Raw genomic sequence first — 57,671 nt, forward strand, 5'->3', positions numbered from 1 at the left:
CATCCGGCCCGCTTAATCCGGCCAGATGTTTCTCTGTGACCTGTTCCGCCGGTGCCTCGAACACCGCACCGTCAGTATTTACCAGGTATTGCTGGTTCCAGATTGCCGCCGGCTGGTGCTCAACCACAAAAACCTTGATGGAATCAGGCCATTGTTTTCGTACCGACGCTCTCGAAATCCAAGGCAACGCTTCCAGAGCCAGCTGGATCTCATCGACATCCTGGGTCATAAAGCTGCCCAGGTGATCCAACTGCAGTATTCCCTGGCGAACATCGTCGGCACTCAGGTACTCAAGCTTTCCCTGAATCACCAACTGCGATAACGGCAACCGGTTGGCGTCTGTCATCCAGTTTAACCCTGCGCTAACCAGCCAGGCGACAAAACCGATAACAAAGAGAAAAAATGCCACGCCTCCCCAATGTGCCGCCTTACCCAAAGAAGGCTGGGATACTCTTTTTAAGACTGCATCAGCCATATAATGTTTGTTTGCCCTTACCTCAATCATCATTACCCCTCCAACATCACCGGGAGGGATAACTGACGCTTGGAAAAGTCAGGTAGGAATGCACAAAGTTGATCGATTATACCGACCAACCCGTTGCTCTCCAACTATTGTTGAAGGTTTCCTTTCATATCCTGAGATCAAAACCTAATAAATGGTTATATCACGGGCACTTTGCCGCTTAAAAATGATGCAATAAATGTACCATCTTGCTTTCAACTATTGATAAGTAATCAATCCCGGCGCATTTCTGAAATATTCAGCTCCATTTCAGCCAGTTGACGGGCTATCTTGCCAACATCACCGGCGCCTTGAGTTAATACCAAATCATCATTCTGAATGATATTGGCCAGCGCAGACGGCAATGCCTCGCTGTTAGGGACAAAAATCGGATCGATCTTGCCGCGTCCGCGAATAGTGCGGCAAAGGGCGCGGCCATCGGCCCCGGCAATCGGTGCCTCTCCGGCAGCATATACATCCAGCATCACCAGCACATCAACCTGCTCCAGCACATTGGCAAAGTCATCGTACAAGTCACGGGTACGGCTGTAACGATGAGGCTGGAACACCATTACCAGGCGCTTTTCCTGCCATCCAGCCCTTGCGGCCTTGATTGTCACGTCCACTTCACTCGGGTGGTGGCCATAATCATCCACCAGCATTACTTTGCCGTTGCCGGACTCGAACTCACCCAGGTGGTCAAAGCGACGGCCTGTCCCCTGAAATTCTGCCAGCGCACGAATAATCGCCTTGTCTTCAACCCCTTCCTCGGTTGCCACCGCAACGGCAGCCGTGGCATTCAGCGCATTGTGCTGACCCGGAATATTTAACTCGATATCAAGCGCAGGCCTGCCCGAACGTAAAATGGTAAAGTGCCCCTGCTGGCCTTTCTGGCGATAGTTGACCAGGCGGACATCGGCATCTTCAGAGAAACCATAGGTGATCACCTGGCGGCCAATTCTCGGCAGCAGCTCACGCACAACCGGATCATCAATACACATCACGGCCAGGCCGTAGAAAGGCAGATTATGAAGGAAGTCGACAAAGGTCTGCTTCAGCACCTCAAAGTCACCGCCATAGGTTTCCATATGATCGGCTTCAATATTCGTCACCACACACACCATCGGCTGCAGGTGCAGGAATGAGGCATCACTCTCGTCGGCCTCGGCAATCAGATAGCGGCTGGAGCCCAGGCGAGCATTGGTACCGGCACTTTTCACCAGGCCACCGTTGACGAATGTCGGATCGAGACCGGCTTCCGAATAGATCTGGGTGGTCAGTGCCGTTGTGGTCGTTTTGCCATGGGTACCGGCAATCGCAATACCATGGCGATAGCGCATCAGTTCGGCCAGCATCTCTGCCCGGCGCACAACCGGGATCCTCAGCTCACGTGCAGTGGCCAGTTCAGGGTTATCGGCAGATATTGCCGTAGAGGCCACGACCACACTCGCCCCCTCAACGTTACTGGCGGCATGACCAAAGAAAAGCTCGGCGCCTTTTTCTGTCAGTCGCTCGGTAACAGCATTCGGGGCAATATCCGAGCCGCTCACGCAATAGCCCTCATTAATCAATACTTCGGCAATACCGCTCATGCCGGCCCCGCCAATTCCAACAAAGTGAATACGCTCAACGCGGCGCATTTCTGGCACCATGGTTCTGATTTTTGCTAATTGCGGGTTATCCAGTTTACTCATCACTCTGTCTCTTATTTATTTGCTAGCGACTTGATCACATCGGCAACGCGCACGTCGGCGTCGAGGATCGCTGCATCACGCGCAGCACTTGCCATCTTGGCAAGCGAGCCACGGTCTAATTGGTTTAATTCTTCTGCCAGGCCCTGTACGGTCAGATCCATTTGCTCAATCATTTTCGCCGCTCCGCACTGCACCAGGTGATCGGCATTCAATGCCTGCTGGCGGTCCTTGTGCATAAACGGGATAAAGATGGCGCCGACGCCGGCAGCCGATAGTTCAGATACCGTCAGAGCGCCGGAGCGGCAGACAACAATGTCCGCCCATGCATAGGCTGCCGCAACATCATCGATAAACTCGGTGACCTTGTGAGCCGTTTCTGTTTTGTCTCTGTAAGCCTGTTCGGTAGCATCGAGGCTGCCTTTACCCGCCTGGTGCCAAATGGTCACCTGGTCGCCCAGTATGCCGGCAACCTCAGGCATCGTCTGATTCAAAATACGAGCGCCCTGGCTGCCGCCCATCACCAGAATACGGATCGGCCCCTGGCGTTCGGCAAAACGCTCGCTCGGCGCAGGCAGCAAGGTCACATCCTTGCGCACCGGGTTACCGACAACCTCGGTATCGGTAAACGCGCCAGGAAACGCCTGCAACACCTTCGAGGCAATGCGCGAGAGCCACTGATTGGTCAGCCCCGCCACGGCATTCTGCTCATGCAGAACAACCGGTACACCGGAAAGCCAGGCCGCAACGCCACCCGGACCACTGACATAGCCGCCCATGCCCAATACCGCATCGGGCTGCCAGGCCTTGATATACTGGCGCGCCTGCAAAATCGCCCCCAGGATCTTAAACGGTGCCGCCAGCAAGCGGGCAATACCCTGCCCCCGCAGCCCCTTCACCTTGATAAAGTCAATCTCGATACCATGTTTAGGCACCAGATCAGCCTCCATCCGGTCGGCAGTCCCCAGCCAGCGAATGTCCCATCCCTCTTGCTGCAGTTTCTTGGCCACGGCAAGTCCGGGAAAAACATGGCCACCAGTGCCACCGGCCATCACCAGCAGGCGTTTATTCTTGTTCATTGTCGTCATCATCTAATTCTTCTGCAGGACCATACTTGGCAGCGAGACGCTGCTCATGATCAATGCGTATCAATATGGCGACTGCCGTTGCCATGATAAATAAACTGGAACCACCGTAACTGATCAGCGGCAGTGTCAGCCCCTTGGTCGGGACCAGCCCTGCGGCCGCTCCTACGTTGACCAGAGTCTGGAAGGCAAACCAGAAGCCAAAGCCGAATGCCAGAAAGCCACCAAACAGCTGCCCTGACTGCAGGCATTTGCGCCCGATAAATAGCGCTTTGAAAACCAAGGAAAAAATCAACAATAGTACAACCGTCACCCCAATCAGGCCGACTTCTTCAGCCAGAACGGCAAACACAAAATCCGTATGCGCCTCGGGTAAATATTCCAGTTTCTGAATCGAGTTGCCCAGCCCCTGACCCAGCCAATCTCCGCGGCCAAAGGCCATCAGTGACTGGGTGAGCTGGTAACCGCTACCAAAAGGATCCTCCCACGGGTCCATAAACGAAGTGACCCGGCGCAGACGATACGGCTCAAAAACAATCAGCAGGGCGATTCCCATCATCGCAGCTGCCAGCATCGCCAGAAACTGCCATAATTTAGCACCGGCAATAAACAGCATGCCGACGGTGGTAACGAACATCACAACGAATGAGCCCAGATCCGGCTGCTGCAGCAACAAACCGGCCAGCACAGCCAGCACGACCAGCGGTTTGATAAAGCCAAAAAAGCTATCGCGAACCTGATGGTACTGGCGGACCAGATAACCGGCCAAAAAGATAAACAGCGACAACTTTGCCACCTCGGCCGGCTGGAGGTTAAATATCCCCAACGGGATCCAGCGAGCGGCACCATTGACCGACCGTCCGACGACCAGCACGGCAATCAACAACAAAATCGAGACCAGCAGCATGGGTACACTGAACTGGCGCCAGCGCTCAAGCGGGATTTGCACCATGAAACCGGCTATCACCAGCGAGCAAGCCAGAAAAAAGCCGTGACGCAGGGCAAAGTAGAAAGGCATATCGGTCAGTCGAGTGGCAACGGGCACGGAGGCAGATGTCACCATCACCAGTCCGGTCACCATCAATGCCAGTGCAATCCACACCAGCTGGCGATCATACATGCTAGGTGCCGCAGGCCTTGTCAGCCATTCGCCGAAAGATGCGCAATTCTCTCTGAACGCTCCCAGCATCAACTCACTCCGGCAACTTTGAATTGCAGCTCGGTCGCCAGCTCGACAAAGGCATCGCCCCGGGCCATAAAGTTCGGGAACTGGTCAAAGCTGGCACATGCTGGCGATAACAACACCATATCACCAGCCTGAGCTGTTTCTGCCGCTATAATCATTGCCTGCTCCATGGTCTCGACCGATAACGGGGTTTCAACAAGCGGGGCAAACTGATAGCCGTCCCGCCCATAACAATATAACTGTACATCTAAGTCAGCTAACACGGGCTTAAGTTCAGAAAAATCCGCCCCTTTACCATCGCCCCCAACCAGCAAATGCAGCTTGCCGGATAGGCTCAGTCCTTTTAGTGCCGCCAGGGTACTGGCCAGATTGGTTGCCTTGGAGTCGTTCACCCATTGTACGTTATGGTAGCTGGCCACCAGCTGGCAACGGTGAGCCAGACCGTTATATCGCTTTAATGCCCGGCATGCCGCCGAATGTTCAATATCTACCGCATCAGCCAGTGCCAGTGCCGCCAGGCTGTTGGCCACATTGTGACGGCCAACCAGGGCAATCTCCCGGGTTGCCATCACCGGCTGCTGTGACACAGCAAGGTATTCCTCGCCATCAATGCTAATCAGGCCATAGGCAGCAGAATCAAAGCCAAAACTGGTTATCTCGCCGGCAAAAGCCGCAGGGCGAGTAGCCAGATCATCACGGTTAAACACCGCAAGCTCGGCATGGTCAAAGATCCGCATTTTGGCCCGGCTGTAGTCTGCCAGACCGTCATAACGATCCATATGATCTTCGGAAAGGTTGAGATAGACCGCCGCATTCAGCTGCAGCGAAGAGGTGGTTTCCAACTGAAAACTGGATAGCTCAAGCACATAGATATCATGGTCCTGCGCCAGCATATCCAGAGCCGCAAAACCGATATTACCGCCGACTCCTACATCGATCCCGGCTTCTTTGGCCATTTCACCGACCAGGCTGGTAACGGTACTTTTTCCGTTCGAGCCGGTGATTGCCACAACCGGCTTGTTAACCGCCCGGGCAAACAACTCGATATCGCCAACTATCTCGATGCCGGCCTTTGCGGCTGTCACCAGCTCAGGGGTCGCCAGGGCGATACCGGGGCTGGCCACGATCATATCTGCGGCCAGCAGCCAGTCCATGTTCCAGCTCCCGCTGCATAGTGCAACCTGCGGCGGCAACTTGTCTTGCCCAGGCGGTGTCGGACGGGTATCGATCACTTTAATATCCATCTCGCCAGGTTGACGCAGCAGGTGGTTGACCACCGACAGCCCGGTCATTCCCAGGCCGATAACCACAACCTTTTTCACACCGTCTAAGCCATTCATTTAACGTACCTTCAGAGTTGCCAATGCAATCAGAACCAGCATCAGGGTAATGATCCAGAAACGGACAATAACCCGCGGCTCCGGCCAGCCCTTGAGTTCATAGTGGTGATGGATCGGCGCCATACGGAAAATACGCTGACCACGCAGTTTGTACGAACCGACCTGCAGGATCACCGATACGGTTTCCATCACGAATACACCGCCCATGATCACCAGCAGTAGCTCCTGACGTACCAGCACAGCAATCGTACCCAGCGCCCCGCCCAGAGCCAGCGAGCCCACATCGCCCATAAAGACTTGTGCCGGATAGGTGTTGAACCACAAGAAACCAAGACCTGCGCCGACAATCGCCGTACACACCACGACCAGTTCACTGGCATCTTTCAAATAAGGAATATGCAGGTAGTTGGCAAAGTTTACATTGCCGGTTGCCCAGGCAATGAAGGCCATACCGGCCGCCACCATAACCGTCGGCATGATTGCCAGCCCGTCAAGGCCATCGGTCAGGTTTACCGCGTTACTGGTACCGACAATGACAAAATAAGTGAAGACGATATAAAACAGACCCAGCTGTGGCATCACATCTTTAAAAAATGGAACCACCAGCTGCGTTGCCACTGTGTCCTGACCATGCACATACAGGGCAAAGGCAACACCAAAGGCAATCACCGACTGCCAGAAGTACTTCCAGCGCGCGATCAGGCCATCGGTGTTCTTACGGACGACTTTGCGATAATCATCGACAAAACCGACGGCACCGTAGCCCAGCATGACGGTAAGCACCGCCCAGACATAAGGGTTAGACAGATCAGCCCACAGCAACACAGTGATGGCTATCGCCGCCAGGATCATGATGCCGCCCATCGTCGGCGTACCCCGCTTGCTAAAGTGCGACTCAGGGCCGTCATGGCGTACAACCTGGCCGATTTGCAGCAGTTGCAGACGGGCAATCAGACGCGGGCCAATCCACAGCGAGAGCAGCAAGGCCGTCAGCACACTGACAATCGCACGGAACGTCAGGTACTCAAACAGACGGAAAAAAGGGAACGTGGACTCTAGTAAGTCAGCTAACCAGTAAATCATTATGCATTTTCCTGCAGCGCGGCAATAACGTCTTCCATTCGGGAACTACGTGCTCCCTTTGCCAACACTGTAATTTCAGTATGTTGTGAATTAAGTTGTTGATGATGTAGCTGTTCCTTCAGCAAGCTGATCAGGGCTGATTTATCATCAAAATGTTGTCCGTGATTCATTTCACTGACCACGGCACTGGCCTGGCCAAATGTCAGCACCTGATCCAGCTGTTTGGCCATGGCATACTCAGCGACTTCGCGGTGCAGGGCTGCACTGTCATCGCCCAACTCTGCCATATCACCGAGCACAAACCAGCGCTGGCCCGAAAAAGTGGCAAGCAGATCAATCGCAGCCTTCACCGAAGCCACACTGGCATTATAGGTATCGTCGATGAGGCGAAGCCCCGAACGCGGCGAGGTAATATCAACCCGCCCCTTGACGTTTTCCACCTCTGCCAGCCCTTGCCTGATTTGCTCCAGTGTCGCTCCCATTGCCATACTGAGCGCAGCGGCGGCCAGCGCATTGGCAATATTGTGGGCGCCCGGCAAGGTCAGCTCGACAGGCACGTCACCGTCAGGGGTGCGCATTGTAAAACAAGCCCGCCCCAGACTGTTAATAAATATGTCACTAACCGAGAAATCAGCATCGGACCGGGTGGCAGAGAACGTCACCACCCGATGGCCGGCCAGTGCAGGCTGCCACATAGCCAGTTCATTCGAGTCAAGATTGATAATGGCCGTCGTCGCAACCGCGCTGTCTTCCCGACCTGGCGCAAGGCCTTCAAAAATCTCGCCTTTGGCCTTGGCAACCCCTTGCAGCGAACCGAACCCTTCAAGGTGTGCGGCAGCCAGGTTGTTGATCAGCGCAACCTGTGGTTTCACCAGTGCCGTGGTATAGGCGATTTCCTGCTGGTGGTTTGCACCAAGTTCAATCACTGCAAATTCATGTTCAGGCTCCAGGCGCAACAGCGTCAGGGGAACACCAATATCATTATTGAAGTTGCCGCCGGTCGCCAGCACCTTGCCTTTCTGGCTCAGGATCGCGGCAACCATTTCCTTGACCGTGGTTTTGCCGCAACTGCCAGTCAGTGCCAGTGTCTTCAGGCCATATTGCTGTTGCATTCTGGCCTTGAGCCAGGCCCCGAGCTGTCCCAGCGCCAGGCGGGTATCTTTAACCACCAGTTGTGGCAGCTCAATGGGTAAGTGCTTGCTCACTAACAGCGCGCCAGCCCCATTATCCTTGGCAGCCTGGCAAAAGTCATGGGCATCGAAACGCTCGCCCTTGAGCGCGATAAACAGGGTCTGATCCGCAATCTTGCGGGTATCGGTTGACACATCGGCAATGATCGCATCACTACCTATCAGTTCAGCCTCAAGTACTTCAGCCAACAGTGAAAGCTGAACTTCAATCATGCATTATTCTCCAGTAGTTCCTCGACAGTTTCGCGGTCGGAGTAGTGAATAGTCCGGTCAGCAAGGATCTGATAATCTTCATGCCCCTTACCGGCAACCAGCACAATATCGTCTGCCCCGGCATGGGTCAGTGCCCACTTACAGGCTGCATGGCGGTCATGGATCACAGCAGCTGAATCCGGCTGTTTCAGCCCCCCAAGCATATCCGCCACGATAACAGTAGGGTCTTCACTGCGCGGGTTGTCGTCAGTCAGAATGATTTGATCTGCCAACCGCTCCGCAATCTCAGCCATCATCGGGCGCTTGCCGTTATCACGATCGCCGCCGCAGCCGAAAATACACCATAGCTTTCCGCGACAGTGCACGCGTAGAGCCTGCAAAGCTTTTTCCAGTGCATCTGGGGTATGAGCATAATCAACAACCATCATAGGTTTGTCAGGCTTTTGAAAAACTTCCATTCGGCCAATCACTGCCTGAAGCCTTGGCGCGGTCTCAATCAGGCGCGGCAAAGCGTGTCCGGTAGCCAGCAGGGTCGCCAGCGCCAGCATCAGGTTCATCACGTTAAATGAGCCAACCAGCGGTGCCGTAAACTGTCCGCCCCCCCATGAGGAGTCAAAACAAACGGTTACGCCACGGGTGCTATATTCCACCTGTTCAAGCCACAAGGCACGACCGGCATGCCCACTCAGACGGGATTTATCACTGACAACCGCTACCGCTTCCGGCAATGTGAGCAACCACTCGCGGCCAACCTCGTCATCGGCATTAATAATTGCAGTGCCTGAGTTGTGGTCGGTAAACAGGGTTTGCTTAGCCGCGGCATAAGAGGCCATATCACCATGATAATCAAGATGATCCCGGCTCAGGTTGGTAAAGATGCTTGCAGCAAAATCCAAAGCCCTGACCCGCCCCTGTACCAAGCCATGAGAAGAGACTTCCATCGCGGCAAAATTGGCCCCCTCTTCAACCAGCCCCGCCAGTACCTGCTGGATTTCAATCGCACTACCGGTGGTATTTACTGCCGGTTTCAACTGCTGCAGTAAACCGTTACCGGTTGTGCCCATCACCCCGGCACAATAGCCAAGCTGCCCGGCCCACTGTGCCAGCAACTGGCTGATAGTGGTCTTGCCGTTGGTTCCCGTGATAGCAACAAGCTTCAACTGCTCATCAGGCTGGCCATAAAGACGACGGGCTATCGCCGATAACTGCTGTCCAAGCTGGTAAAGGTAAACAATCGCAACCCCGTTCTGGCTTGCCACCGTCCCGTTGTCGGTGCTCTCGTCAGCCTCCGCCAAAATCACAGCCGCGCCCGCTTCGATTGCAGCAGGGATAAACCGCCGTCCATCCACCGCATGGCCGTTAACCGCCACAAACATCTCACCGGTACTTACCTGACGGCTGTCCAGTGTCATCCCGGTTAACTCGATATCGGCAAGCTCGGCAGGCAGTGCCGCCACCCATGGAGACAGCAACGCTCCCACTTTATTATTCTGATTAAGTACCGGCATGCGCATTGCCTCTGTTATTGACGATATTCAACTGTTCACCTGTTCCTGCATCCGGCGGAACATTCAAAATCTGAAGTGCACTTTCCATCACTTCCGAGAAAATGGGTGCCGCAATGGCGCCACCGTAATATTTGTCACCCTGTGGCTCATTCACCACAACCACCATCGCCAGGCGAGGATTGCTGATCGGTGCCAGCCCGGCGGTCATTGCAATGTATTCATCGCTATATCCACCCGCCGCCGCTTTCTTGGCGGTACCGGTTTTCGCCCCGACGCGATAGCCCGGTACAGCAGCACGTTTGGCGCTGCCCTCTTCGCCGGTTACCATCTCCAGCATATTCAGCAACTTGCGTGTATTTTCTACCGATGCAACCTGACGTCCCGGGACAACATCTTCCGTTTTCAGGATCGACAACGGGCGGTTCACGCCCATCGCCCCAAGCGTGGCATAGGCGCGTACCAGCTGAATCGGCGTCACGGAAATCCCATACCCGAAGGCCAGTGTTGCCCTTTCAAAATCCGACCAGCGACGACGATCCGGGAAAAAGCCCTGTGCCTCGCCTATCAAGTTGATCCCCGAGGCATCCCCCAGCCCAACGCTGCTGTACATGCCCAGCACCGCATCGATCGGCATCGCCAGGGAGAGCTTGCTGACCCCGATATTACTGGATTTCTGGAGGATTTTGGCCAGATTGGCCTTACCGACCCGGGACACATCCCTGACCCGGCTACCACCGACCTGCATCAGGCCGTTACCGGTATCGATAATGGTATCTTCGTCGGCCACGCCATTTTCCATGGCAGCCAAGACCACAAACGGCTTGATGGTCGACCCCGGCTCCATGGCATCGGTAATGGAGCGGTTGCGCATCCTGAAGCTCTGTAGCTGGTTGCGGTTGTTCGGGTTATAGGAAGGGGCATTGACCATCGCCAGTACCTCACCGGTACGTACATCGACCATCACCACCGTGGCAGAGGTCGCCTGATAGTCGGCAACCGCCTGTTTCACGGCACGATAGGCAACGGCCTGCAAGCGCTGGTCGATACTGAGGGTCAACGGCTGACCCGGCTCGCGCTTCTTGAGGGAAATATTTTCAACCACCCGGCCATAACGGTCTTTGCGTACCGTCCTGCGACCCGGTTCACCGGTCAGCCAGCCATCATAGGTACTTTCGACACCTTCAAGGCCATGACTGTCAATCCCCGTCACCCCTATCAGGTGAGCACTGACTTCGCCGGCGGGATAAAAGCGGCGAGATTCATCCTTCAGGCCGACGCCGGGCAGCTTAAGCTTGTTGACATAGGACGCCATCGCTGGGCTGACCTGGCGCTGGAGGTAGATAAAGCGGCGCTTTTTGTTTTTTTCAAGGCGGGCAAGCAGCTTCTGGCGATCCAGTCCAAGGACATCCGCCAGCGCGAACCAGCGTTCCGGTACCTGGATCCCCCCGTTTTTATAGATTTGCACCGGATCGGCCCAGACGGCCTGAACCGGTACACTGACAGCAAGATGTTCATCGTTGCGATCGGAAATGATCCCGCGGGCCGAAGGCATGGCCTTGACCCTTAGCGAGCGCATATCGCCTTCCTGTATCAACTTGCCCGGCTCCAGCACCTGAATGTAGGCCGCCCGGCCAACCAGGGCAACCAAAGCCAATACAACGCAACCGCATATAACACCAAAGCGCCACGGGATAAAAACCGGTGGCGCTTTTTGGCGACGCTGATTCTTTGATTGCTGGCGCTTAAATATATTCATCAAACCTATTACTGTACGACGACTTCACTGTCTCTGGAAGGGCGATTCATCTCAAGCTCCTTCTCGGCCAGTCGCTCAATCCGACTGTGTTCCGACAGAGAGTTTTCCTCAAGGATCTGATTTCGCCATTCGATATCCAGCTGATCCCGCTCAATCAGCAGCTGCTCCTGCTGGGCGATCAACTGACGTGAATGATGGGTGATCAATACCACCCCCAGGGCAGAAGCAAGCACCAGAACCAGCAGTACCGACGGTACCCGCCCTACCGACACGAGATCCCGTGCGATCAGGCGAGCCAGGCTCTCTGTGGGTTCCGGTGCCGAACTCATACGCGCTCAGCCAGTCGCAACACTGAACTGCGCGAGCGCGTATTATCACTAATTTCTGACTTCGACGGCTTGATGGCCTTGCCGACCGTCTTCAAGTCGGCCGTACCCAGCGCCTTGATCTGATCTTCAGTCAGCGGCAGGCCTGCCGGTACTTCCGGCCCTTTGCTCTGCTTGCGAATGAAGCGTTTTACCATCCGGTCTTCCAGCGAGTGAAAACTGATCACGGACAGTCGGCCGCCCGGAGCCAATACTTTAACGGCGCCGTGCAACGCGGTATCAATCTCTTCCAGCTCGCTATTGATGTAAATGCGGATAGCCTGGAAACTACGGGTTGCCGGGTGTTTATGTTTGTCCCGGAAAGGGGAGACCTCGGCAATCAGGCTGGCCAGCTGTGTGGTACGTGTCAGCGGCTCTTTTTCCGGGTTCTCGCGGTGCGCGACAATGCCACGGGCAATGCGCTTGGCAAACCGCTCCTCACCAAACTCTTTCAATACCCAGGCAATATCGTCGGCGTCCGCCTCTGCCAGCCAATCGGCAGCAGAAACACCGGAAGTCGGATCCATCCGCATGTCCAACGGGCCGTCACGCATAAAGCTGAAGCCTCGCTCGGCATCGTCCAGCTGCGGTGATGACACGCCAAGATCCAACAGCACACCGTCTACCCGGCCGATCAGATCACGCTCTTCCATATATTTAGCCAGGCCTGAAAACGGGCCATGGATAATCGTAAAGCGCGGATCATCAATTTTCTGTGCTTCGGCAATCGCCTGCGGATCGCGATCAATACTGTATAGACGACCATTTTCACCGAGCTGAGATAAAATCAATCGGCTGTGTCCACCACGGCCAAAAGTCCCGTCGACATAAATTCCATCAGGTTTAATAGCCAGACCGTCTACAGACTCTTGGAGTAAAACGGAAACGTGCTCAAATTGTTCAGACATAAAAATAAGTTCAGCTGTAGTGAAAGCCAACCAAGGATGTCCAGGTATGCTGCGACAACCTCAGCCTGAAAGTGTATATTCAGAAGGAAAATAACCTTGCCAATTCATAGCATTAGGTAATTAAGCACATTTATTTATCGTTAAAAACGGCTTTTCCCGCAAAATCCCACCGCAAAGTGTACGTATGAGACAAAAAAGTTGTCAAGCGAGAGCCCCGATTTCTGACAAACAAATAATAATGCTATATGGAGGTTTTACATTGATACTAGGCAGATACGGGCTAATTAATTCAATTTTGTGAAATTGAGCCCTAAAACGATAAAAGGTGATGCCCGCTTTGTTTCCAAAGCATGGCACCACCTTCTATGCAAAAAGAGGGGAGTTGGCTGATGAGCCGGGTTCTGTCCCGCTTACGCGGTGGTAACCATTCATCTAGGCCTGCAATCGCTCACAGGCTCAAGCAACCTACCCGTCCCCAACGCGGGCCACGCCATTAGGGACCTATTTGGTCTTGCTCCGGGTGGAGTTTACCGTGCCACGAACTATTACTAGCCGCGCGGTGCGCTCTTACCGCACCCTTTCACCCTTACCTGTACTCGCAAGCGAGCCATCGGCGGTTTACTCTCTGCTGCACTGGTCGTGGGCTCACGCCCCCCAGACGTTATCTGGCACCCTGCCCTATGGAGCCCGGACTTTCCTCCCCCCCGTCAGTCTCCCAAAGGACATCAACGAGGCAGCGGTTACCTTAGCCAACTCCGGCGACGGATTGTATAGGACTCGGGTCACAGTTACCAGTGAAATATCCCACAACAAGCCGAAACGGTCGAAAAAGGTACCGCCCCGGGTCCCGATAAATTAATCGAGGTTCTCCAGTCCCCACTTATACAGCGCGTTCTTCTTCACGCCATGGATCTCGGCAGCAAGCGCCGCCGCCTTCTTCAGCGGTAGCTCCTTGGTCAGCAAAGTCACGGTTCGCAGTGCATCTGCCGGCAGATCGTCTTTCTGCGCCCGGTGGCCCGCCACCAGCAGAACCATCTCGCCGCGGGTACGGTTGCTGTCCTCGCCCAGCCATTCCACCAGTTCCCCCAGCGGTGCGCCATGGATGGTTTCATAGGTTTTGGTCAGCTCGCGGGCCAGCACCACCTGGCGCTCAGGCCCCAGCACAGCCAGCATATCCGCCAGCGAGTCCATGATTCGATGCGGTGATTCATAAAAAATCATCGTCCGCTCATCATCGGCCAGCTCCTGGAAGCGATCCCGGCGCCCTTTGCTTTTCGGCGGCAAAAAGCCTTCGAAACTAAAGCGATCCGACGGCAGGCCCGCCCCGCTCAATGCCGTTACCACGGCACACGGGCCCGGCAGAGGAACAACTTTGACACCCGCCTGACGACAACGGTTGACCAGATGGTATCCTGGGTCGCTAATCAGGGGAGTACCGGCATCCGATACCAGGGCGATGCTCGTGCCTGCCTGTAGCTTCTCGATCAGATAATCGGCTTTTTGCTGCTCATTGTGATCATGAAGTGCAAAGGTGCGGGTTGAGATAGAGAAATGTGTCAACAAGCGTGATGTATGGCGTGTATCTTCTGCGGCAATTAAATCCACATTTGCTAATACATCCAATGCACGCTGCGTGATGTCCGCTAAATTACCGATTGGTGTAGGTACGATGTACAAAGTTGCGACATCTACCGTGCATGAATTGGTCTCACTCATTTGTCTAAGATCTCATCTGCAATTAATATAGAGAGTAATTTGTCACAGTTGAATGAATTCAATGCTCAATTTTACCCATAAGCGTAAAAGTGTATCACGACTATTAGCCCCTGTAGCCCTCGCCGTGATCTTGGCCGGCTGCTCGACGCCAACTCAACAGCAGGCCGTGACCGCCGATATTACCGCTGCCGTCACCGATACGTCAGCCAATTATCTGATCAAAGCCGAGTCGAGCGAAGGAACAGAAAGCATCGACTGGCACATTCTGGCCCTCAAGGCCCTGATAAAAGAAGGCAGCTGGTCGCAGGCCGAACAGCAGGCCAATCGCCTGGGACGGCTGTCGATGAGCCCGCTCCAGATGGCCGAATGGCAGCTGGCACGCGCGACCCTGCGTTATCAGCAGGGCCAGCCTCAGTCTGCGCTCGATACCCTGAACTTCCAGCCATGGTGGACACTGGCAGACAGCCAGTACCTGCGTTTTCACATGCTCCGTGCCGAACTGCTTGGCCAGACCAACCAGTCATTCAAGGCTGCCCGCGAGCGGACCGCGCTGGATCAGTACCTCAAGGCTGAGCAGAAAGGGGCCAACTGGCAAAACCTGTGGCGGGACCTTTCCCACTACAACAATAACCAGTTACAGGCAACCAAGCTGAGCGAGGATGAAACCGTCCTGCGCGGCTGGGTCCAGCTGAGTATTCTCAAAAACACGTATTCGCAGCGCCCGGCTAAGCTCAAGAGCACGGTCGAAGAATGGCTGGCCAAAAACCCCTATCACCCGGCCAACCAATATCTGCCTGCTGAACTGCAGGCGATTATGGAGCTTGAAATTACCCAGCTGAACAATGTCGCCCTGCTGCTGCCGCTGTCAGGCCGCTATGAAAACTCCGGCAAGGCGGTCAGGGACGGCTTTATCAACGCTATGCTCGACGATACCGGTCGCGATGCCGAGACCGAGCTGGCGATTTATGACACCGAAGCCGAGCCTGTCAGCTCGATTCTTGACAAGCTGGAGCAAGACGGGATTGAGCTGGTCATCGGCCCGCTGCGCAAGGAGAAGATTACCGACTTCCAGCGCAACAATGATACCAACATTACCATGCTGGCCCTGAACGAGCCCGAGCAGCTCAGCATGACCCAGTCCAATGCCTGTTACTTCTCGCTCTCACCAGAGCAGGAAGCCGAGCAGGCCGCCCGACACCTGTTTGCGAAGGGCCACGAGTACCCGATGATACTGGCGCCGGGTAACAGCTTTGGCGAACGTGTCAGCAGCGCCTTTATCGAACAATGGCAGCAGCTGACCGGCAAGTCGCCGGCAATCAGCTCCTTCAGTTCACGCAAGCAAATCCAGCAGCAGATTGCGACAGTCTTCGGCTTGACTGAAAGCCAGGCGCGTATCAACCAAATGCAGCAGGTACTGGGCCTGGAGCTAGAAGCCCAGCCACGTAGCCGCCGCGATACTGATGCGGTCTATCTGGTCGCCAACAAAAATGAGCTGACCCTGCTCAAGCCGTTTATCGAAGTTGCGATTAACCCGGACATCGAGCCACCCAAGCTGTACGCCAGCTCTCGCAGCTACCCGGACAGCAAAGGTGACAACAGCGAGCTAAGGGGCATTGAATTTAGTGATATCCCGCTGCTGGTCGATGCCAACCATAACTTTATGGCACGCTACAACGAACTGTGGCCCAATGCCAAAAACACCGATATCCGCCTGCACGCCTTCGGGATGGACGCCTACAAGATGATTGCCGAGCTGCCGCAGATGCGCGCGGTCGATAATTACACTACCCAGGGCAAGACTGGCCAGCTAAGCCTAAATGATCAGTGCGTGATCCAGCGCCAGATCAGCTGGGCTATCTTCTCCGGTAACGGCATTGACCCCGTTCAATAAACGCAAGCAAGGGCAAGCCTACGAAGCCATGGCGGAGCAATTTTTGCTCCGCCACGGGCTCAAGCCGGTTTGTCGCAATTTCCAGTGCCGCAGCGGCGAAATTGATGTCATCATGCGCGATAAGGCCTGCTGGGTTTTTATCGAGGTCAAATTCCGCAAAAATGCAGATTACGGCAGCGCCGCAGAAGCGGTAAACTGGCGCAAACAGCAGAAGCTAAAACGAGCAGCTTTGTTTTGGCTTCAGAAAAACGGCTTTTCGGTCGAACACACTGAGTTTAGGTTTGATGTCGTGGCGATACAGGGGCCCGAGCACCAGATTGAGTGGTTTACCAACACCCTAGTTGAAGGTTAATCATGCTAGAGAGCATTAAAGAAAGTTTTACAGAAAGTATCCAGACCCAGATAGCAGCAGCAGAAGCCCTGCCGGATGCCATTTCCCAAGCCGCACAAGTGATGGTGCAAAGCCTGCTTAACGGCAACAAGATCCTGTGTTGCGGCAACGGCGGCTCGGCGGCAAACTCCCAGCACTTTGCCTCCTGTCTGATCAACCGTTTTGAAACTGAGCGCCCAAGCCTGCCGGCCCTGGCACTGACGGCAGATACCACGACGCTGACGGCGGTCGCCAATGACTACCACCATGACGAGGTCTTCTCCAAGCAGGTACGCGCCCTCGGCCAGGCCGGAGATATCCTGTTTGTCCTGTCGACCAGCGGCAACAGCAAGAATATCATCAAGGCCATGGAGGCCGCGCTGACCCGCGATATGACCATCATAGCCCTTACCGGCAAAGACGGCGGGGAAATGGCCGGACTGCTCGGTGTTCAGGATGTCGAAATCCGTATTCCGTCTCAGCGAACCGCACGTATCCAGGAAGGCCACCTGCTGACGGTCCATTGCCTGTGTGATCTCATCGACAAGGTTCTGTTTCCGCATCACGAAGGATAAGCAATGAAGAGATACCAAGCCCTGCTAATTGCCGTGCTGTTTGTTCTTCAGGGCTGCTCGGCACTGTCCGCGGCCGATCCCCGTACCACCAAGCAGCAGTGGTTTGATCAGCAGATCGAAATGGAAGTCGGCGGCCTGGCCAACAAGCCGCCGTATCGCCAGCATGCCCGGATCAATGCGATCGCTATTGACGGCAAGGTACTGCTCGTCGGCCAGTCGGTCGACCAGCCCACCAAGCAAAAGCTGGAGGAGCAGGTCCGCTCGCTAAGCAACGTCAATACGGTCTATAACCAGATCCAGATCCGTCCGCTGCCCGAGCTGGGTGAAGTCAGCAAGGACAGCTGGCTGACAACCAAGGTCAAATCGCAGATCATCGGCAGCAAGAAGCTCAATGATGTCTCGATCAAAGTCGTCACCGAAGGCCAGGCGGTCTACCTGCTCGGCTATGTGAACCGTGAGCAGGGAAATATTGCCGCCGAGATTGCGCGTAATGTCTCCGGGGTAAAGAAAGTCGTCAAGGTATTTGAATACCAGAACTAATTTCAGAGCGGCTTAGTAACAACACCCGGTACCTTGCTACAGAAAACAGCGCAAAAGAAAAACGCAGCCAGTAGGCTGCGTTTTTTTATTTCACGACGCGGAGGCTTGGTCGGCCACGCGGACGAGGCGGCTCATCATCAGGGCCGCTGTCCTCACTGGCTTCCGTTACCTCAGCCAGAGGAGAACGCGTCTCTTCCTCCTCAACAATCTCATCATACTGCTGCGCTTCATCTGCCAGCTCAATATCTGCGATATCAGAAGCATAAGCCGGTTCCGGCTCAAACATGGTTCCTGCACCATTTTCACGGGCATAGATAGCCAATGCTGCATACATAGGCACAATCACAGAATGCGGGCGACCGCTAAAGCGGGCATTGAAGCTGATTGCCTCATTACCCAGCTCTAGGTTACCGACAGCACGCGGTGCGATATTCAGTACAATTTGACCGTCGCTGACAAATTCCGTCGGCACCTTGACACCTTGCAAGGTTGCGTCCACTACCAGATGCGGTGTCAGATCATTGTCAACTAACCAGTCGTAAAACGCGCGCAGCAAATAAGGGCGGCGCGGCGTCATGTTTTCCATATCCATTATTGGCCGGCCAGACGCATTTCGCGCTCAGCTTCAGTCAGAGAAGCAAGGAATGAATCACGCTCGAAAACGCGGGTCATGTATGCTTTCACTTCTTTCGACCCGGCACCTGTCAGCTCGATACCCATTTCAGGTAAGCGCCACAGTAGCGGTGCCAGATAGCAGTCAACCAAGCTAAACTCTTCACTCATGAAGTATGGGAATTCAGCGAATACAGGTGCCAATGCCAGCAGCTCTTCACGCAATTGCTTGCGTGCTTTGTCTGCTTCATCAGCGTTACCTTTGTTTATCTTCTCTGCCAGCGTGTACCAGTTACGCTCAACACGGTACATCATCAGACGACTGTTACCACGAGCAACAGGATAAACAGGCATCAGAGGTGGGTGAGGGAAACGCTCATCCAGGTACTCCATAATGATGCCGGCCTGGTAAAGAGCAAGCTCACGGTCAACCAGGGTTGGAACAGAGTTGTACGGGTTTAGGTCCAGTAGATCTTCAGGCAGGTTGTTTGGATCAACCAGCTCAATTTCAACACTAACACCCTTTTCTGCTAGTACGATACGCACCTGATGGCTGTAGATATCCGAAGCATCAGAATACAGAGTCATCACAGAGCGTTTATTGGCAGCAACAGCCATTAACCCCTCCAGTATACTTATATACACAAAAAGCAACGGGGGCCCGAGCCCCCATTGCGAGATTCTTAACCCACTAGATTACCTGATCAGTGGACATCACGCCAATATTCTTTCTTCAACAGTAATGTTAGTACAAAGAATATGACCAAAAAGCCCATTACCCATAAGCCCAGATTTTGACGTTCCAGTTTTACAGGTTCAGCAGAATACTCCAGGAAGTTAACCAGATCACGAACCGCCTCGTCATACTCCTCGGCGTTCAGCTCACCGGTTCCGTCTGACTCGATACCGACATACTCCTGTACTTCCTCACCGTCAACCAGGCGAGTCTCATACACTTTGGTCGGTACACCCTGCAGCTCTTCCAGCACATGCGGCATGCCCACGCTCGGGAAGACCACATTGTTGACGCCAAACGGACGGCTCGGGTCAGCATAGAAAGAACGCAGATAGGTGTAGAGCCAGTCGGTACCACGAACACGGGCAACCAGCGTCAGGTCGGGTGCAGGCGCACCAAACGAGACTGCAGCGTATTCTTCCGGAATCGCATTGGTCATCAGGTCGCCAATTTTGGCGTCCTTGTCGAAGACCATGTGCTCCTTCATCAGATCCAGCGGGATACCGATGTCCGTCGCCACACGCTCATAGCGCTGATACTGTGTGGCATGGCAGCCAAAACAGTAATTCATGAAGGTCTTGGCACCGCGCTGAAGCGAGGCCTTGTCCGACAGATCATTGTTCGCATCATCTAGATGCACGTTACCACCAGCCGCCATCACCATTGCAGGCAGCAGAGCTAGCAGCATTACAATCAACTTCTTCATTTGAATGTCACCCTCTCTGGTAGCGGTTTGGTCGCCTCGTTCTTACTGTAGAAATACAGCAACACGAAGAACATGAAGTAACCCAGGCTGAAAATCTGCGCCAGCAGGGTATACGTCGGCGTCGCCGGCAGTGCACCCAGAATACCCAGCGCAACAAAGCTCACGGTAAACTGCGCAATATTGATCAGGTGGAACTTGCTGCGGTAGCGGTAAGAGCGAACCTTGCAGCGATCCAGCCATGGCAACAGGAACAGCACCACAATCGACGCACCCATCGCAACCACACCCAATAGCTTGTCCGGTACCGCACGCAAGATGGCGTAGAACGGTGTGAAGTACCATACAGGTGCAATGTGCTCAGGTGTCTTCAGCGGGTTGGCCGCCTCAAAGTTAGGTGGCTCAAGGAAGTAACCACCCATTTCCGGATTGAAGAACAACACGTAGCAGAAGAAGAACAGGAATACCGCGATACCGACCATGTCCTTAACCGTACCGTACGGGTGGAACGGAATCGAGTCGATAATGTCGTACTTGCCGCTGTACTGCTTGTGGAACGGGAACTGGGTTTTATAACCTTCCCCTTTGCTGCCTTTCGGTAGCTTGGTATCGATACCGTCAGGGTTGTTCGAGCCCACTTCGTGCAGGGCCAGAATGTGCAGCACAACCAGCAGCAGAAGAACGATCGGCAAGGCAATAACATGCAAGGCAAAGAAACGGTTCAGTGTCGCACCCGAGATCACGTAGTCACCACGGATCCACAGGGTCAGGTCATCACCGATAACAGGAATAGCACCAAACAGTGAAATGATTACCTGCGCACCCCAGTATGACATCTGACCCCAAGGCAACAGATAGCCCATGAAGGCTTCGGCCATCAATACCAGGAAGATCAGCATACCGAACAGCCACAGCAGTTCACGAGGCTTCTGGTAAGAGCCGTAGATCAAGCCGCGGAACATGTGCAGGTAGATAACGACGAAGAACGCCGAGGCGCCTGTCGAGTGCATATAACGAAGTAGCCAGCCGTATTCGACATCACGCATGATGTACTCGACGGAGGCAAATGCTCCCTCACCAGAAGGAACATAGTTCATTGTCAGCCAGATACCGGTAATAATCTGGTTAACCAGTACCAGCATGGCCAGCGAACCGAACAGATACCAGAAGTTAAAGTTCTTCGGCATCGGGTATTCAGACAAATGCTTTTTGTACGCATCCATCATGGGTAAGCGTTTTTCAATCCAACCGAGTAGTGCTTCCATTAGGCTGTCTCCTCGTCTACACCGACCAGAATGGTATTGTCATCCAGGAATGTATGAGGCGGTACCACCAAGTTGAGCGGTGCTGGTACCCCCGCAAATACCCTGCCGGCCATATCGAACTTAGAGCCATGACACGGGCAGAAGAAACCTGCTGTGACACCACTCACCTGCTCGCTAAAGCTATCAGGCAGATAGGTAGGGGAACAGCCGAGGTGCGTACAGATACCTACGGCTAAAAAGATTTCAGGTTTAACTGAACGAAATTTATTCTGGGCATACTCAGGTTGCTGCGGCTCATCTGATGACGGATCGCGAAGATCACCATCATGGCCACCCAACTCTTCTAAAATTGCATCACTACGACGCACGACCCAAACTGGTTTACCGCGCCACTCGACGCGTACCATTTGGCCATCTTCCAACTTACTGATATCAACTTCAACTGGCGCACCGGCGGCTTTAGCTTTCGCGCTCGGGTTCCAAGATTTGATAAAAGGCACAGCTACAGCGACTGCACCTAAGCCTCCAACAACCGAAGTTGTCGCAGTCAGGAAGCGGCGGCGGCCGTTACTTACTGGCGCATTGCTCATCCAACATTCTCCCATGTGCTCCCGCTCTGGATTATTATTATGTCCTTTGGCGTCCCTGGAGCTTACGGCTAACTTTCAACGGAATGAAACAACAGATAGTTTGTTACATTATCAAGCTGTTGTTTATCGCGCCAAATGATAAATAAAACCCCACTTTTTGACAAGATAAAGCTACCTTTTCGCAACAAATGTGAGAGGTATGTTCTTTTTGTTTCAAATTTACGTAGAAGCGAGGGAATTCAAGGGCTCAAGCAGGGAAAATGGTGGTTTTTTACAAACAAAAAAAAGCCCAACCCGAAGGTTGAGCTTTTCGTACACAGTAAACAGAATATAAATTCTGAAGCGTAAAATTAACGCTTAGAGAACTGTGGACGACGACGTGCTTTACGTAGACCAACTTTCTTACGCTCAACTTTACGTGCGTCACGAGTAACGTAACCCGCTGCGCGTAGAGTAGGACGTAGAGTCTCATCGTACTCCATAAGAGCACGAGTGATACCGTGACGGATAGCACCTGACTGACCAGTGATACCACCACCTTTAACAGTGATGTATAGGTCAAGTTTTTCAGTCATTTCAACTAGCTCAAGTGGCTGACGAACAACCATGCGAGCAGTTTCACGACCGAAGTACTCATCAAGGCTACGCTTGTTGATTACGATGTTGCCAGAACCCGGTTTAATGAAAACGCGAGCAGCTGAGCTTTTGCGGCGACCAGTGCCGTAGTATTGATTCTCTGCCATTGTCATCTTCCCCAATTAGATGTCTAGTACTTTAGGCTGCTGTGCAGCGTGGTTGTGCTCTGTACCTGCATAAACTTTTAGTTTACGGTACATAGCACGGCCTAGAGGACCTTTAGGAAGCATGCCTTTAACAGCAGTTTCGATAACCATTTCTGGCTTCTTATCGATAAGCTTCTCGAAGCTGATTGACTTCAGACCACCGATGTAACCAGTGTGGTGGTGGTACATTTTGTCAGTCTTCTTAGCGCCAGTTACAGCAACTTTTTCTGCGTTGATAACTACGATGTAGTCACCAGTGTCAACGTGCGGAGTGTACTCCGGCTTGTGCTTACCACGTAGACGAGATGCGATTTCAGTTGCTAGACGACCAAGAGTTTTACCTTCAGCGTCAACAACGTACCAGTCACGTTTTACAGTTTCTGGTTTAGCAACGAAAGTTTTCATGCTAATTCTTACCCAAAATTAAAAATTGATTCACTTATGGAACTTGCGTTCCGTCTGTTAAGAGCCCAGTCATCACCCCTTCGAGCGGTTGGTGCTCCTGGCTTTCGCCATCACAGGTACGGTGGGTCGCAAGATTATAGGGAAGGGTGGAGAAAAAATCACCTTTTTTTCAAAAAAAAATGCGTTTTTTTCTCCCGCGGCGATTCACGGCAGCTAACGGTCATTTTTTAGCGCTTAAACTACCGGCTTTTGACCGGATTTCACCCGGCAAACTCACCTCATCCTCATTGCAATAACAAGCCCGGCAGGTTTCGTCTATCACGGTTCAAGCACTGCCCATACAGGGCTGGCGCTAGGCCAGGTGCGGTTTGGCCAGATACTCATGGCTCTGCATTTCTATCAGGCGGGAGCAGCAGCGCTTAAACTCGAACTCCAGGCGGCCATTCTGGTAAAGCTGCATCAAATCCACTTCTGCCGACATAATAAGCTTTACATTTCGCTCGTAAAACTCATCGACCATAGCGATAAAGCGCCGGGCGGCATCATCTTCCTTCTCCCCCATCCGGATCACTTCCGAGACCAGTACAGTGTGATAGATTTGGGCGATTTCCATGTAGTCATTCTGACTTCTGGCTGTCTGGCACAAGGTCCGGAAGGTAAAGTGCACAACCCCGTCCGCCTCGTGGCGGGTCGGCAGCATCCGGTTGTTGATCTCTATCTCTTTCCCCTGGCTTCTTGGTTCGACACTCAACTGGGTGAAATACTGCGCGATGTTCTTTTCCGCCTGGGCATCGAGCGGATAATGGTAGATTTCGGCCTGCTCAAGCGTTCTCAGGCGGTAATCCACCCCGGAGTCGACATTGACGATATCGCAATGCTGCTCGATTAATGCTATCGCCGGCAAAAAACGCGCCCGCTGCAGACCATTGCGGTAGAGCTGATCCGGCGGGATATTCGATGTCGCCACCAGCGTAATGCCGCGACGGAACAATGCCTCGAACAGGGTGCCCAGAATCATGGCATCAGTAATGTCAGAAACAAAAAACTCATCGAAGCAAATGATATCGGTCTCGGCCTTGAAGCGGTCAGCCACGGTTTCCAGCGGATCGGACTGTGCCGACAGTTGCTGCATCTCCTGGTGTACCCGATGCATAAAACGATGGAAATGGACCCGCATTTTGCGATCAGTCGGCAAACACTCATAAAAGGTATCAACCAAATAGGTCTTGCCCCGCCCGACTCCACCCCAGAAGTAGATCCCCTTCACCGGTGTAACACAGGTTTCTTTATCCCGCTTGAATAGCCGTTGCACCAGGGAGGGCTTGGCCTGCGCTCTGGGAGCCAGCATACGGTGATAGAGTGCTTCGAGGTATGAGACCGCCATGGCCTGCGCTCTGGGAGCCAGCATACGGTGATAGAGTGCTTCGAGGTATGAGACCGCCATGGCCTGCGCCGGGTCGGCAATAAAGTCAGGCTGCTGGAGATCGCGTTGATATTGTTGTTGTGGAGTCATCCTTTACTGTTACCCTATTCATCCCATCTTTGGCATCAGATAGTACCATGGCAACGTTTGTGCATGTATAGTAACTATACGAAACAAATTAGTTGGCTGGCATTCAGCGCCAATTAAACAATCTGGTATACAAAGGACAGACCCGTAGGACCAGGCATGCCCCAGTAAACTGGCGTGCCGCCACATTGTCTTTGACCGACATAAACAACTTGGTATTCATAAAGTCACAAGGAGTTTTTCATGGCTTGGATTTATGCGCTACTCATTTTTGCCGCAGGTGCAATTGTCGGGGCTTTTGCCGCCCGCCTGGGCAATAAGAGCCTCAAACAACAAAAAGAGCTAAAGAAAGACCTGGATAAGTCAAAATACGAGCTGGAACAGTACCGTCAGGAACTCGTTGACCATTTTGCCTGCAGCTCGGAGCTATTGGATAACATTGCCAAAGATTACAGCAAGCTCTATGAGCACATGGCAAAAACGTCCAGCGAGCTAATGCCTAATCTTCCGGATCAGGACAACCCGTTTGCACGTAGGATCAGTACGCTGGAAGCCGTCGCAGATACTGGCGACATCCAGGATCAGCCACGCGATTACGCCAACGGCGCAACAGGATTGCTGAAAGACGAACCAGAGAAAGTCGAAGAACCCAAAGCGAGCTAATTCTTTTTTCTGGAACTAAACGCCGGTTTTCAAGTCAGAGCTAGTACCGCTTTCCAACATTGGTTATTGATTCTTAGATGTTTATAACTGCAATGGAATGGTACTACTACTTGTAAACCGGAGTTTAGTAATAATGAAAAAACCTTTGCTTGTATTCAGTGCACTGGCACTCGGCATCAGTTCTGTTATTACCCCTATCACGGCAACTGCTGCATTACCTCTTTCAACGAATAGCCAACAACTACCTAGCCTCGCGCCGATGCTGGAACAAGTCACACCGGCAGTTGTCAGCATTGCCGTCGAGGGCAAGCAAGTGTCCAGGCAACGTCTTCCAGAGACCTTCCGCTTCTTCTTTGGCCCTGAATTCCCCGAAGAGCAATTACGCGAACGTCCGTTCCGCGGGCTAGGTTCCGGCGTGATCGTCGATGCGGACAAGGGCTACATTGTTACCAACCACCATGTTATCAACGGTGCCGACAAGATAATGGTTCAGCTCCATGACGGCAGAGAACTGTCTGCCGAGCTGATCGGCAGCGACGAGATGTCAGATATCGCGCTGCTAAAACTCGACAAGACCAAGAACCTGACCGCCATTAACCTGGCTGACTCCGACAGCCTGCGTGTGGGTGACTTCGCCGTTGCCATCGGCAACCCGTTCGGACTGGGCCAAACCGTCACCTCGGGCATTATTTCCGCCCTTGGCCGCAGCGGACTCAATATCGAGAACTTCGAGAACTTTATTCAGACCGATGCGGCCATCAACAGCGGCAACTCGGGTGGCGCACTGGTTAACCTCAACGGTGAGCTGGTCGGTATCAATACCGCTATTCTGGGCCCGAACGGCGGTAATGTCGGGATCGGCTTTGCCATCCCGGTCAATATGGTGAAAAACCTGACCGAGCAAATCATCGAGTTCGGTGAGGTCAAACGCGGCATTCTGGGCGTCCAGGGCGGCGAGCTGACTTCCGAACTGGCAGAAGCCTTCGGCTATGAAACCAATCATGGTGCCTTCATCAACCAGGTTATGCCTGACTCTGCGGCAGAAAAGGCCGGACTGAAAGCCGGGGACATCATTGTCTCGGTTAACGGCAAACAAATCCGTACCTTCGGTGAGCTCCGGGCTAAAATCGCCACACTGGGCGCGGGCAAGAAAACAACCTTGGGTATCGTACGCGACGGCAAGGAACAAACCGTCTCGGTGGTTCTGCAGGAAGCCAGCCAGAGCAAGGTCAAGGCAGAAAATCTCCACTCCGGTCTGGCCGGTGCTGAATTTGCCAACACGACAGCCAATGACGGTGTCAAAGGGGTGAAAGTCACCGGCATTGACGAGAAATCCCTGGCAGCACGTTACGGTCTTCAGAAAGATGACATCATCCTCGGCCTCAACCGCCAGCCAATCCGCAATCTTGGCGAGCTACGCAAGGCACTTGAACAGGAACCGAATGTCTTGGCGCTCGAAGTAAAGCGCGATAACAATATCCTGTATCTAATCATCCGCTAACGCCGCGTATCGGGCCAGCAATGGCCCGATTTCCCACCCTGCCGCATTACAATATATCGTCTGTAAGAAACAACTATTCACCACACCACTTCCCTTTGAAAAGAAATACCATCACAGTACAACATCGCCAGTACCGCCGTCTAAGTGCCTGGTAGGGTTTGGTATCTAGTCGCTGTAGTGATATCCTCGTGCGAATAATTCATAGAATGCACGCTTCGTGCACAGGCGCTTTTTCATTTCAGGGGAGCAAGCATGCTGGCTTTTATTCGTCGGTCCATTTTACTTGGCGTCGTGACAGCTATTGCCTTGCTCGTTGTTTTTCCTGAACTTCGCACCCAAATGATCCAGCCGCCGGTCTCACTGACCCCCGCTCCGACCGATCAGCTCCAGCTGTCCTATAACTTTGCGGTTCGCCGGGCTTCCCCTGCCGTCGTCAATATCTATAACCGCCGCTACAATGCCGAGGACCGACTCAAGCTAAGTACCCAGGGGCTGGGATCCGGCGTGATCATGAGCGACAAGGGGTACATAGTAACCAACTACCATGTCGTGGCCGAGGCCGATCAGGTTATTGCCGCCTTGCAGGACGGCCGTATTTTTACCGCCCAGCTCATCGGTAAAGATCAGCGAACCGATCTGGCGGTTCTGAAAATCCAGGCCGAAAATCTGCCGGTTATTCCGCTGAGCCCGGATTACAAGCCTGCGGTCGGGGATGTCGTGCTGGCCATCGGTAACCCGTATAACCTGGGCCAGACGACGACCTATGGGATCATTTCTGCTACCGGACGCTCCGGCATGAGCTTCTACGGCCGCCAGGATTTTCTCCAGACCGATGCCGCAATCAACGAGGGCAACTCCGGCGGAGCACTGGTCAACACCCGTGGCGAGCTGGTCGGCATCAATACCGCCTCTTTCCAGCAGGCAACGGATATCGAAACCTACGGCATCTCCTTTGCGATCCCTTACGAGCTGACCCAGAAGATCATGAACAAGCTGATCGCCGACGGCCGGGTGATCCGCGGCTATATCGGCATTGAAGCCAGGGATATCAATCCGGTGATGGCTCGCCTGTACGATGCCGATCAGATCAGCGGGATCATTGTAATGGGCATGGATCCGAACGGTCCGGCAGCCAAGGCCGGGTTTAAAGTGCAGGATATTTTGATCGAGATTGACGGCAAGAAGGTGACAGACCGGCGCAATGTGCTGGATATTGTGACCGAGCTTCGCCCCGGCAATGCCGTCGAGATGAAAGTGCTGCGTAACGGCGCGCCGATAACGCTGTCTGTCGTGATTGCCGATGAGCCCAACCGGTACTAGTTTTTCTCACAACGAGTTACGGACAACAAAAAAAGCCTCGCATGCGAGGCTTTTTTCCAGCAATTAAACGCTAGCAAACTCTATTCGCTGAAACGCTCAATCTTCATACCCAGCGCACTGAACTTGTCTTCAATGTGCTCGTAGCCGCGATCAATATGATAAATTCGGTCAACAATCGTTTCGCCTTCGGCAATGCTGCCGGCAATCACCAGGCTGGCAGAGGCACGCAAGTCGGTTGCCATTACCTGGGCACCACTCAGACCATCAGTATCACCGCAAATCACCGTATTGCCTTCGATTTCGGCATGAGCGCCCATCCGGATCAGCTCAGGGATATGCATAAAGCGGTTTTCAAAAATCGTCTCGGTGATAATACCCGTGCCCCTGGCAATAAGGTTCAGCAACGAGAACTGCGCCTGCATATCAGTCGGGAACCCCGGGTGCGGAGCCGTGCGGATGTTTACCGCTTTCAGCTCTCGGTCTGTCATATCCAGGCTGATCCAGTCTTCGCCGGTTTCGACGAGTGCACCCGCCTCTTCCAGCTTGGCCAGCGCGGCTTCCAACAGAGACGGCCTGGTATGACGACACATGATCTTGCCGCCGGAGACAGCCGCGGCCACCAGGAATGTGCCGGTTTCAATGCGATCGGCAACCACTTCGTGGTAACCGCCGCCCAGTCGCTCGACACCTTCAATGGTAATTGTATCGGTACCGGCTCCGGTGATCTTGGCACCTAGCGTATTCAAGAAATCGGCGGTATCAACAATCTCTGGCTCGCGGGCAGCATTTTCAATGACGGTTTTACCGTCCGCCAGCGTTGCGGCAGACATAATGGTCACTGTCGCGCCGACACTGACCTTGTCCATCACGATATGCGCGCCTTTCAGGCGACCGTCTACCGATGCTTTGACATAGCCTTCTTCCAGTACAATCTGGGCACCCAGTTGCTCGAGGCCATGAATGTGCAGATCAACCGGACGGGCACCAATCGCACAACCACCAGGCAGGGAAACCTGCCCCTCACCAAAACGCGCCACCAATGGCCCCAGTGCCCAAATAGACGCACGCATGGTTTTTACCAGCTCGTACGGTGCACAGAGTTCATTCACACCACTGGCATCAACATGCACCGAACCGTTTCGGCTTACCTTGGCGCCCAGACGGCTGAGCAGCTCCATCGTGGTATCGATATCACGGAGCTTGGGTACATTGGCGACTTCAACAGGTTCTTCAGCCAGCAAAGAAGCAAACAAAATCGGTAATGCTGCATTCTTAGCACCAGAAATGGAGACTTCGCCACTTAATGGGCCACCGCCCTGGATTCTAAACTTTTGCATCATTAACCTCTTAGGACAGCGACATCAGCTTTTTATCACGCGCCCACTCTTCCGGCGTGAATGTCTTGATGCTCAGGGCGTGAATATCATTCGCCGCAATCTGTCCCATCAGCGGACCATAGATAGCCTGCTGTTTCTTAACGCGGTTCATGCCTTCAAACATGGCACCAATGGCAATCACTTCGTAGTGGCTGCCCTCGCCTTTAACAATGATTTCATCAAGTTCTAAGGCATTTTCAAGAATTTGTTTAATTTCGGAGATTTCCACAAGCTATCCTCTCTGCCACTTAGTCAATACAAGCAGCTAACATTGATTCGACATGGCTCAGGCGAAGCAAGGTAACCAGCTGTTCCGGCACGTTCAATAACGTCAGTTCACTGCCATTACTGCTGAGCTGTTGATATACATGAAGCAACATCACCATGCCCGCCGAGTCTACCCGCGATAAAGCAGCAAGATCGAGCTTTACCCTGGCATCCTGTGGCATCCATTCATGTCTTTGCTGCCAAAAGGCTGGAACTGTGTCACGTTCCAGTGCCCCTGACAAGCAATAATACCCATTTTCCTGAGCTCGCCACTCAATCTTAGGCTTACTCATTGTTTTTGTCCTCACGGCGTATTGGTTTCGCCGCAAGTTCTTTCAAGTTCACTGTTACTGCATCAATCCCTTCAGTGCGTAGCTGACCGCTCCATTCACTCTGTTTAGTCGAGATCATGCTGACACCTTCAGCCACCATATCGTAGCCCTGCCACTCGTTGGTCTTCTTGTTCTTGCGCAGCTTGAAGTCCAGGCGGATCGGCGGGCGCTTGGTATCAAGAATGTCGACCCGAACCGACACGATTTTGCGACTGGCCGGCACCGACTTCGGTGACTCGATCTTGATATCCTGATCGGTATACTGAGTCAGCACCTGGGCGTAAGACGCAACCAGATAATTGGTAAACGCGCTGACAAAGTTGTTTCGTTGCTCTGCTGTCGTCTTTTTCAGCTGTGGCCCCAGCACTTTATAAGCCGCATAGCGGGTGTTGATATACGGCAGCAGTTCCTGCCGGACAATGCTGCGCAGCAATTCAGGGTTGCGCTGGATCTGATTCTTTTCCGCTTTCAGACGATCAAACGTATTCTGGGAGACCGTCTGCATCATCAGATAAGGATCTGTTCGATTTACCGTATCAGCCTGGGCAACCAGCGGAAGCGATAGCAGCATCACCAATATATATCGAAAGAGTTTCATCATATCCCCTATTACTTACTGTCACCGCCGATGCTGTACAGCACCTGGCCAATCATGTCTTCCAGAACCAGTGCCGACTTGGTGTCCTCGATCAAGTCACCGTCGCCGAGCATGTCGATATCTTCGTCAATAAACCCAGGCTCGATACCCAGATATTGCTCGCCCAGCAGCCCTGATGTAAGGATGGCAGCCGAACTGGTTTCTGGAAAGTAACCATACTTTTTCTCGATAGACAGCGTGACGACCGGAACATAGCTTTCCGTATCTAGCGAAATATCAGTGATCTTGCCGACGGTCACGCCACCAACTTTAATCGGCGAGCGAACTTTCAGGCCGCCAATATTATGGAAATGCGCTTGCAGGGTATAAGACTCATTGCCACCGATGTTCTGCACATCCGCTACTTTGAATACCAATACCAACAAGGCTGCAAATCCGGCCAGTACAAAGCTACCAACCCACAATTCTAATTTTTTTATCTGTTGCATCCGTTTATTCCCAACGTTCCGCTGATCGCTTGCTTAATTGCCAAACATCAATGCTGTCAGCACAAAATCCAATCCCAATACCGCCAGTGACGAGTTCACTACCGTGCGTGTAGTCGCCCGGCTGATCCCTTCCGATGTCGGTACCGCATCATAACCATTGAACACCGCAATCCAGGTCACCGTGATCGCAAACACGACTGACTTGATGATACTGTTGCCAATGTCATAGCCCAGCTCGACCGACGACTGCATCACCGACCAGAAGCTGCCATAGTCGATACCTTTCCAGTCAACACCAACCAGCTGCCCGCCCCAGATACCCACGGCACAAAATAGCAATGACAGCAACGGCATCGAAATCGCACCGGCCCAGAAGCGAGGGGCAATCACCCGGCGCAACGGATCCACCGCCATCATTTCCATGCTTGATAGCTGCTCGGTTGCCTTCATCAAACCAATTTCAGCCGTCAGTGCCGAACCGGCCCGACCGGCGAACAACAGTGCCGTTACCACCGGCCCCAGCTCGCGCAACAGCGACAGGGCGACCATTTGTCCCAGGCTCGTTTCGGCACCGAAGTCAATCAACACAATGTAGCCCTGGAGGCTCAGCACCATGCCGATAAACAGGCCGGACACCAAGATAATGGCAACCGACAGTACCCCGACCGAATACAGCTGCTTAATCAGCAGCGGCAGCATTTTTCTCGGTTGTGGCTTGCTGACCAAGGCCCCGTACAGCAACAAACTCGCACGCCCGACGGCCTGGCATTTATCGATGCCCCGCCGTCCCTGCCGTGCAACAAAATCCGCTATCATTCTTGATAATTACCTTATTCGTTATGTTATTCCTGACGTGCCCACGCACATCACGCAATTATTCCGCCATGCCAAACAGGTCTTCGCTCAGTGCCTGAGCCGGGTATTTGAATGGCACCGGCCCGTCGGCATCGCCATCCAGGAATTGTCGGATCTGCGGATCAGGGTTTGCCCGCAGTTCGTCAGGGGTGCCCTGACCAATAACTTTGCCTCCCGATAGCAGATAAACATGATCGGCAATGCTCATGACTTCCGGAACATCATGGGACACAATCACCGAGGTGATCCCCAGCGCCTGGTTCATACTGCGGATCAGAGTCACCAGCACTCCCATAGTGATCGGGTCCTGGCCGACAAACGGCTCATCGTACATGATCAAGTCAGGATCCAGGGCTATCGCCCGGGCCAGTGCCGCCCGGCGGGCCATCCCGCCCGACAGCTCATTCGGCATCAGCTGCGCCGCGCCCCGCAGGCCGACAGACTCGAGCTTTAGCAATACCAATGTGCGCAGTAACTCTTCCGGCAGATCGGTATGCTCCCTTAGCGGAAAGGCTACATTGTCAAAAACAGTCATATCCGTGAACAGCGCCCCGGACTGAAAGAGCATACTCATCCTATTACGCGCCTGATACAGCTCGCGGCGGCTCAAGGTCGGTATATTCCAGTTCTCAAACCATACCTCGCCGCTATCTGGCTGGATTTGTCCGCCGATGAGCCGCAGCAAGGTGGTTTTTCCTATTCCGGACGGCCCCATAATGGCCGTTACTTTTCCCTTGGGCACATCCAGAGACACATCATCAAAAATTTTGCGCTCACCACGCGAAAACGTCATATTTTTGATCGAAACTAGTGCTTCAGTCGGTTCCATAGCCATCCTGTCAGCCTATCCGGCCTTTAGTTCGCATTCCGCGCCCTCTAATTTTGGGGCGATATGGTTAATATAATTAATGATTTATACGCCAGGTACCGATCATAGGTACATTACGCAACCAACTCAAGGCGAGAACTGTAAGATCTGTGCAATTTCATTGTCTCGCCCTAAGTTCATAATGTGGCGCCCAACATATTGTTTTTTGCTATTGCTGGCAACAATATAAGACAAATCGCGACATTCAGTTACCCAGCAATTTTGGGTAAAGAATGGGACAAGGTACGACAAGAACTTCTTGCTCGGCTCAATTTGTCGCGGCTTTTCCTTTCTTTTTAGTCAGCGAACCGTCAAAATTGCCCCCCTAACCTCTATATAAAATAAAGATTGACGAAAAAGGGATAAGAATGCTCGAAGCCATTGTGTTGCTCTGTATCGGTTTGACTCTACTGGTATGGAGTGCAGACCGACTCGTTTTTGGCGCCGCGGCGTTGGCAAAGAATCTCGGTGTAGCACCATTAGTCATAGGAATGACCATTCTTGCCATGGGCTCTTCGGCACCTGAAATGATGGTTTCGGCAACAGCGGCGCTTGAGGGTAAAACCGACACCGCCGTGGGTAATGTCCTGGGCTCTAACATTGCCAATATCGCGCTTATCCTTGGCCTGACAGCCCTGATTAAACCACTGGCGATCAGTTCCGGTATCATCCGCCGCGAGCTTCCCCTGATGATGGTAGTCACTCTTCTCGCTGGCGCTTTACTCTGGGACAGCCACCTCGGCTTCATTGAAGGTGTACTGCTCGTGGTGCTGTTCGTCATCTTTCTGCTGGTAATGCTAAAAATCAGCCGAAACGCCAAGGACGCCGGTGATCCGCTTGCCGATGAGCAAGAGTCGGAAATCCCGGAAGGCGTAAGCAACAAAGCCGCCTTGGTTTGGGTTCTGATCGGCCTGGTACTGCTTCCTTACGCGGCAAGCATGCTGGTCGACTCTGCCGTCACGATTGCCAAGTACTTCGGCATGAGCGATCTGGTCATCGGTCTGACCATTATTGCTATCGGCACCAGCCTGCCGGAACTGGCCGCTTCTATCGCCAGCATCTATAAGGGCGAGGACGATATGGCCGTCGGCAATATCATCGGCTCCAATGTATTCAATATTCTTGCCGTGATGGGGATCCCGGGCCTTCTCAACCCTTCGGTGCTCAGCCCGCTGGCGATGGGGCGCGATTTTTACGTCATGCTTGGCGTATCGGTACTTCTGGTATTGATGGCGTTAGGAAAACGTCGCAGAATCAACCGAGTGGAAGGCGCTGTGCTGGTTTGCTGCTTTGTCGCCTATCAAGTCTATCTGTTTTATAATCTAGCGGCTTAACGGAGACCCGATCTATGCCTGATACGTTTGATTTTTGCGATTTTGGCCGCAAAGTTATCGACATCGAAACCAAAGCCTTACAGAACCTGGCCCAATATATCAACGGCAGCTTCAGTGAGGCCTGCCATCTCATTGCCAGCTGTACCGGCAAGGTCATCGTAATGGGAATGGGCAAGTCTGGCCACATCGGCAACAAGATTGCCGCAACGCTGGCCAGTACCGGTACCCCGTCGTTCTTTGTTCACCCGGGTGAGGCCAGTCACGGCGATCTGGGTATGATCAAAAAAGGCGATGTCGTGCTCGCGATTTCCAACTCGGGCGAAGCATCAGAGATCCTGACCCTGCTACCGGTTATCAAACGTTTGGGGATCCCGTTAATCAGCATGACGGGCAAACCCGAGTCCAGCATGGCCAAGCTGGCACAAACTCACCTGCAAATCACCGTTGAACAGGAAGCCTGCCCGCTGAACCTGGCACCGACCTCCAGTACAACCGCGACACTAGCCATGGGGGATGCCCTGGCAATTGCCCTGATGGAAGCCCGTGGTTTTACCGCCGATGACTTCGCGCTGTCCCACCCGGGCGGTGCACTTGGCCGTAAATTGCTGCTGCGAATTGCCGATGTGATGCACACCGGTGAGATGCTGCCGATTGTCACCGAGCAGGCTACGATTAAAGACGCCTTGCTGGAAGTCTCCCGCAAGGGGCTGGGAATGACGGCGATTATCGACAGCGAGCACAAGCTCAGTGGCGTATTTACCGATGGTGATTTGCGTCGCCTGCTGGATAACCGAGTCGACATCCACAATACTACCATCGGCGAGGTCATGACCCGCAACCCGGCAACAATCTCGCCCCAAGTCCTGGCCGCAGAAGGATTGAAGCTCATGGAAGACCGTAAAATCAGCGGTCTGCTGGTCACTGAAGACGAGCGCCTTGTTGGCGCCTTTAATATGCACGATCTGCTAAAAGCCGGAGTCATGTGATGCAAATCGAAACTATTTATGGTCCGGTCTGTCAAACCGTCTATCAGCAGGCAAAAACTATCCAGCTACTGATCTGCGATGTCGACGGCGTCTTTTCCGATGGCCGGATATACATGGGCAATGACGGCGAAGAACTGAAAACGTTTCATACCCGTGACGGATACGGTATCAAGTCGCTAATGGCCGCCGGGGTCGAGATTGCCATTATTACCGGCCGCAAGTCAGCCATTGTCGAAAACCGTATGTCGGCACTGGGTATCAAGCACGTATACCAAGGGCAGGACAATAAGCTGGCCGCCTATGCTGATATCGAGAAAAACCTGGGTATCGACCCGGCCCATACCGCCTATATCGGCGATGATCTGATAGACTGGCCGGTCATGGAAAAAGTCGGATTGTCGGTGTGCGTGGCAGACGGACATCCGCTGCTCGCTCGCCGTGCTGACTTTGTCACCCGGATCCAGGGCGGATTTGGCGCCGTGCGCGAGGTCTGTGACTTGATCCTTGAAGCAAAAGGCGAATTAGATAAACATAAAGGCTTAAGTATATGACCTTGAAAAGGCTATTCTATGCATTGCTATTGCTTTCATGTGCATGGACTGGCTACTACCTGCTGGAAAAGCAATGGCGGGATGATGTTCAGGTGGAGCCCGACGCAGAAAAGCCGCTGTTCACCGGCAATGCCGTCGTCAACACCTCGTTTAACGAGTCTGGTCTGCGCAACTATCAGATAGATTCTGAGTATTTGGAACATTTTAGCAAAAGTGGCGATACCGACTTTGTCGAACCCGTGCTGTGGGTGTATCGCGATGGTACCGAAACCGAATGGCGTATCAGCTCAAACACCGCCAGACTGGACAAGAACCAGGTACTGCAAATGACGGGCAATGTCCGTATTTTTAACCTGTTGCCAGAATCTGCCGTCAAGACGATCCAGACGGAAAGCCTGCGGCTTGACCTGATCAGCAAAGATTTCGACACTCCCGACCCAGTACTCATTACCGGTACGGCCTTCCAGAACCAAGGCACGGGGATGGAGGGAAACATTGAGCGCAGTGTGGCGACCTTATTGAAAAATGTAAAAGGTAGATATGAAGCTTTACAAAATTAGTACCCTGCTCTGCCTTTGTATCAGTGCATCAAGCTGGGCATTAAGTAACGATACAGAGCAGCCGATTTATATTAACTCGGACAACCAACAGCTCGATATTCAGAAAAATATCGTTACCTTCACCGGCAATGTGGTGTTACGTCAGGGCAGTATTGATATCCGAGCCGACAAGGTCGTGGTAACACGTCCGGCAGGCACCGAAGGCAAAGAGACCATCGATGCCTATGGCAACCCTGCGACCTTCCACCAGGTGATGGATGACGGCAAACCGATTGACGGTGCCGCCCGTAAAATGCGCTATGAAACGGCGACCGAATTCCTCAAAATGACTGACGAGGCTATCTTGATCCAGGAAGGCAGCGAAATTCAGGGCAAGGTCATCAGCTACAAGATTGACGAACAGAAGCTCGTTGCAGAAAGTGGCAAGAAGAAGCGCGTTACCACCATTTTGCAGCCTAACCAGCTGAACAGTAATAAGAAATAAGCGACAATTATGGCAACGTTAAAAGCAGAACATTTAGCTAAAAGCTATAACGGCCGTAAAGTCGTTTCAGACGTCAGCTTGGAAGTGCATTCAGGCAAGATCGTCGGCTTGCTGGGCCCGAACGGTGCAGGTAAAACCACGTCTTTTTATATGATTGTCGGCCTGGTTGCACGGGACGAGGGCACCATTACCATTGACGGGAAAGATATCAGCCTGCAGCCAATGCACAACCGCTCGAGAATGGGGATTGGCTACCTGCCGCAGGAAGCCTCCATATTCCGCAAGCTGACGGTTCACGATAACCTGATGGCGGTCCTGCAGACGCGCAAGGAGCTCAGCAAGAGCGAGCGCCAAGATAAATTAGAAGAATTGTTGGATGAATTCCACATCCAGCACATTCGTAATAGCCTAGGCATGGCATTATCAGGGGGTGAGCGTCGTCGGGTTGAAATCGCCCGGGCTCTGGCCGCCAACCCTAAGTTCATTTTGCTTGATGAACCTTTTGCCGGGGTCGATCCGATATCTGTGATCGATATCAAAAAGATCATCGAACATTTACGCGATCGCGGGCTAGGTGTACTGATCACCGATCATAATGTCAGAGAGACACTTGATGTCTGTGAACATGCTTACATCGTGAGTCAGGGGCAGCTTATCGCCCACGGTTCGCCGAGTGATGTTCTTAACGATGAGCACGTAAAACGAGTCTATCTGGGCGACCAGTTCCGTCTATAGTTATTTATAAGGACGTACCAGGAGCCAATGGGTAAAGGCAGATGACTGCTGATGTTAAAGCCATAGTTGGCACCACAACAAAAGATAACAACAAGGTACATACGCATATATGAAAACCTCGCTCCAGCTCAAACTAGGTCAACAACTGGCAATGACGCCACAGTTGCAACAAGCCATTCGCCTGTTGCAATTATCCACCTTGGATCTCCAGCAGGAGATTCAGGAAGCACTGGACGCAAACCCGCTGTTGGAGCTGGATGAGAATAGCAATGAAGCCACGCCGACCACCGAGGAAAACAAGGCGGACGGACAGGACAGCGGTGAAATCTCAGCTCAGGAAGGGGAATCAGGCAGCGATCCTGAACCTTTTGATACCTCGGAAGTCATTGAGCAACGCGAAATGCCGGAAGATCTTCCTGTCGATACCACCTGGGATGATGTCTACAGTGCCGGCACCGGCAGTACCGGCATCGCCATCGATGATGACATGCCCGTCTACCAGGGTGAAACGACCGAGAGCCTGCAAGACTACCTGATGTGGCAGGTACAGCTGACACCTTTCACCGAGACCGACTTGACTATCGCCACGGCAATTATCGACGCGGTTGATGACAAGGGCTATCTCACTTGCTCCGCCGACGAGATCCTCGAAAGCCTGGGCAATGAAGAGGTTGAGCTTGACGAGGTCGAAGCCGTCCTAAAACGGGTACAGCAGTTTGACCCGCTCGGGGTTGCCTCACGCAACCTGCAGGAGTGCCTGTTGCTGCAGCTCGCTACCTTCCCGGAAGATACTCCCTGGTTGAATGAAGCCAAAATCCTTCTCAACCAGCATATCGATTTGCTGGCAAACCGAGACTATCGCCAGCTGATGCGCGAGACCAAGCTCAAAGAAGCCGAGCTGAAAGCGGTCATGCAGCTGATCCATGATCTGGACCCTCGTCCGGGCAACCGGGTGGTTGCCTCCGAAACCGAATATGTGGTGCCGGACGTTTCCGTCTTTAAGGATCACGGTAAATGGATCGTGACCATCAACCCCGATAGCGTCCCGCGTATCCGTGTAAACCAACAGTATGCGGCCTTGAGCAAAAACACCCGCAACAGTGCTGACAGCCAGTTCATCCGGACGCATCTTCAGGATGCCAAATGGCTGATCAAAAGTCTTGAAAGCCGCAACGAAACGCTGCTGAAAGTCGCCCGCTGCATTGTTGAACACCAGCAGGACTTCTTTGAATATGGCGAGGAAGCCATGAAGCCGATGGTGCTCAATGATATTGCACTGGCAGTGGACATGCATGAATCGACGATCTCCCGTGTAACGACGCAAAAATATATGCACACCCCACGCGGGATCTTTGAATTGAAGTATTTCTTCTCAAGTCACGTTAGTACGGATAATGGCGGAGAGTGCTCTTCGACCGCTATTCGGGCACTGGTGAAGAAACTGGTTGCCGCTGAAAATCAGGCGAAGCCACTAAGTGACAGTAAAATTGCGACATTGCTGGCGGAACAGGGCATCATGGTAGCACGGCGAACTATCGCCAAATACCGTGAATCGCTAGGTATTCCGCCGTCTAATCAGCGAAAACGTCTGCTCTAGTCAGACGCCAACAGAAGGAAGATGTCTATGCAAATTAATCTCACAGGGCACCATGTCGAAATTACCCCGTCTTTACGTGATTACGTAAATACCAAATTCGATAAGCTGGAACGCTTTTTTGATAAGATTAATAATGTCCATGTGATTCTGAATGTTGAAAAATTGCAGCAGGTCGCAGAAGCGACCTTGCACATTAACGCAGGGGAAATCCACGCGAAAGCGGATTCAGAAAATATGTATGCCGCTATTGACGCATTAACTGATAAACTGGTCCGTCAATTAAATAAACACAAAGATAAACTCAATAGCCACTGATCATGCAACTGAGTACTGTATTGAGCCTGGACTGCACCAAGAGTGCAGTTCACTGCTCCAGCAAAAAACGCGCTCTGGAAATCATCAGCGAAATCGCCGCCGAGCATCTAGACCAGAATCCCCAGCCGCTGTTCGAGTGTATGCTCAACCGCGAAAAGATGGGGAGTACGGGCATCGGCAACGGTATCGCGATTCCCCATGGACGGATCAACAACAGTGATCAGGCCATTGCCGTCCTGATCCAGTGTCAGGATCCCATCCAGTTCGATGCCATAGACAACCAGCCGGTCGATTTGCTCTTTGCCCTTCTCGTGCCGGATGCTCAATGCAAAGAGCACCTGAAAACCCTGTCTAGCATGGCTGAAAAGCTAAGTAACAAACAAGTCTGTAAACAGCTACGCACCGCAAAAAGCGATGAAGAGCTTTATCAAATCCTCACCTGTGATTCATAATGATCACCACTTCACTCCCGTTATTTAAGGTATGCCAGCCATGAAGTTAATGGTCGTAAGCGGACGTTCCGGCTCAGGAAAATCAATAGCCCTGCGGGTATTGGAAGATCTGGGCTATTACTGCGTTGATAACCTACCGGTCAACCTGCTGCCCCAGCTTGTCAGCACGGTAAATAGCGACCAGCAGGATATCGCAGTGAGCATCGATGTTCGCAATATGCCCGACGAGCCTGAAGAGATCCGTAAAACACTGGATTCTCTCGGTGACGAGCTGGACGTCAATGTGATCTACCTGGATGCCGATGACAAAGAGCTGGTTAAGCGCTACAGCGAAACCCGCCGCCTGCACCCGTTGTCCCGGGACAACATGAGCCTGGAGCAGGCCATTCAATCAGAGAGTGAGCGTCTGGCAGAGCTCAAGGCACATGCCGACCTGGTCATAGATACCACCAACCAGTCCATTCACGATCTCAGCGAAACCGTTCGCTCCCGTGTCCTGGGCCGCGATGCGCGTGAGCTGATCATGGTATTTGAGTCGTTCGGCTTCAAGCACGGTATACCGACGGATGCCGACTACGTCTTTGATGTGCGCTTTTTGCCCAATCCCCACTGGGTTCCCGAGCTCAAGCCTTTGACCGGCCTGGATCAGGGCGTAAAAGAGTATCTCTCCGGGCACCCGGAAGTGACTCAGCTGACTTACCAGATCCGTAACTTTATCGAGACCTGGCTACCGATGCTGGAAAAGAACAACCGTAGCTACCTGACGGTTGCCATTGGTTGTACCGGCGGTCAGCACCGTTCTGTCTATATCGCCCAGCAGTTGGCTGAGCATTTTCGCTATGAAGGCCACCAGATCCAGGTTCGCCACCGCACGCTGGAAGCAAAGTCATGACCATCCTGAGCCGGCAGTTATTTATCAAAAACCGTCTGGGCCTGCATGCCCGGGCCGCTATCAAACTGGTTGAACTGGCACAAAGCTTCGAGTCCACTGTCACTATCAGCAATGACGAAAAAAGTGCGACAGCCGATAGCGTAATGGGACTGTTGATGCTCGAATCGGCCCAGGGCCAGCAGATCTGCGTCAGCGCCGACGGCAGTGATGCCGAAGCCGCATTATCGGCGGTGTCCGAGCTGATAGAAGCTGGCTTTGACGAAGAAAGCTAGTTGCCCCGGTGAAGTTAACTTCGCCAATTGGGCTGTGAACAAGAATGATTGTGAGTGCATTTAATCCGAACTAAACCATAATCATTCTTTTCCTGCCAATCCCTGCTATTCCTCTTGCAGATTAAATCTTTATTTCCTCTCAGATCTGGTGAGACAACCACTACACTATTACGTTAAAATTCAGCTTATTGCGCCGTCAGACCAAACTAAGCAGACCAAGCTAAACAGTCAGCAATGCCTTCTTGGCATTCTCTGTTCACCTCAATCACCAGTTCAGGGTATGGCGGCCGGCATCAGAGTAATTTGGGGTACCACGACCAATGGCGGATGTATTAGAACAAGATCAGACGCATCAGACGCTGCAAGAAGTTAATCAAGCGCTTGAAAACGGCATGTTTGTCCATGTCCGCCGAATGCTCCAGGATATGGAGCCGGAGGATATCGCTCACCTGCTGGAAGCCTCTCCGCCCAAAGAACGCCAGGTCTTATGGCAGCTGACCGATCCCGAAGAGCAGGGTGAAATCCTCGATGAACTGTCGGAAGATGTAAAAGACGGCATCGTCGCACAGATGGAACCAGAAAAACTGGCAGCCGTCACCGAGGGGATGGAAACCGATGACGTTGCCTATGTCCTGCGTAGCCTGCCTGATGACAAGTATCAGGAAGTACTGGCGCAAATGGATGCCACCGACCGTCACCGGGTAGAAAAGGCGCTGGCCTACCCGGAAGAAACGGCCGGCGGTATGATGAGCACCGACTTTATCACCATCCGCGGCGATGTTACCGCCGATGTCGTCTTGCGTTACCTGCGTATGAAGGGAGAACTCCCTGAAGCCACCGATGCCCTGTATGTTGTTGACCAAAATGAACAACTCATCGGTAGCCTGTCGCTATCAACGCTGATCACGACCCAGTCGGATATCGAAATTCAGGAAGTCATGGATGATGCCGACGAGGCCATCTCGGTCGAGATGGATGACAGCGAAGTAGCCAATCTCTTTGAACGTCGTAACTGGCTTTCAGCACCGGTCATCGATACAGACAACCACCTCGTCGGTCGTATCACCATTGATGACGTCGTCGATATCATCCGTGAAGATGCCGAACATACCATGATGAGTATGGCGGGTATGGAAGATGACGAAGACACCTTTGCTCCCGTTATGAAATCCGCCCGACGCCGTAGTATCTGGCTGGGCGTCAACGTACTGGCAGCACTGGCCGCAGCTTCCGTGTCCAATATGTTCGAAGACACGCTGGATAAAATGGCAGCCATCGCGATCCTGATGACCATCGTCCCTTCAATGGGCGGTGTCGCCGGTAACCAGACCGTCGCCCTGGTGATCCGAGGCCTGGCCGTCGGCCATATCGGTGAAACCAACACCCGCTGGCTGCTCAGCAAGGAAGCCCGCGTAGGTCTGATTAACGGTGTGCTTTGGGCTGCCATCATTGGCGGTGTGGTGGTCTTGTGGAAAGGCAACCTGATACTCGGGCTCATCATTGCAGGCGCGATGATGACCAACCTGCTGGTTGCGGGCATTGCCGGAGTGTGTGTACCTATTTTGCTGAAAAAACTCAATATCGACCCGGCACTGGCGGGCGGGATGGCCCTGACCACTATCACCGATATTATCGGCCTGTCGGTCTTTTTGGGGCTGGCGACAGTATTCCTTGTCTAAAGGTGTTAAGTCGCGAGTGACGAGATAAAACCGCTCCTCCCCCTTATTTAAGGGGGAGGGAACTCAAACCTTCAACAAAAGCGACTATTCACCCGCAATCTTCATCGTATCCAGCAACATCGAGCCGGTCTGGATCTGGCTTCGGGTTTCGGTATCGGTACCAATGGCGACGATATTCTGCATCATATCCTTCAGGTTACCGGCAATAGTCACTTCACTGACCGGGAACTGAATCTCACCGTTTTCTACCCAGAAACCAGCCGCACCGCGTGAATAGTCACCAGTGACTATATTAACGCCCTGACCCATCAGTTCTGTCACTAGCAAGCCGCGATCCATTTTCTTCAGCATCTGGCTATAGTCTTCACCCGTGGACTTAACCTGCCAGTTATGGATACCTCCGGCGTGCCCGGTTGGTTGTCGGCCCAGTTTACGCGCGGCGTAACTGGTCATCAGGTAGGTCTGTAAGATCCCGTCCTGAATGATTTCGCGATCATGTGTCGCCAGACCTTCGCTGTCGAAAGGCGTACTTGCCATTCCTCTCAGGATATGTGGCCGCTCGCTGATGTTCATCCATTCAGGGAAGATCTGCTCACCCAGCTTATCCAACAGGAAAGAAGACTTGCGATACAGGTTCGAACCGCTGATCGCCATTACCAGATGGCCAAATAGCCCGGTAGCGATATCGGCTGCAAACATCACCGGCGCCTCGCGCGTCGACAACTTCTGCGGATCGATCCGTCCTACCGTACGTTCTGCGGCATGTTGACCAACCCGCTCAGGCAGCCACAAGTCGGAGGCTCGACGGGCCGTGGTATAACTGTAATCTCGCTCCATCTCACCATTCTTGCCCTCGGCAATCACACAGCAGCTGGTGCTGTGACGGCTTGAGGCATAGCTGGCCAGCATACCGTGGCTATTGCCATAGACACGAACACCGTAATGGCTGTCATAGCTTGCACCGTCACTCTGTTTGATACGGGGATCATAATCAAGCGCCGCCTGCTCGGCCTGAATCGCAATCGCCGCAGCATGATCGGGCTCCGGCTCGTCAGGATGGAACAGGTCAAGATCGGGAATATCCTTGGCCATCAGCTCTTTCGGGCCCGGTCCCGCAAAGGGGTCTTCAGACGTGTAACGAGCGATATCTAGCGCTGCTGCGACAGTTTGGGCTATCGCACTCTCGCTGAGATCCGAGGTTGAGGCACTGCCCTTACGCTGCCCGCGATAGACGGTGATCCCCAATGCCCCGTCACTATTAAACTCCACATTTTCGACGTCACACATGCGTGTCGACACACTGATACCCGTCGTTTTGTTAATAGCAACCTCGGCAGCATCAGCCTGTTTGCCTGCCAGCTCCAACGCTTTGGCAACCGCCGCTTCAAGTTCTACACGCTGCTGCGCAACCTGTTCTCTTACGTCCATATCTTTACTTACTCAGAGAATGACAACCATTTCATAGCGTTACTTTAAGCACGCTAACGTGGCTTAATGAAATGAAGATCATGAAAATAATCAGCAGCACAACAGCAAACGCTGATAAGTGCCCTATTTAGTATTACATATAGGATAACACCGCCTGTAAGGAATTTGCGCCCCAAATCATGTTTAAACTGATAAAATAGAGCCATTACCTTCTTTAGTGAGCCTATTATGAGCCGTAAAAACCAAAAAGCCCCGTGGGAAGAGGAAGAAGAAATCATCTGGGTCAGCAAGTCCGAGATGAAACGCGACATGGAAGCCCTGCAAAAAGTCGGGGAGGAGCTTGTCGAGCTTAAACCCAATGCGCTGGCGAAAATTCCGCTGGACGAAGATCTCCTGGAAGCTGTCAAAGATGCGCAGCGCTTCAAGAACGAAGCCCGCCGCCGTCAGTTACAGCGAATTGGCAAGCTGATGCGTCAGGTCGATGTCGAGCCTATCCAGGCTGCATTGGACATGCTGCGCAACAAGCACTCGCAGGCAACGGTTGCCCTGAAAAAGCTGGAGCAAAAACGCGACAAGCTGATCGAGAATGGTGACAGCATGATCAATGCCATCATGGTTGATCATCCTGACGCCGATCGTCAGCGCCTGCGCCAGCTTGTTCGTCAGGCGAACAAAGAAAAAGCGCAAAACAAGCCGGCCAAGGCATACCGTGAAATCTTCCAGTACCTCAAAGCGCTGTACCTGGAAGACTAGAAACTGTTCAAACCGGTACCATAAAAAATGCCAGCACTTCCGTGCTGGCATTTTTATATTTCCCTTTCCCGCTACTGCGTACCACCGACAGTCATGGAGTCTACCTTCAGCGTCGGCTGACCGACACCGACCGGCACACTCTGGCCCGCTTTGCCGCAAACGCCGACACCGCGGTCGATATCCAGATCATTACCGACCATAGAGACCTGCTGCATGGCTTCAATACCGCTGCCAATCAGGGTCGCTCCCTTAATTGGGCGTGTCACCTTACCGTTTTCTATCAGGTAGGCTTCCGAGGCCGAGAAGACAAACTTGCCCGAGGTAATATCTACCTGGCCGCCGCCAAAGTTAGGGGCATAGATCCCCTGCTTGACGCTGGCAATGATCTCTTCCGGCGTATGCTGACCCGGCAGCATATAGGTATTGGTCATACGAGGCATCGGCAGATGGGCATAGGACTCGCGGCGACCGTTCCCCGTCGGCGCAACGCCCATCAGGCGCGCATTGAGCTTGTCCTGCATATAGCCTTTGAGCTTGCCGTTTTCTACCAGTACATTGTACTGGCCCGGTGTACCTTCATCATCAATGTTAATCGAACCCCGGCGATCCACCAGCGTACCGTCATCGACAATGGTACACAGCGGCGAGGTCACCTGCTCGCCCATATGGCCGGCAAACATGGACGAGCCCTTACGGTTAAAGTCACCTTCCAGACCATGGCCCACCGCTTCATGCAGCAGTACGCCAGGCCAGCCAGCACCAAGTACTACCGGCATGGTGCCTGCAGGTGCGGCGTCAGCATCGATGTTGACCAGCGCCTGGCGAATCGCCTCATCGGCATAATTCAGTGCAATGGATTTACCATTTTCTTCACTGAGGAAGTATTCATAACCATAGCGGCCACCGCCCCCGGCACTGCCGTGCTCACGCTTGTCACCCTTCTCAATCAGGATGCTAATGGATAAACGAACCAGCGGGCGAATATCCGCGGCATAGGTACCGTCCAGTGCAGCGACCAAGACCTGCTCGTAGACGCCATTGATACTGACGGACACTTCCTTGACCAGAGGCTCTTTGGTTCGAATATAACGGTCAATCTCTTCAAGCAAGGCAATCTTCTGGTGCTTGTCAAAACTACCCAACGGATTAACTGGCGCATATATTCCGGAGGCGGTAACAGGGCTAAAGGTCTGAGTTTTGCCATTCCCGCCCGCGCGGACAATGCCCCGGGCAGCTTTGGCACTCTGGTTCAGTGCCAGCTGGTTGATCTGATCAGAATAGGCAAAGCCGGTCTTCTCGCCAGCAACGGCTCGAACCCCTACACCACGGTCAATGTTGAATGAGCCATCTTTGATAATGCTGTCTTCCAGCACAAGCGATTCATGCCAACAGGACTGAAAGTAAATGTCAGCATAGTCCACGCCCCGGGCTGCAATCAGCCCCAGCGTTTGGCTTAATTCATCACGTCCCAGGCCTGACTGCGTCAGCATGGTATTTTCTACTGTTTCCAGAGTCATTTACTTTGCTCTTCTAAGATACCTACCGCTGATGCACGCCCAGACGAGCATGCTTCAGCACTGGCATATTTATTCTGATGGTCTGGCTTAAATTTAAATCCAGATCGGCTGTCAATACACCGGTTCCCTGTTGTTGACAGGCGACTACCTGCCCCCACGGATCAATAATCATCGAATGACCCCAGGTTTCCCGGCCTTCATTGTGCTCGCCCCACTGGGCTGCTGCGACAATCCAGCACTGCGTCTCCACAGCTCGAGCACGTAATAGTACATCCCAATGCGCCTTGCCGGTCACCTTGGTAAACGCGGCAGGGACCACAATGATATCGGCCCCCTGCTCTCTCAAAGCGGTATATAGCTGCGGAAAGCGAATATCATAACAGATTGATAATCCAATATTTCCAAAAGGCGTCGGCACGACTTTGATTTCTCGTCCCGGTTGGAACGTATCAGACTCGCGGTAGCTATGATGTTGATCTGCAACCTCGACATCAAACATGTGCAACTTATCGTAAGATGCCTGACACTGCCCCTCGTCATCAAACAGCAACGCGGTGGTGGTGATGGCCCCGTCAGTTTGCCGGATCGGCATTGAGCCTATCAGCAACCAGATCCCGAGCTGCCGGGTCAGCGCCGACAGGGCTTCCTGTAAGGGCCCCTCGCCCAGAAGCTCGGCATGGCGTTGATAGTCCTCACGGGAACCAAAGACCAGACAGTTCTCCGGGGTGACGACCAACTTTGCCCCTTGTAGCTGCAACCCTTTAAGCTTTTTCTTCAGCTGCCGCAAATTGGCTTCAGGATCCGCGCCTGAATTCATTTGTACAACGCCCACTTTTGCCATCATTTACTTCCTTTTCCGACAAAGACCACTATTCCATTATTATTTTGACTGGTTCTGTTGTTCCTTCAATTTTTCCGGCACGGTGTACTCCCCGGTAAAACGAGACTTCTCGGTGACCGTCGGTGAATCAATCGGCCCTGTAACCGCATAGTTAATCTGGGTAAAGACATCCAGCACCGGCGATAATGCGGTTGAAATGGCAAACACAAAAATAGCGGTTTGCGGCGCCACCGCAAACGCCGTCAGCACCGGTATTCCAGACGTAAAGTCAGGAAGGAACTTCACTTTCGCATCGACCGTTTCATTAACAAGGTTAGCACTTCCGGTAATATACATGTCACCTGCCAGTGCCTGCATTTTTATATCGTCACTTTCGAACTGGCCATTTTCAATCCTGCCAGAGCCCCTGATATAGTTAAAGGCCAACCCGTCGTCAAACACCCCCGAGAAATCGAGCTGCATTTTTCTCACGATCGAATCTAAGCTGAACAGGCCAAGCAAGCGCCCGGCACCGCCGACATCACTGATCACTCCCTTACCGGTTTCTGATTTCATTTCTCCGGTCAAGGTTTCACGGTGCATCGCCCATGGTGCGCCCTGCCACTGAATAGAGGCATAGCTACTGAATTTCGCCCCCAGGATCCCGCCGGACACCCCAAAACGCCCCATCAGATCTGAGCTATTGTCACCTTCGATGTCGAAAGCGATATGGGTTTCGTTCTGATCATGGTCCAGCATCCAGTGCCCATCCAGGCTCAGCGAGGTCGTGCCCGAATCAATCAGCAGGTTCTGTAACTCCAGCATAGTGCCTTCCCGGCGCAACTTCCCGGTGACCTTGCCAAGTCGGTAGCCCTGTAGCCAGGCATCCTGCAGCGTGAGATCGATCTCCGGCATATTCGCCATCATAGAGCGGTCAAAATCGGTCGCCGGCGGGATATCCTGCTGCGGCTTGTACTTGCTACGCGGCATCTCCTCGACATCATCCAGCCCCGGCAGGTTCAGGTGCATTTTCTCCAGCGTCACCCTTAAAGGCGCACCATCAGGCCAGAACGCCTCGCCGGTCATTTCCCGGCTACCCAGAATAATATGCCACTGCGCAGGCTGTCTGCGCATCGCAAGGTCAACCTCATTCCAGTTTAACGTCGCCAGTTTCAGCTTCTTAACGCGCGCATTTACCCGGGTTGGGTTGGGGATCTCCGGCATGACTGTTGGCTGCCCGGCCTGGGCCATTTGTGCCGTCTTATCATCAATCTCTCCAATAAGCTCGACCCAACGGTCACCGTCCAGGTAGTCACTACGGATCCGAAGCGAGTGGCTCCCCCGCGCGAGAGAACGTAATTTCCCTTTCCCGACCAACAGCTCGCTGGCCTCTATCTTCAAGCGCTCAGGCACTAAATTGATTGTCGCCTGGTAAGTGGCATCTGGCACAACGATATTACCGGTCAACGATTCTGCATTACCGTGTACCGCCAGTTTTGCCTGCTGCTTGGTCCCCGGCGACACGTACAGCGGATACGGCAGCTTGCTGTTAACGCCAACCAGTCCGGCCAGCAAGTCAACATTGTAGTCAAAACCCGTATCGTGCAGATTAACGCCGACCTTGGCATTCCAACGGCTATGGCCGCTCACGCGGGCCAGCAAAGGATCATCAACCTGCTGTTGCAGCGTAGCGACATCCCAGTCTCCATCCAGCTTAACACCCACCTGATAGCCCGTGTCCACGCTCTCGCCATCAAAACCGAAAACAACAGGCTGCGCGAGTAACATGCCCTGGATATCATCGGCCTTGATAACATCATTATCAAAACTCAGGCTGCCACTGACCTTATCCAACTGAAGTGGCGGGGCATCCATGGCAACCTGGTTATCTTTCAGACTCGCCGAGCCCCATGCCCGTACATCACTGCCGTCAAAAGGTATATCCAGTTTAAACTGCGAGCTTACCGGACCACTGACCTGGACCGTCGTCAGCGCCGCCCCGACCGAGTCAACCAGCGGTGTCGCCAGCATATAATCACGTACCTGCTGGCCATCGGCATCCACACCAATAGCCAACTTGAGATGGCCATCTTCGCTCAGCTCGGCTTCACCGGTGACCTTGGACGCCGTCGCTCCCATGGTTTTCGCATGGCTGGCATCAAGGTACATAAAATCATTTTCAAACAGCAGGTCCAGCTTCAGATCAGTCAACTCAGGCCATGCCGTATCAAAACTAAAGCGGCCTTTACGCAAAGCTACCTTGGCCTGAAAAACCCCCTCGCCTTTGCTGTAGGGGAAGTCATTGAGCTCACCGTACCATAGCAGCTGGGCACGCTCTGCCTTACCGCCACGAATAGCCGTCGACAGGTAATCTGTCAGTTCCCGCCCCAATGCCAGCGTCGGCAAATACCGCCACGTTTCACCCGCATCATGAGCCGTCGCTTCACCGTAAAATGACAACCAGGCCGGTGCCTCAGCAGGAAAGTCCAGGCGGAACTGGCCATCAGCAGCTAAATGCGGCGTCGATACGGATAGGGCATCACTCCACAGGCGCCAGCCATCTTCGCCGACTTGCCAGTAAGCGGTCACTTCACTTGTGGTGATATTTAACGGGGCCTGAAACACTTCTCCATAGGGAAGTACATCATCATTTAGCGCCAGCACGGCTTTTCCGCCGGCCAGGCTGCCTGATAGCCGGGCAGCAAGCTTGTTCATGCCAGGCAGCAGTTCCCACTGCTTCATACCAAACGCTTTAAGATCGGCCGAAAAGCGCGGAGGCTGATCGCCGTCAGCAGCAATTCGGATATCATCCAACTGACCGGACGGCTGTAGCTTGGCGAGTATCTCGGCAACTGTATTGTCTTCCGGCAGGAAGCTGACAAACGGCAGCAGCTGGTCAAGAGGCAGGCTGGTCAATGCAACTTGCCAGCGCTCAGGCTCCCACTGCGCCGCGATATCAAAGGCTGGCCACAGTCGCTTGTCGGTTTGCAGAAGCATCTGATCGCTGTCAATCCGCCAGCCGGCTTTTCCCTCGGCCAGAGCAACCGGGGATAATCCTACCCGGCCCTTGGAAACCCTAAACTCATGGTTTTCATCGCCCTCGCGCCAGCGCAGGTAGCTGTTATCCAGCCTTGCCAGGCTGTTCAGTACTTTGCCGTCTTGCAAATTCAGCCACAATTCGGCATTGATATTGCTGCCAGTAATATCAGCGCCACCCAACATACGCTTGTTGAGCCACGGTGTGATGGACAGATTCTGGGACTGGACATAAATACTGCCCGACAGCTCAGGCAGGGAGCGCCGGGCAGATAAGTTAGCAATCACTCGCATTTGGCTAAAGTGGGTATCGGCAATACTGATCACCCCTTCAGCCAGATGCTGACCGCCGGTACCGTCCCACTTCAGCTCGCTGATATCAATACGCTTTGTATCCCCGGCAGGAGAGAGCAAAGTGATATCGGCATTGCGCAGTGAAAACTTGCCCAGCTGGACAAAAAACAGCTCTTCAAGCTGTTTGATCGTTGCGGCTTGATCGGTCGTGTCGGCAGCGGGCTGTGACGAGGTGTCCCGGCCAAACATAGAACTGGAAAAGCGTGTCAGATCAAGGCTGAGCTGATCAATACGCACATCTTTAAACACAGGCCGCATCTCGAACGCCGAACGGAGCATGTCAAACTCCATTTCAACATCGCCGACCCGAACAATGGAGCCCGGATCATCACTTGCGGCAACACTCACCCCCTGCAGCACCAGGGAAGGGCCCAGGTTTTGCCACCGCCCTTCTACATGGGCCACTTCGAGGCGCATTTCCGCCTGCTCAGATGCCCACTGGCGGATAGGTTCGCGATATTCGTTTAGCTGGGGAAGAAAAAAACGCAGACCACTAATCGCAATAGCGGCCAGTACCAACACTGTCAGTACCAGCCACATTAATCCACGTGCCAGACGAACTGGAACTGTTGTCACTCAATAGCCTCGCATTCGTAATTACATCATTACAACGTCAAATTGTTCCTGGATATATAATGGCTCAGCTTTGATTTTCACCTGCTTGCCAATAAACACTTCCAGCTCAGCCAGAGCATGGTATTCATCCCCCGCCAAGACTTCAGCAACCGCAGGCGAGACATAAACCACAAAACGGTCAGCGTCATAAGCTCGGTTGACCCGGGTAATTTCACGCAGGATCTCATAGCAGACACTTTCAACGGTTTTGACCGTACCTCGACCTTCACAGGTCGGGCAGGTGCCGCACAGCACATGCTCGATACTTTCACGGGTCCGCTTACGGGTCATTTCGACCAGGCCCAACTGAGTAAAGCCGTTGATATTGGTTTTTACCCGGTCGTAGGAAAGCGCCTGCTCCAGTGCCAGCAAGACACGACGCTGGTGATCTTCCAGTGCCATATCAATAAAATCGATAATAATGATCCCGCCCAGGTTGCGTAACCTAAGCTGACGGGCGATCGCCTTGGTGGCCTCAATATTGGTATTGAAGATGGTTTCTTCCAAGTTACGGCGACCGACAAAGGCCCCGGTGTTGATATCGACCGTCGTCATCGCTTCCGTCTGATCAATAATCAGGTAGCCGCCCGACTTCAGCTCAACCTTGCGATCCAACGAGCGCTGAATTTCACTTTCCGTATCATATAGATCAAATATAGGCTGCTCGCCAGCGTAATATTCAAGCTTATCGCTCAGCTCCGGCACGAACTCATCGGTAAATTCTTTCAGCTTTTCATAACCTAGGCGTGAGTCAACCTTGATGCAATCCAGTTCGGTGCCGACGAAGTCACGCAGGATCCGCTGTGCCAACCCAAGTTCGCCATACAGCATCGACTTGGGCTTATGCTTGGCCCGGCGCTCCAGCACTTTACGCCACAAATGTTTGAGGAAGGCAGCATCCTGGGCTAGCTCTTCCGCCGTTGCCCCTTCGGCAGCGGTACGAATAATAAAGCCACCCAGCTCGTCACAGTGCTTGTTGACGACCTTCTTCAGGCGCTCTCGCTCACTTTCGCTTTCGATACGCTGAGAGACACCGACATGACCGGCGCCCGGCATGAAGACCAGATAACGCGACGGCAGCGTCACGTCTGTTGTGAGACGAGCCCCCTTGGTTCCCAGGGGATCCTTGACCACCTGAACCACCAGATCCTGCCCCTGACGGACCAGCTCGGAGATATCCCGAACCTGGAACTGCTGCTTTTCGTTCTCGGCCACACATTCAGTGTGAGGCACAATATCGGAGGCATGCAAAAAAGCAGCCTTCTCCAGTCCGATATCGACAAATGCCGCCTGCATACCCGGCAATACCCGGCTTACGCGGCCTTTGTAAATGTTGCCGACAATTCCGCGTTTTGACTCTCGTTCTATATGTACTTCCTGAAGGGTCCCTCCTTCAATCATTGCAACGCGCGTCTCACTTGGCGTCACGTTAATCAGCAGCTCTGTGCTCATGGTTGCCTCTAAATTGATAAACTTAAAAAGTCCTGAACCATGATGTCGGTTTCCATTAACGGTAACCCCACCACAGCGTAATAACTGCCATCGATGCGCTCAATAAACTTGCCGCCGATCCCCTGAATGCCATAGCTGCCTGCTTTGTCTTGCGGCTCGCCGCTTTGCCAATATGCTTCTATTTCTTGTTCTGACAAAGTCTTGAACCAAACGTTCGTGGTCACAAGGCAGGTTTTGCTACGTGTTGCCGTGGCCAGGGTAACGGCCGTCATCACCTGGTGCTGCCTGCCGGACAGCAGAGTCAGCATGCGCCTGGCATCGGCAAAGTCTTCCGGTTTTTCCAGAATTTCATCATCTACTACAACAATTGTATCTGAACCCAGCACCGGCGTCTGGCCATCGGTTTCTATCACCCCGGCCTGTGCCTTCTCCTGTGATAGGCGCCGGACATAATCAGCCGGTGCCTCGCCCGGCTGGTGACATTCCTCAACGTCTACGACAACCCGTTCAAAGGTATAACCCAGCTGAGCCAGTAGTTCTTTTCGCCGGGGAGATCCCGAAGCCAGATACAGTTGCAGTGCAGACATGACGATACCATTTATATAAATATCAAAAAGATCCATTCGATGTCATGCTTTACAACCTAACACCGAACAGACCTAGTTGGGAAAGTAATTTAACGAATTGAGAACTTACGACGCATTCGCCGCAGCAGCAAAAACAGCCATGGCCATAGCAGGAAGTTCAGCAGCACGGCCCAGAGCCGTTCCGGCTCGAAGGTGATCACTGAGACCAGATATTCGGCCCAGAACTCGACCAGTTTGCCGGCCAGTGTCAGTAAGGCAACCAGAACGGCCTGCTGCCACAAAGAGAGGTTGCGCAGTACCTGGAAATTCAGGGCAACGACATAGCACAGTACCGACATCATCAGGCCCCGCACCCCGAGCGTCGAGCCCAGCATCAAGTCCCACAGCAGCCCCAACAGCAATGCCGTTCCGACATTGACCCGGTGCGGCAGTGCCAGTACCCAGTAAAAGGCCACCAGCAGCACCCATGAAGGCCTGAACAGCTCCAGCTCGCCGGGCCATGGCGCGGCCTGTAGGATCAGTGCCACGATAAAAGATAGCCAAATCAGCAAGCGGCCACTTGGTCGACTATTCGCCACTATTGAGATCTCCTACCATCAGCGTTTCCCGCGGGGTCGGCCATACCAGCAACAAATAACGCAGGCGGTCGAACTGCACCGTCGGTTTTGCCTTTATCTGGGCAAACGGGCGCTTGTTATCAAACGAAAACTCGGTGACATGTCCAACCGGATAACCTTCCGGGTACCGACCGCCCAGGCCGGATGTCACCAGCAAGTCCCCGACTTCGATATCGGTACTGCTCGGTACGTGCTCAAGCTGGACTTGGTCGATCTGACCGCTGCCCGAGGCAATTACCCGGATGTCGTTACGCACAACCTGGATCGGGATCGCATGCGTCGGATCGATCAGCAACAGCACCCGGCTGTTGTGGGCGCCGACATAAGACACCTGACCGACGATCCCTTTTTCATTGATCACCGGCTGGCCTTCATAGACACCGTCAACCCGCCCCTTGTCAATCATCACCTGGTGACTGTAGGGATCAGAGTCCACCGCCATCACCTCCGCGATCAGTTTCTTCTCGTCGCGGACGAAAGGTGAGCCCAACAGCTCGCGTAAACGCTGGTTTTCCTGCTTTAACTGGTCCAGCAGCAGCACATCGCTCTGCTTAACCAGTAATTCACGCTTAAGTGCTTTATTCTCTGCCAACAAACGCTGATGGGAGCTCAACTGACCTGACATACCATCTAACAAATCACGAGGTAAGTTAGCTGCATACTGGAGTGGTGAAATCGCTGAGTTCAGCAAATAACGTACATTGGCGAAGGCATCTAGGCGGCTGTCGGCCAGCATCAGGCCAACCGACAGTAATATGGCAAGAAACAGGCGTAACTGCAGAGAAGGCCCTCTGCCAAATATAGGTTTCATCTAACGCTATAACCTGTTCTGTCTATTGCCGAAGATGGCATTATTCTTCGCTGAAGAGATCGCCGCCGTGCATGTCGATCATTTCCAGTGCCTTACCACCGCCACGTGCAACACAGGTTAGCGGATCTTCGGCAACAACAACTGGGATCCCGGTTTCTTCTGTCAGCAGGCGATCAAGATCGCGCAATAGCGCACCGCCACCGGTTAGCACCATGCCGCGCTCAGAGATATCTGATGCCAGCTCTGGCGGACACTGTTCAAGCGCAACCATTACTGCCGACACGATACCGGTCAGAGGCTCCTGCAGGGCTTCTAGAATTTCGTTGGAGTTAAGAGTAAAGCTGCGAGGTACACCTTCAGCCAGGTTACGACCACGCACTTCAATTTCGCGTACTTCATCGCCCGGGTATGCCGAACCGATTTCATGCTTGATACGCTCGGCCGTTGCTTCACCAATCAGGCTGCCGTAGTTACGGCGAACGTAGTTGATTACCGCCTCATCAAAGCGGTCACCGCCGATACGTACCGACGAGGAGTAAACCACGCCGTTTAGAGAGATAACGGCAACTTCAGTAGTACCACCACCGATATCGATCACCATCGAACCAGTCGCTTCCGATACCGGCATGCCGGCACCGATTGCAGCCGCCATCGGCTCGTCAATCAGATACACTTCGCGGGCACCCGCACCTTGTGCAGATTCACGGATAGCTCGACGCTCAACCTGAGTAGAACCACAAGGAACAGCAACCAGTACGCGTGGGCTAGGGCGTAGAATGCTGTTGTCGTGGACCTGCTTGATAAAATGCTGAAGCATTTTCTCGGTCACGTAGAAATCGGCAATTACGCCGTCTTTCATTGGACGGATAGCAGCGATATTGCCAGGTGTACGACCAAGCATTTGTTTGGCGTCGTGACCTACGGCTGCAACACTTTTGGTTGCGCCAGCTCGGTCCTGACGAATAGCTACTACTGATGGTTCATCGAGTACGATGCCCTGTCCTTTGACATAAATAAGGGTGTTGGCAGTACCCAGGTCAATAGACAGGTCATTAGAAAACATGCCACGAAGTTTTTTAAACATAGTCTTCGGCTAATTCCTGCAAGCTTACAAAATTCGTTAAATTGCGCTAAATGTATCAAGGGGCACGGATCGAGACAAGGTAAGCTTTGTCAAACCTGCCACAGATCCGCATTTTATTTAGTTGAGCAGCTGATTCATCCCCTTTTCTCCACGATAAATGATGCGATCGTTGCCTCGGTAAACACCGAAGGTCACAACGGCAGATGGGCTTTCATCACCAAATTGACGCCAGTTGTACTGCAACCAGGGCTGATTAGAGTGGTTGCCGGAACAATCACCCGCCTTGAGTTTAGCGGGAGTGGTCGATGTCAGCCGCTGCCAGAACTCAACTTGCTCTCGGTAATTCGTTTTAGTGTGCGGCAGTGCCACAAACTCACCGGAACTTATCTCTCCGGCCGTAACGTTTCCTTCTCCCGATGTCTTAGACCTGCTGTCTGTCACCGTAGAATCGGATTGGGCAATGATCTGCTTACAGTAATTATCTCCGTCAAATGTCGATAAGCTGTCATCCGTATTGGTCACAAAATCATTGCCGTCCCAATATTCGACCCGCAGCGGAATCGCTATCTTGCTGTCTGCACGCCCGCCGACATCTTCCAGCACCATGCGTCCGTAACGGATATCCGTCCTGTCGACCTTGGCCCCGACAGCATGCTGATTTTTATCTGTCGCAGTCAGGACAAAATCCACGCCATCAACAAACTTGCTGACCCTGGCCCTGAAATCGAGGGCCTGATAAGGGCCGTCCGCTTTGGTTGCCTTGGTACAACTGTTTGGGTCATCCAGCGGACAGGAAAAACCGGTATCTGCAAGCCGGGCAATTGTCATCCTCGGCTTGTTATTACCGGCCACGTTAGTACCCGTTGCATCAAAGACTCGCCCGCTTTGCGGTGACTCTGTACCCTGGGCAACATTGCCCCAGCCTTGCCAAGCCAAGTCCGCTTTGCATTGTTGAGTATTGCAAATATGAAGCCTTGCCAGATCAAAGGCCTCATACTGACCGTTAACCAGGCTCCCCAGCCACAAACCAAAATCCGCCTGTAGCGACGAGGCAAAAAGATGATAGTTACCGACCGGGGCCGAGCTGTTCATGGCCTTGACCGTAAACTTGCCGGTAAATGGCTGCTCCATATAAGAGAAAGATCCATTTGCCGGAAGGATCCCTTCACTGCCACCCGGCTTTACCACAACGACAAAATGATCCGGGTAGAAGCGGCCAACCTGCACAGTACTTTGATTTAACGGTAGTGACCGTCCATCGAGCTGGTAACCGCCATCCGCCTGAAGCCAGAGACTGCCGACTTCGCTCCAGATCAAGTTCGTTGTCAGCCAACCGCTATCGGATACTTTGCCGGTAAAACTATAGTTCACGGTTCCCCCAAGCACACCGCCTTCCGGCTTCACGCTTGCGGTTGTTGCCGGTGAGGCAGGTATAGAAGGTATGGTCAAAGAGACCGGCGCTTTGACTGCAACACTCGAGCCGGTCGGACTGTAGTAGTTTTCGGTTACCTTTCTATTGGTGCACCAACCGCTTCCATAAGCTTGAATGTCAGTCTTACTATCACCACTGGAGTCGCCAGAGACAGAATCACCCGCCAACCAGATCACAGGTTTCAGCCTTGCCTCAAACGGCTCTCCGGCTTTGGCAAAGCCCGGGCCGCTTTGACTGGTGCCAGAGTGATCGGTTTTATCTTTGGCGCTGTTCCGTGGCGTAGAATCATCCGGGTTCTTAATGTCACAAAGCGCAAAGGTATAAGGCCTCACATAAATCGTTGCGCTGCCTTCCAGACCAGAGCTGCCCGACGGGAACAAGCCTTCGCATTCACTGTTACCCTTGCAGTACTCTGCCTTGCCGAAGGCAGGATCTTTCAGTGTAAAGGTAACCTTGCCTGCATCATTGTAGGACAGGGCCTTATCCAGCTCGGCTTTACCATCAGTAAATTTAAATGG

Annotated in this window: 57 protein-coding genes and 1 other RNA gene (2 of these 58 cut by a window edge); 20 read left to right on the plus strand and 38 right to left on the minus strand. The window is 53.1% G+C overall.

Annotation, left to right across the window (positions count from 1 at the left end):
- The 13 genes from EIZ48_RS13395 to rsmI all read right to left on the minus strand — a co-directional run.
- Positions 1–475 carry the 5' portion of a cell division protein FtsQ/DivIB gene (locus EIZ48_RS13395; RefSeq protein WP_160652384.1) on the minus strand. The gene continues 281 nt to the left of window position 1, outside the view, so 475 of the gene's 756 nt are visible here — the first part of the coding sequence; it begins with the start codon at positions 473–475; its stop codon lies beyond the left edge, outside the window.
- A gap of 260 nt (positions 476–735) precedes the next feature.
- Entirely contained in the window at positions 736–2,196 is a 1,461-nt protein-coding gene (murC, locus tag EIZ48_RS13400) for a UDP-N-acetylmuramate--L-alanine ligase (RefSeq protein ID WP_160652205.1), read from the minus strand.
- A gap of 11 nt (positions 2,197–2,207) precedes the next feature.
- On the minus strand, positions 2,208–3,272 hold the full coding sequence (gene murG, locus EIZ48_RS13405; RefSeq protein WP_160652208.1) for an undecaprenyldiphospho-muramoylpentapeptide beta-N-acetylglucosaminyltransferase: 1,065 nt from the start codon (positions 3,270–3,272) through the stop codon (positions 2,208–2,210).
- On the minus strand, positions 3,259–4,467 hold the full coding sequence (gene ftsW, locus EIZ48_RS13410; protein ID WP_160652211.1) for a cell division protein FtsW: 1,209 nt from the start codon (positions 4,465–4,467) through the stop codon (positions 3,259–3,261). The genes murG and ftsW overlap by 14 nt, the downstream gene beginning before the upstream one ends.
- Positions 4,467–5,804 carry a UDP-N-acetylmuramoyl-L-alanine--D-glutamate ligase gene (gene murD / locus EIZ48_RS13415; protein ID WP_160652214.1) on the minus strand — a complete coding sequence of 446 codons (1,338 nt, stop codon included), beginning with the start codon at positions 5,802–5,804 and terminating at the stop codon, positions 4,467–4,469. The genes ftsW and murD overlap by 1 nt, the downstream gene beginning before the upstream one ends.
- Complete coding sequence (mraY, locus tag EIZ48_RS13420; RefSeq protein ID WP_160652217.1) at positions 5,805–6,887, minus strand: phospho-N-acetylmuramoyl-pentapeptide-transferase; 1,083 nt, start codon at positions 6,885–6,887, stop codon at positions 5,805–5,807.
- Positions 6,887–8,290, minus strand: a complete 1,404-nt coding sequence (murF, locus tag EIZ48_RS13425) for a UDP-N-acetylmuramoyl-tripeptide--D-alanyl-D-alanine ligase (RefSeq protein ID WP_160652220.1) — start codon at positions 8,288–8,290, stop codon at positions 6,887–6,889. Before murF ends, mraY begins: the two co-directional genes overlap by 1 nt.
- A complete protein-coding gene (gene murE, locus EIZ48_RS13430) occupies positions 8,287–9,798 on the minus strand; it encodes a UDP-N-acetylmuramoyl-L-alanyl-D-glutamate--2,6-diaminopimelate ligase (RefSeq protein ID WP_160652223.1) in 1,512 nt (503 codons plus the stop codon). Before murE ends, murF begins: the two co-directional genes overlap by 4 nt.
- Complete coding sequence (locus EIZ48_RS13435; protein ID WP_075762362.1) at positions 9,785–11,554, minus strand: penicillin-binding transpeptidase domain-containing protein; 1,770 nt, start codon at positions 11,552–11,554, stop codon at positions 9,785–9,787. The genes murE and EIZ48_RS13435 overlap by 14 nt, the downstream gene beginning before the upstream one ends.
- 8 nt (positions 11,555–11,562) lie before the next feature.
- The gene (gene ftsL, locus EIZ48_RS13440; protein ID WP_160652226.1) at positions 11,563–11,883 is read right to left on the minus strand and encodes a cell division protein FtsL; all 321 of its coding nucleotides are present in this window, start codon (positions 11,881–11,883) and stop codon (positions 11,563–11,565) included.
- The gene (gene rsmH / locus EIZ48_RS13445; protein WP_160652229.1) at positions 11,880–12,827 is read right to left on the minus strand and encodes a 16S rRNA (cytosine(1402)-N(4))-methyltransferase RsmH; all 948 of its coding nucleotides are present in this window, start codon (positions 12,825–12,827) and stop codon (positions 11,880–11,882) included. The genes ftsL and rsmH overlap by 4 nt, the downstream gene beginning before the upstream one ends.
- Before the next feature lie 374 nt (positions 12,828–13,201).
- An RNA gene (rnpB, locus tag EIZ48_RS13450) (RNase P RNA component class A) lies at positions 13,202–13,584 on the minus strand.
- A 98-nt stretch (positions 13,585–13,682) separates the two neighbouring features.
- On the minus strand, positions 13,683–14,543 hold the full coding sequence (gene rsmI, locus EIZ48_RS13455) for a 16S rRNA (cytidine(1402)-2'-O)-methyltransferase (protein ID WP_160652232.1): 861 nt from the start codon (positions 14,541–14,543) through the stop codon (positions 13,683–13,685).
- 61 nt (positions 14,544–14,604) lie between these two features.
- On the opposite strand from rsmI, the gene EIZ48_RS13460 reads away from it, so the two are divergent.
- Genes EIZ48_RS13460 through EIZ48_RS13475 form a run of 4 tightly spaced genes read left to right on the plus strand, consistent with a single transcriptional unit; the run spans position 14,605 to position 17,919 of the window.
- Positions 14,605–16,434: a penicillin-binding protein activator gene (locus tag EIZ48_RS13460; protein WP_160652234.1), complete on the plus strand. Its 1,830-nt coding sequence runs from the start codon at positions 14,605–14,607 to the stop codon at positions 16,432–16,434.
- A complete protein-coding gene (locus EIZ48_RS13465; protein WP_160652236.1) occupies positions 16,418–16,786 on the plus strand; it encodes a YraN family protein in 369 nt (122 codons plus the stop codon). Before EIZ48_RS13460 ends, EIZ48_RS13465 begins: the two co-directional genes overlap by 17 nt.
- Positions 16,787–16,788: 2 nt before the next feature.
- Complete coding sequence (locus tag EIZ48_RS13470) at positions 16,789–17,379, plus strand: phosphoheptose isomerase (protein WP_075762368.1); 591 nt, start codon at positions 16,789–16,791, stop codon at positions 17,377–17,379.
- 3 nt (positions 17,380–17,382) lie between these two features.
- Positions 17,383–17,919, plus strand: a complete 537-nt coding sequence (locus EIZ48_RS13475) for a BON domain-containing protein (RefSeq protein ID WP_160652239.1) — start codon at positions 17,383–17,385, stop codon at positions 17,917–17,919.
- Positions 17,920–18,004: 85 nt separating this feature from the next.
- Here EIZ48_RS13475 and sspB read toward each other — a convergent pair whose 3' ends face one another.
- The 8 genes from sspB to zapE all read right to left on the minus strand — a co-directional run bounded on the left by sspB (position 18,005) and on the right by zapE (position 24,525).
- On the minus strand, positions 18,005–18,511 hold the full coding sequence (sspB, locus tag EIZ48_RS13480; RefSeq protein ID WP_160652242.1) for a ClpXP protease specificity-enhancing factor: 507 nt from the start codon (positions 18,509–18,511) through the stop codon (positions 18,005–18,007).
- Positions 18,511–19,149 carry a stringent starvation protein SspA gene (gene sspA / locus EIZ48_RS13485; RefSeq protein ID WP_075762371.1) on the minus strand — a complete coding sequence of 213 codons (639 nt, stop codon included), beginning with the start codon at positions 19,147–19,149 and terminating at the stop codon, positions 18,511–18,513. Before sspA ends, sspB begins: the two co-directional genes overlap by 1 nt.
- Positions 19,150–19,235: 86 nt before the next feature.
- Entirely contained in the window at positions 19,236–19,973 is a 738-nt protein-coding gene (locus EIZ48_RS13490) for a cytochrome c1 (protein ID WP_160652244.1), read from the minus strand.
- Positions 19,970–21,235, minus strand: a complete 1,266-nt coding sequence (locus EIZ48_RS13495; RefSeq protein ID WP_075762373.1) for a cytochrome b — start codon at positions 21,233–21,235, stop codon at positions 19,970–19,972. Before EIZ48_RS13495 ends, EIZ48_RS13490 begins: the two co-directional genes overlap by 4 nt.
- Complete coding sequence (gene petA, locus EIZ48_RS13500; RefSeq protein ID WP_160652247.1) at positions 21,235–21,825, minus strand: ubiquinol-cytochrome c reductase iron-sulfur subunit; 591 nt, start codon at positions 21,823–21,825, stop codon at positions 21,235–21,237. Before petA ends, EIZ48_RS13495 begins: the two co-directional genes overlap by 1 nt.
- A gap of 350 nt (positions 21,826–22,175) precedes the next feature.
- A complete protein-coding gene (gene rpsI, locus EIZ48_RS13505) occupies positions 22,176–22,568 on the minus strand; it encodes a 30S ribosomal protein S9 (protein WP_075762376.1) in 393 nt (130 codons plus the stop codon).
- A gap of 15 nt (positions 22,569–22,583) precedes the next feature.
- Positions 22,584–23,012, minus strand: coding sequence for a 50S ribosomal protein L13 (gene rplM / locus EIZ48_RS13510; RefSeq protein ID WP_075762377.1), 429 nt, complete (start codon positions 23,010–23,012; stop codon positions 22,584–22,586).
- A gap of 352 nt (positions 23,013–23,364) precedes the next feature.
- Positions 23,365–24,525: a cell division protein ZapE gene (gene zapE, locus EIZ48_RS13515; RefSeq protein WP_160652250.1), complete on the minus strand. Its 1,161-nt coding sequence runs from the start codon at positions 24,523–24,525 to the stop codon at positions 23,365–23,367.
- A gap of 240 nt (positions 24,526–24,765) precedes the next feature.
- Between zapE and zapG the strand changes: the two genes are divergently transcribed.
- The 3 genes from zapG to degS all read left to right on the plus strand — a co-directional run bounded on the left by zapG (position 24,766) and on the right by degS (position 28,006).
- A complete protein-coding gene (gene zapG, locus EIZ48_RS13520; RefSeq protein ID WP_160652253.1) occupies positions 24,766–25,185 on the plus strand; it encodes a Z-ring associated protein ZapG in 420 nt (139 codons plus the stop codon).
- Positions 25,186–25,318: 133 nt separating this feature from the next.
- Entirely contained in the window at positions 25,319–26,686 is a 1,368-nt protein-coding gene (locus tag EIZ48_RS13525) for a Do family serine endopeptidase (RefSeq protein WP_075762380.1), read from the plus strand.
- Between the two features lie 252 nt (positions 26,687–26,938).
- Complete coding sequence (gene degS / locus EIZ48_RS13530; RefSeq protein WP_160652255.1) at positions 26,939–28,006, plus strand: outer membrane-stress sensor serine endopeptidase DegS; 1,068 nt, start codon at positions 26,939–26,941, stop codon at positions 28,004–28,006.
- Positions 28,007–28,086: 80 nt separating this feature from the next.
- Here the strand turns inward: degS and murA are convergent, their stop codons facing one another.
- From murA to mlaF, 7 genes are read right to left on the minus strand one after another with little or no spacing between them, the layout of a single operon-like run.
- Positions 28,087–29,343 carry a UDP-N-acetylglucosamine 1-carboxyvinyltransferase gene (gene murA, locus EIZ48_RS13535; protein ID WP_160652258.1) on the minus strand — a complete coding sequence of 419 codons (1,257 nt, stop codon included), beginning with the start codon at positions 29,341–29,343 and terminating at the stop codon, positions 28,087–28,089.
- A 10-nt stretch (positions 29,344–29,353) separates the two neighbouring features.
- Positions 29,354–29,611, minus strand: a complete 258-nt coding sequence (gene ibaG / locus EIZ48_RS13540; protein ID WP_075762383.1) for a BolA family iron metabolism protein IbaG — start codon at positions 29,609–29,611, stop codon at positions 29,354–29,356.
- A 19-nt stretch (positions 29,612–29,630) separates the two neighbouring features.
- Positions 29,631–29,942, minus strand: coding sequence for an STAS domain-containing protein (locus EIZ48_RS13545; protein WP_160652260.1), 312 nt, complete (start codon positions 29,940–29,942; stop codon positions 29,631–29,633).
- Entirely contained in the window at positions 29,935–30,579 is a 645-nt protein-coding gene (gene mlaC / locus EIZ48_RS13550) for a phospholipid-binding protein MlaC (RefSeq protein ID WP_160652265.1), read from the minus strand. The genes EIZ48_RS13545 and mlaC overlap by 8 nt, the downstream gene beginning before the upstream one ends.
- Before the next feature lie 11 nt (positions 30,580–30,590).
- A complete protein-coding gene (mlaD, locus tag EIZ48_RS13555) occupies positions 30,591–31,067 on the minus strand; it encodes an outer membrane lipid asymmetry maintenance protein MlaD (protein WP_160652268.1) in 477 nt (158 codons plus the stop codon).
- A 33-nt stretch (positions 31,068–31,100) separates the two neighbouring features.
- The gene (mlaE, locus tag EIZ48_RS13560; protein ID WP_075762387.1) at positions 31,101–31,883 is read right to left on the minus strand and encodes a lipid asymmetry maintenance ABC transporter permease subunit MlaE; all 783 of its coding nucleotides are present in this window, start codon (positions 31,881–31,883) and stop codon (positions 31,101–31,103) included.
- A 58-nt stretch (positions 31,884–31,941) separates the two neighbouring features.
- Positions 31,942–32,751: a phospholipid ABC transporter ATP-binding protein MlaF gene (gene mlaF / locus EIZ48_RS13565; protein ID WP_160652271.1), complete on the minus strand. Its 810-nt coding sequence runs from the start codon at positions 32,749–32,751 to the stop codon at positions 31,942–31,944.
- Between the two features lie 407 nt (positions 32,752–33,158).
- Here mlaF and EIZ48_RS13570 point away from each other — a divergent pair, with 407 nt between their 5' ends.
- The 12 genes from EIZ48_RS13570 to mgtE all read left to right on the plus strand — a co-directional run bounded on the left by EIZ48_RS13570 (position 33,159) and on the right by mgtE (position 42,647).
- A complete protein-coding gene (locus EIZ48_RS13570) occupies positions 33,159–34,124 on the plus strand; it encodes a calcium/sodium antiporter (RefSeq protein ID WP_160652274.1) in 966 nt (321 codons plus the stop codon).
- A gap of 14 nt (positions 34,125–34,138) precedes the next feature.
- Entirely contained in the window at positions 34,139–35,110 is a 972-nt protein-coding gene (locus EIZ48_RS13575; protein ID WP_160652276.1) for a KpsF/GutQ family sugar-phosphate isomerase, read from the plus strand.
- Positions 35,110–35,661, plus strand: a complete 552-nt coding sequence (gene kdsC, locus EIZ48_RS13580) for a 3-deoxy-manno-octulosonate-8-phosphatase KdsC (protein WP_160652279.1) — start codon at positions 35,110–35,112, stop codon at positions 35,659–35,661. The genes EIZ48_RS13575 and kdsC overlap by 1 nt, the downstream gene beginning before the upstream one ends.
- Positions 35,658–36,221, plus strand: a complete 564-nt coding sequence (lptC, locus tag EIZ48_RS13585; RefSeq protein ID WP_160652282.1) for an LPS export ABC transporter periplasmic protein LptC — start codon at positions 35,658–35,660, stop codon at positions 36,219–36,221. Before kdsC ends, lptC begins: the two co-directional genes overlap by 4 nt.
- Positions 36,202–36,705, plus strand: coding sequence for a lipopolysaccharide transport periplasmic protein LptA (gene lptA / locus EIZ48_RS13590; protein WP_075762393.1), 504 nt, complete (start codon positions 36,202–36,204; stop codon positions 36,703–36,705). Before lptC ends, lptA begins: the two co-directional genes overlap by 20 nt.
- A 9-nt stretch (positions 36,706–36,714) precedes the next feature.
- Entirely contained in the window at positions 36,715–37,440 is a 726-nt protein-coding gene (gene lptB, locus EIZ48_RS13595; RefSeq protein WP_160652285.1) for an LPS export ABC transporter ATP-binding protein, read from the plus strand.
- 109 nt (positions 37,441–37,549) lie between these two features.
- Positions 37,550–39,037, plus strand: a complete 1,488-nt coding sequence (locus EIZ48_RS13600; RefSeq protein WP_160652288.1) for an RNA polymerase factor sigma-54 — start codon at positions 37,550–37,552, stop codon at positions 39,035–39,037.
- 27 nt (positions 39,038–39,064) lie between these two features.
- Positions 39,065–39,352: a ribosome hibernation promoting factor gene (hpf, locus tag EIZ48_RS13605; RefSeq protein WP_075762396.1), complete on the plus strand. Its 288-nt coding sequence runs from the start codon at positions 39,065–39,067 to the stop codon at positions 39,350–39,352.
- Positions 39,353–39,354: 2 nt separating this feature from the next.
- Positions 39,355–39,804, plus strand: coding sequence for a PTS IIA-like nitrogen regulatory protein PtsN (ptsN, locus tag EIZ48_RS13610; RefSeq protein WP_075762397.1), 450 nt, complete (start codon positions 39,355–39,357; stop codon positions 39,802–39,804).
- 40 nt (positions 39,805–39,844) lie between these two features.
- A complete protein-coding gene (rapZ, locus tag EIZ48_RS13615) occupies positions 39,845–40,696 on the plus strand; it encodes an RNase adapter RapZ (RefSeq protein ID WP_160652291.1) in 852 nt (283 codons plus the stop codon).
- Positions 40,693–40,968, plus strand: a complete 276-nt coding sequence (locus EIZ48_RS13620; RefSeq protein WP_160652294.1) for an HPr family phosphocarrier protein — start codon at positions 40,693–40,695, stop codon at positions 40,966–40,968. Before rapZ ends, EIZ48_RS13620 begins: the two co-directional genes overlap by 4 nt.
- Positions 40,969–41,288: 320 nt before the next feature.
- On the plus strand, positions 41,289–42,647 hold the full coding sequence (mgtE, locus tag EIZ48_RS13625; protein WP_075762400.1) for a magnesium transporter: 1,359 nt from the start codon (positions 41,289–41,291) through the stop codon (positions 42,645–42,647).
- A gap of 84 nt (positions 42,648–42,731) precedes the next feature.
- On the opposite strand, the gene pmbA is transcribed toward mgtE, so the two are convergent.
- Positions 42,732–44,075 (minus strand): metalloprotease PmbA, encoded by a 1,344-nt coding sequence (gene pmbA / locus EIZ48_RS13630; protein WP_075762401.1) that lies wholly within the window; start codon positions 44,073–44,075, stop codon positions 42,732–42,734.
- Between the two features lie 228 nt (positions 44,076–44,303).
- Between pmbA and yjgA the strand changes: the two genes are divergently transcribed.
- Entirely contained in the window at positions 44,304–44,828 is a 525-nt protein-coding gene (gene yjgA / locus EIZ48_RS13635; protein ID WP_160652297.1) for a ribosome biogenesis factor YjgA, read from the plus strand.
- Positions 44,829–44,899: 71 nt separating this feature from the next.
- Here yjgA and tldD read toward each other — a convergent pair whose 3' ends face one another.
- From tldD to EIZ48_RS13680, 9 genes are all read right to left on the minus strand, one after another.
- The gene (gene tldD, locus EIZ48_RS13640) at positions 44,900–46,345 is read right to left on the minus strand and encodes a metalloprotease TldD (protein ID WP_160652300.1); all 1,446 of its coding nucleotides are present in this window, start codon (positions 46,343–46,345) and stop codon (positions 44,900–44,902) included.
- A 22-nt stretch (positions 46,346–46,367) separates the two neighbouring features.
- Positions 46,368–47,186, minus strand: a complete 819-nt coding sequence (locus EIZ48_RS13645; RefSeq protein WP_160652387.1) for a carbon-nitrogen hydrolase family protein — start codon at positions 47,184–47,186, stop codon at positions 46,368–46,370.
- A 39-nt stretch (positions 47,187–47,225) separates the two neighbouring features.
- Positions 47,226–51,131: a YhdP family protein gene (locus EIZ48_RS13650; RefSeq protein WP_160652303.1), complete on the minus strand. Its 3,906-nt coding sequence runs from the start codon at positions 51,129–51,131 to the stop codon at positions 47,226–47,228.
- A 21-nt stretch (positions 51,132–51,152) separates the two neighbouring features.
- Entirely contained in the window at positions 51,153–52,622 is a 1,470-nt protein-coding gene (gene rng, locus EIZ48_RS13655; RefSeq protein ID WP_160652305.1) for a ribonuclease G, read from the minus strand.
- An 8-nt stretch (positions 52,623–52,630) separates the two neighbouring features.
- Positions 52,631–53,209 carry a Maf family protein gene (locus EIZ48_RS13660; RefSeq protein WP_160652308.1) on the minus strand — a complete coding sequence of 193 codons (579 nt, stop codon included), beginning with the start codon at positions 53,207–53,209 and terminating at the stop codon, positions 52,631–52,633.
- Positions 53,210–53,298: 89 nt separating this feature from the next.
- Complete coding sequence (gene mreD / locus EIZ48_RS13665) at positions 53,299–53,787, minus strand: rod shape-determining protein MreD (protein ID WP_160652311.1); 489 nt, start codon at positions 53,785–53,787, stop codon at positions 53,299–53,301.
- Entirely contained in the window at positions 53,777–54,637 is an 861-nt protein-coding gene (mreC, locus tag EIZ48_RS13670) for a rod shape-determining protein MreC (protein ID WP_160652314.1), read from the minus strand. Before mreC ends, mreD begins: the two co-directional genes overlap by 11 nt.
- A 40-nt stretch (positions 54,638–54,677) precedes the next feature.
- Positions 54,678–55,721, minus strand: coding sequence for a rod shape-determining protein MreB (gene mreB / locus EIZ48_RS13675; RefSeq protein ID WP_075762409.1), 1,044 nt, complete (start codon positions 55,719–55,721; stop codon positions 54,678–54,680).
- Between the two features lie 117 nt (positions 55,722–55,838).
- Positions 55,839–57,671, minus strand: partial view of a DUF6701 domain-containing protein gene (locus tag EIZ48_RS13680; RefSeq protein WP_160652316.1) — the final stretch only. Its footprint extends 2,721 nt past the window's final position; only the last 1,833 of its 4,554 coding nucleotides appear in the window; its start codon lies off the right edge, out of view — the gene reads right to left on this strand; it ends in the stop codon at positions 55,839–55,841.

The sequence above is a fragment of the Photobacterium alginatilyticum genome, from assembly GCF_009910675.1.
Taxonomy (GTDB): Bacteria; Pseudomonadota; Gammaproteobacteria; order Enterobacterales; family Vibrionaceae; genus Photobacterium; species Photobacterium alginatilyticum.

Bases quoted from the DNA above. Each gene is read 5' to 3' on its own strand.
- murC (WP_160652205.1), bottom strand. From the start codon at position 2,196: ATGAGTAAACTGGATAACCCGCAATTAGCAAAAATCAGAACCATGGTG.
- murG (WP_160652208.1), bottom strand. From the start codon at position 3,272: ATGAACAAGAATAAACGCCTGCTGGTGATGGCCGGTGGCACTGGTGGC.
- ftsW (WP_160652211.1), bottom strand. From the start codon at position 4,467: ATGCTGGGAGCGTTCAGAGAGAATTGCGCATCTTTCGGCGAATGGCTG.
- murD (WP_160652214.1), bottom strand. From the start codon at position 5,804: ATGAATGGCTTAGACGGTGTGAAAAAGGTTGTGGTTATCGGCCTGGGA.
- mraY (WP_160652217.1), bottom strand. From the start codon at position 6,887: ATGATTTACTGGTTAGCTGACTTACTAGAGTCCACGTTCCCTTTTTTC.
- murF (WP_160652220.1), bottom strand. From the start codon at position 8,290: ATGATTGAAGTTCAGCTTTCACTGTTGGCTGAAGTACTTGAGGCTGAA.
- murE (WP_160652223.1), bottom strand. From the start codon at position 9,798: ATGCCGGTACTTAATCAGAATAATAAAGTGGGAGCGTTGCTGTCTCCA.
- EIZ48_RS13435 (WP_075762362.1), bottom strand. From the start codon at position 11,554: ATGAATATATTTAAGCGCCAGCAATCAAAGAATCAGCGTCGCCAAAAA.
- ftsL (WP_160652226.1), bottom strand. From the start codon at position 11,883: ATGAGTTCGGCACCGGAACCCACAGAGAGCCTGGCTCGCCTGATCGCA.
- rsmH (WP_160652229.1), bottom strand. From the start codon at position 12,827: ATGTCTGAACAATTTGAGCACGTTTCCGTTTTACTCCAAGAGTCTGTA.
- rsmI (WP_160652232.1), bottom strand. From the start codon at position 14,543: ATGAGTGAGACCAATTCATGCACGGTAGATGTCGCAACTTTGTACATC.
- EIZ48_RS13460 (WP_160652234.1), top strand. From the start codon at position 14,605: ATGCTCAATTTTACCCATAAGCGTAAAAGTGTATCACGACTATTAGCC.
- EIZ48_RS13470 (WP_075762368.1), top strand. From the start codon at position 16,789: ATGCTAGAGAGCATTAAAGAAAGTTTTACAGAAAGTATCCAGACCCAG.
- EIZ48_RS13475 (WP_160652239.1), top strand. From the start codon at position 17,383: ATGAAGAGATACCAAGCCCTGCTAATTGCCGTGCTGTTTGTTCTTCAG.
- sspB (WP_160652242.1), bottom strand. From the start codon at position 18,511: ATGGATATGGAAAACATGACGCCGCGCCGCCCTTATTTGCTGCGCGCG.
- sspA (WP_075762371.1), bottom strand. From the start codon at position 19,149: ATGGCTGTTGCTGCCAATAAACGCTCTGTGATGACTCTGTATTCTGAT.
- EIZ48_RS13490 (WP_160652244.1), bottom strand. From the start codon at position 19,973: ATGAAGAAGTTGATTGTAATGCTGCTAGCTCTGCTGCCTGCAATGGTG.
- EIZ48_RS13495 (WP_075762373.1), bottom strand. From the start codon at position 21,235: ATGGAAGCACTACTCGGTTGGATTGAAAAACGCTTACCCATGATGGAT.
- petA (WP_160652247.1), bottom strand. From the start codon at position 21,825: ATGAGCAATGCGCCAGTAAGTAACGGCCGCCGCCGCTTCCTGACTGCG.
- rpsI (WP_075762376.1), bottom strand. From the start codon at position 22,568: ATGGCAGAGAATCAATACTACGGCACTGGTCGCCGCAAAAGCTCAGCT.
- rplM (WP_075762377.1), bottom strand. From the start codon at position 23,012: ATGAAAACTTTCGTTGCTAAACCAGAAACTGTAAAACGTGACTGGTAC.
- zapE (WP_160652250.1), bottom strand. From the start codon at position 24,525: ATGACTCCACAACAACAATATCAACGCGATCTCCAGCAGCCTGACTTT.
- zapG (WP_160652253.1), top strand. From the start codon at position 24,766: ATGGCTTGGATTTATGCGCTACTCATTTTTGCCGCAGGTGCAATTGTC.
- EIZ48_RS13525 (WP_075762380.1), top strand. From the start codon at position 25,319: ATGAAAAAACCTTTGCTTGTATTCAGTGCACTGGCACTCGGCATCAGT.
- degS (WP_160652255.1), top strand. From the start codon at position 26,939: ATGCTGGCTTTTATTCGTCGGTCCATTTTACTTGGCGTCGTGACAGCT.
- murA (WP_160652258.1), bottom strand. From the start codon at position 29,343: ATGCAAAAGTTTAGAATCCAGGGCGGTGGCCCATTAAGTGGCGAAGTC.
- EIZ48_RS13545 (WP_160652260.1), bottom strand. From the start codon at position 29,942: ATGAGTAAGCCTAAGATTGAGTGGCGAGCTCAGGAAAATGGGTATTAT.
- mlaC (WP_160652265.1), bottom strand. From the start codon at position 30,579: ATGAAACTCTTTCGATATATATTGGTGATGCTGCTATCGCTTCCGCTG.
- mlaD (WP_160652268.1), bottom strand. From the start codon at position 31,067: ATGCAACAGATAAAAAAATTAGAATTGTGGGTTGGTAGCTTTGTACTG.
- mlaE (WP_075762387.1), bottom strand. From the start codon at position 31,883: ATGATAGCGGATTTTGTTGCACGGCAGGGACGGCGGGGCATCGATAAA.
- mlaF (WP_160652271.1), bottom strand. From the start codon at position 32,751: ATGGAACCGACTGAAGCACTAGTTTCGATCAAAAATATGACGTTTTCG.
- EIZ48_RS13570 (WP_160652274.1), top strand. From the start codon at position 33,159: ATGCTCGAAGCCATTGTGTTGCTCTGTATCGGTTTGACTCTACTGGTA.
- EIZ48_RS13575 (WP_160652276.1), top strand. From the start codon at position 34,139: ATGCCTGATACGTTTGATTTTTGCGATTTTGGCCGCAAAGTTATCGAC.
- kdsC (WP_160652279.1), top strand. From the start codon at position 35,110: ATGCAAATCGAAACTATTTATGGTCCGGTCTGTCAAACCGTCTATCAG.
- lptC (WP_160652282.1), top strand. From the start codon at position 35,658: ATGACCTTGAAAAGGCTATTCTATGCATTGCTATTGCTTTCATGTGCA.
- lptA (WP_075762393.1), top strand. From the start codon at position 36,202: ATGAAGCTTTACAAAATTAGTACCCTGCTCTGCCTTTGTATCAGTGCA.
- lptB (WP_160652285.1), top strand. From the start codon at position 36,715: ATGGCAACGTTAAAAGCAGAACATTTAGCTAAAAGCTATAACGGCCGT.
- EIZ48_RS13600 (WP_160652288.1), top strand. From the start codon at position 37,550: ATGAAAACCTCGCTCCAGCTCAAACTAGGTCAACAACTGGCAATGACG.
- hpf (WP_075762396.1), top strand. From the start codon at position 39,065: ATGCAAATTAATCTCACAGGGCACCATGTCGAAATTACCCCGTCTTTA.
- ptsN (WP_075762397.1), top strand. From the start codon at position 39,355: ATGCAACTGAGTACTGTATTGAGCCTGGACTGCACCAAGAGTGCAGTT.
- rapZ (WP_160652291.1), top strand. From the start codon at position 39,845: ATGAAGTTAATGGTCGTAAGCGGACGTTCCGGCTCAGGAAAATCAATA.
- EIZ48_RS13620 (WP_160652294.1), top strand. From the start codon at position 40,693: ATGACCATCCTGAGCCGGCAGTTATTTATCAAAAACCGTCTGGGCCTG.
- mgtE (WP_075762400.1), top strand. From the start codon at position 41,289: ATGGCGGATGTATTAGAACAAGATCAGACGCATCAGACGCTGCAAGAA.
- pmbA (WP_075762401.1), bottom strand. From the start codon at position 44,075: ATGGACGTAAGAGAACAGGTTGCGCAGCAGCGTGTAGAACTTGAAGCG.
- yjgA (WP_160652297.1), top strand. From the start codon at position 44,304: ATGAGCCGTAAAAACCAAAAAGCCCCGTGGGAAGAGGAAGAAGAAATC.
- tldD (WP_160652300.1), bottom strand. From the start codon at position 46,345: ATGACTCTGGAAACAGTAGAAAATACCATGCTGACGCAGTCAGGCCTG.
- EIZ48_RS13645 (WP_160652387.1), bottom strand. From the start codon at position 47,186: ATGGCAAAAGTGGGCGTTGTACAAATGAATTCAGGCGCGGATCCTGAA.
- rng (WP_160652305.1), bottom strand. From the start codon at position 52,622: ATGAGCACAGAGCTGCTGATTAACGTGACGCCAAGTGAGACGCGCGTT.
- EIZ48_RS13660 (WP_160652308.1), bottom strand. From the start codon at position 53,209: ATGTCTGCACTGCAACTGTATCTGGCTTCGGGATCTCCCCGGCGAAAA.
- mreC (WP_160652314.1), bottom strand. From the start codon at position 54,637: ATGAAACCTATATTTGGCAGAGGGCCTTCTCTGCAGTTACGCCTGTTT.
- mreB (WP_075762409.1), bottom strand. From the start codon at position 55,721: ATGTTTAAAAAACTTCGTGGCATGTTTTCTAATGACCTGTCTATTGAC.